Origin of the sequence: Brevibacterium linens (assembly GCF_003999335.1) — a bacterium.
Classification (GTDB): domain Bacteria; phylum Actinomycetota; class Actinomycetes; order Actinomycetales; family Brevibacteriaceae; genus Brevibacterium; species Brevibacterium linens.
Genome location: NZ_CP026734.1, coordinates 1,321,332 through 1,379,002, shown reverse-complemented (window position 1 = coordinate 1,379,002; position 57,671 = coordinate 1,321,332). Strand labels below are relative to the sequence as shown.

General features: G+C 64.6%; 51 protein-coding genes and 1 pseudogene (2 of these 52 cut by a window edge). 33 read left to right on the top strand and 19 right to left on the bottom strand.

Annotated elements, in window-relative coordinates; all coding sequences use genetic code 11:
* A protein-coding gene (locus CXR29_RS06120; RefSeq protein WP_241241613.1) for a histidine kinase crosses the window boundary here: on the top strand, positions 1-74 show its 3' end. 1,375 nt of this gene lie to the left of the window's left edge; 74 of the gene's 1,449 nt are visible here — the last part of the coding sequence; its start codon lies beyond the left edge, outside the window; the stop codon is at positions 72-74.
* A 124-nt stretch (positions 75-198) separates the two neighbouring features.
* Positions 199-864 carry a response regulator gene (locus CXR29_RS06115; protein ID WP_127364144.1) on the top strand — a complete coding sequence of 222 codons (666 nt, stop codon included), beginning with the start codon at positions 199-201 and terminating at the stop codon, positions 862-864.
* Between the two features lie 210 nt (positions 865-1,074).
* Here CXR29_RS06115 and CXR29_RS06110 read toward each other — a convergent pair whose 3' ends face one another.
* Both CXR29_RS06110 and CXR29_RS06105 read right to left on the bottom strand, forming a co-directional pair.
* Positions 1,075-1,599: a hypothetical protein gene (locus CXR29_RS06110; RefSeq protein WP_127364143.1), complete on the bottom strand. Its 525-nt coding sequence runs from the start codon at positions 1,597-1,599 to the stop codon at positions 1,075-1,077.
* A gap of 115 nt (positions 1,600-1,714) precedes the next feature.
* On the bottom strand, positions 1,715-3,541 hold the full coding sequence (locus CXR29_RS06105; RefSeq protein WP_127364142.1) for an acyl-CoA dehydrogenase: 1,827 nt from the start codon (positions 3,539-3,541) through the stop codon (positions 1,715-1,717).
* A gap of 204 nt (positions 3,542-3,745) precedes the next feature.
* On the opposite strand from CXR29_RS06105, the gene CXR29_RS06100 reads away from it, so the two are divergent.
* The 6 genes and pseudogenes from CXR29_RS06100 to rraA all read left to right on the top strand — a co-directional run bounded on the left by CXR29_RS06100 (position 3,746) and on the right by rraA (position 8,099).
* Positions 3,746-3,973 carry a hypothetical protein gene (locus tag CXR29_RS06100; protein WP_101555136.1) on the top strand — a complete coding sequence of 76 codons (228 nt, stop codon included), beginning with the start codon at positions 3,746-3,748 and terminating at the stop codon, positions 3,971-3,973.
* Between the two features lie 113 nt (positions 3,974-4,086).
* Positions 4,087-4,359 (top strand): hypothetical protein, encoded by a 273-nt coding sequence (locus tag CXR29_RS06095; RefSeq protein WP_127364141.1) that lies wholly within the window; start codon positions 4,087-4,089, stop codon positions 4,357-4,359.
* A gap of 145 nt (positions 4,360-4,504) precedes the next feature.
* Positions 4,505-5,811: pseudogene (locus tag CXR29_RS18025) on the top strand (dicarboxylate/amino acid:cation symporter).
* 211 nt (positions 5,812-6,022) lie between these two features.
* Positions 6,023-6,487, top strand: a complete 465-nt coding sequence (locus tag CXR29_RS06085; RefSeq protein WP_127364140.1) for a hypothetical protein — start codon at positions 6,023-6,025, stop codon at positions 6,485-6,487.
* Positions 6,488-6,570: 83 nt separating this feature from the next.
* Positions 6,571-7,593 carry a D-cysteine desulfhydrase family protein gene (locus CXR29_RS06080; protein WP_101555132.1) on the top strand — a complete coding sequence of 341 codons (1,023 nt, stop codon included), beginning with the start codon at positions 6,571-6,573 and terminating at the stop codon, positions 7,591-7,593.
* 38 nt (positions 7,594-7,631) lie between these two features.
* Entirely contained in the window at positions 7,632-8,099 is a 468-nt protein-coding gene (gene rraA, locus CXR29_RS06075) for a ribonuclease E activity regulator RraA (RefSeq protein WP_025777722.1), read from the top strand.
* A gap of 12 nt (positions 8,100-8,111) precedes the next feature.
* Here rraA and CXR29_RS06070 read toward each other — a convergent pair whose 3' ends face one another.
* Positions 8,112-8,621, bottom strand: coding sequence for a hypothetical protein (locus CXR29_RS06070; protein ID WP_101555131.1), 510 nt, complete (start codon positions 8,619-8,621; stop codon positions 8,112-8,114).
* 184 nt (positions 8,622-8,805) lie between these two features.
* Here CXR29_RS06070 and CXR29_RS06065 point away from each other — a divergent pair, with 184 nt between their 5' ends.
* Positions 8,806-9,765 carry a VOC family protein gene (locus CXR29_RS06065; protein ID WP_025777720.1) on the top strand — a complete coding sequence of 320 codons (960 nt, stop codon included), beginning with the start codon at positions 8,806-8,808 and terminating at the stop codon, positions 9,763-9,765.
* 92 nt (positions 9,766-9,857) lie between these two features.
* Here the strand turns inward: CXR29_RS06065 and CXR29_RS06060 are convergent, their stop codons facing one another.
* Positions 9,858-11,966: a heavy metal translocating P-type ATPase gene (locus CXR29_RS06060; protein WP_241241612.1), complete on the bottom strand. Its 2,109-nt coding sequence runs from the start codon at positions 11,964-11,966 to the stop codon at positions 9,858-9,860.
* 220 nt (positions 11,967-12,186) lie between these two features.
* Here CXR29_RS06060 and CXR29_RS06055 point away from each other — a divergent pair, with 220 nt between their 5' ends.
* The 7 genes from CXR29_RS06055 (at position 12,187) to CXR29_RS06025 (ending at position 21,813) form a co-directional block, all read left to right on the top strand.
* Positions 12,187-13,248, top strand: coding sequence for a 2,3-butanediol dehydrogenase (locus CXR29_RS06055; protein ID WP_127364139.1), 1,062 nt, complete (start codon positions 12,187-12,189; stop codon positions 13,246-13,248).
* A gap of 363 nt (positions 13,249-13,611) precedes the next feature.
* Entirely contained in the window at positions 13,612-15,108 is a 1,497-nt protein-coding gene (locus CXR29_RS06050) for a GntP family permease (RefSeq protein ID WP_206516258.1), read from the top strand.
* A complete protein-coding gene (locus CXR29_RS06045; protein WP_241241611.1) occupies positions 15,105-16,514 on the top strand; it encodes a four-carbon acid sugar kinase family protein in 1,410 nt (469 codons plus the stop codon). The genes CXR29_RS06050 and CXR29_RS06045 overlap by 4 nt, the downstream gene beginning before the upstream one ends.
* A 65-nt stretch (positions 16,515-16,579) precedes the next feature.
* Positions 16,580-17,626, top strand: a complete 1,047-nt coding sequence (gene pdxA, locus CXR29_RS06040; protein WP_101555128.1) for a 4-hydroxythreonine-4-phosphate dehydrogenase PdxA — start codon at positions 16,580-16,582, stop codon at positions 17,624-17,626.
* Positions 17,627-17,695: 69 nt separating this feature from the next.
* Entirely contained in the window at positions 17,696-18,421 is a 726-nt protein-coding gene (locus tag CXR29_RS06035) for a DeoR/GlpR family DNA-binding transcription regulator (RefSeq protein ID WP_127364138.1), read from the top strand.
* Positions 18,422-18,781: 360 nt separating this feature from the next.
* The gene (locus CXR29_RS06030; protein WP_127364137.1) at positions 18,782-20,065 is read left to right on the top strand and encodes an MFS transporter; all 1,284 of its coding nucleotides are present in this window, start codon (positions 18,782-18,784) and stop codon (positions 20,063-20,065) included.
* A 131-nt stretch (positions 20,066-20,196) separates the two neighbouring features.
* Positions 20,197-21,813, top strand: a complete 1,617-nt coding sequence (locus CXR29_RS06025; protein WP_127364136.1) for a nuclease-related domain-containing DEAD/DEAH box helicase — start codon at positions 20,197-20,199, stop codon at positions 21,811-21,813.
* A 69-nt stretch (positions 21,814-21,882) separates the two neighbouring features.
* On the opposite strand, the gene CXR29_RS06020 is transcribed toward CXR29_RS06025, so the two are convergent.
* Complete coding sequence (locus CXR29_RS06020; protein ID WP_127364135.1) at positions 21,883-22,854, bottom strand: NADPH:quinone oxidoreductase family protein; 972 nt, start codon at positions 22,852-22,854, stop codon at positions 21,883-21,885.
* A gap of 176 nt (positions 22,855-23,030) precedes the next feature.
* On the opposite strand from CXR29_RS06020, the gene CXR29_RS06015 reads away from it, so the two are divergent.
* From CXR29_RS06015 to CXR29_RS06000, 4 genes are all read left to right on the top strand, one after another.
* Positions 23,031-24,053, top strand: a complete 1,023-nt coding sequence (locus tag CXR29_RS06015) for a phosphotransferase family protein (RefSeq protein ID WP_101555124.1) — start codon at positions 23,031-23,033, stop codon at positions 24,051-24,053.
* A complete protein-coding gene (locus tag CXR29_RS06010; RefSeq protein WP_101555123.1) occupies positions 24,050-24,844 on the top strand; it encodes an SDR family oxidoreductase in 795 nt (264 codons plus the stop codon). The genes CXR29_RS06015 and CXR29_RS06010 overlap by 4 nt, the downstream gene beginning before the upstream one ends.
* Positions 24,845-24,927: 83 nt before the next feature.
* Positions 24,928-26,133 carry an acyl-CoA dehydrogenase family protein gene (locus tag CXR29_RS06005; RefSeq protein WP_101555122.1) on the top strand — a complete coding sequence of 402 codons (1,206 nt, stop codon included), beginning with the start codon at positions 24,928-24,930 and terminating at the stop codon, positions 26,131-26,133.
* 85 nt (positions 26,134-26,218) lie between these two features.
* The gene (locus CXR29_RS06000) at positions 26,219-27,937 is read left to right on the top strand and encodes a class I adenylate-forming enzyme family protein (protein ID WP_127364134.1); all 1,719 of its coding nucleotides are present in this window, start codon (positions 26,219-26,221) and stop codon (positions 27,935-27,937) included.
* A 99-nt stretch (positions 27,938-28,036) separates the two neighbouring features.
* On the opposite strand, the gene CXR29_RS05995 is transcribed toward CXR29_RS06000, so the two are convergent.
* Genes CXR29_RS05995 through CXR29_RS05985 form a run of 3 tightly spaced genes read right to left on the bottom strand, consistent with a single transcriptional unit; the run spans position 28,037 to position 32,057 of the window.
* Positions 28,037-28,270: a hypothetical protein gene (locus CXR29_RS05995; RefSeq protein ID WP_101555120.1), complete on the bottom strand. Its 234-nt coding sequence runs from the start codon at positions 28,268-28,270 to the stop codon at positions 28,037-28,039.
* A gap of 53 nt (positions 28,271-28,323) precedes the next feature.
* The gene (locus tag CXR29_RS05990; RefSeq protein WP_127364133.1) at positions 28,324-30,927 is read right to left on the bottom strand and encodes an AAA family ATPase; all 2,604 of its coding nucleotides are present in this window, start codon (positions 30,925-30,927) and stop codon (positions 28,324-28,326) included.
* Positions 30,924-32,057, bottom strand: coding sequence for a metallophosphoesterase family protein (locus tag CXR29_RS05985; protein WP_127364132.1), 1,134 nt, complete (start codon positions 32,055-32,057; stop codon positions 30,924-30,926). The genes CXR29_RS05990 and CXR29_RS05985 overlap by 4 nt, the downstream gene beginning before the upstream one ends.
* A gap of 123 nt (positions 32,058-32,180) precedes the next feature.
* Between CXR29_RS05985 and CXR29_RS05980 the strand changes: the two genes are divergently transcribed.
* The 4 genes from CXR29_RS05980 to CXR29_RS05970 all read left to right on the top strand — a co-directional run bounded on the left by CXR29_RS05980 (position 32,181) and on the right by CXR29_RS05970 (position 36,293).
* Positions 32,181-33,005, top strand: coding sequence for an ABC transporter ATP-binding protein (locus CXR29_RS05980; RefSeq protein ID WP_164742783.1), 825 nt, complete (start codon positions 32,181-32,183; stop codon positions 33,003-33,005).
* A 105-nt stretch (positions 33,006-33,110) separates the two neighbouring features.
* A complete protein-coding gene (locus CXR29_RS05975) occupies positions 33,111-33,794 on the top strand; it encodes an ABC transporter substrate-binding protein (protein WP_241241610.1) in 684 nt (227 codons plus the stop codon).
* 15 nt (positions 33,795-33,809) lie between these two features.
* Positions 33,810-34,154, top strand: coding sequence for a TroA family protein (locus tag CXR29_RS17610; protein ID WP_241241609.1), 345 nt, complete (start codon positions 33,810-33,812; stop codon positions 34,152-34,154).
* Between the two features lie 3 nt (positions 34,155-34,157).
* Complete coding sequence (locus CXR29_RS05970; protein WP_170286902.1) at positions 34,158-36,293, top strand: iron ABC transporter permease; 2,136 nt, start codon at positions 34,158-34,160, stop codon at positions 36,291-36,293.
* 3 nt (positions 36,294-36,296) lie between these two features.
* Here CXR29_RS05970 and CXR29_RS05965 read toward each other — a convergent pair whose 3' ends face one another.
* On the bottom strand, positions 36,297-37,208 hold the full coding sequence (locus tag CXR29_RS05965) for a LysR family transcriptional regulator (RefSeq protein ID WP_127364131.1): 912 nt from the start codon (positions 37,206-37,208) through the stop codon (positions 36,297-36,299).
* Between the two features lie 64 nt (positions 37,209-37,272).
* On the opposite strand from CXR29_RS05965, the gene CXR29_RS05960 reads away from it, so the two are divergent.
* The 7 genes from CXR29_RS05960 (at position 37,273) to iadA (ending at position 45,403) form a co-directional block, all read left to right on the top strand.
* Positions 37,273-38,754: a malate:quinone oxidoreductase gene (locus tag CXR29_RS05960; RefSeq protein ID WP_127364130.1), complete on the top strand. Its 1,482-nt coding sequence runs from the start codon at positions 37,273-37,275 to the stop codon at positions 38,752-38,754.
* A 212-nt stretch (positions 38,755-38,966) separates the two neighbouring features.
* Complete coding sequence (locus CXR29_RS05955; protein ID WP_127364129.1) at positions 38,967-40,532, top strand: ABC transporter substrate-binding protein; 1,566 nt, start codon at positions 38,967-38,969, stop codon at positions 40,530-40,532.
* Between the two features lie 2 nt (positions 40,533-40,534).
* Positions 40,535-41,647, top strand: coding sequence for an ABC transporter permease (locus CXR29_RS05950; protein ID WP_241241608.1), 1,113 nt, complete (start codon positions 40,535-40,537; stop codon positions 41,645-41,647).
* A complete protein-coding gene (locus CXR29_RS05945) occupies positions 41,644-42,576 on the top strand; it encodes an ABC transporter permease (RefSeq protein WP_127364128.1) in 933 nt (310 codons plus the stop codon). Before CXR29_RS05950 ends, CXR29_RS05945 begins: the two co-directional genes overlap by 4 nt.
* A complete protein-coding gene (locus tag CXR29_RS05940) occupies positions 42,573-43,364 on the top strand; it encodes an ABC transporter ATP-binding protein (protein ID WP_127364127.1) in 792 nt (263 codons plus the stop codon). Before CXR29_RS05945 ends, CXR29_RS05940 begins: the two co-directional genes overlap by 4 nt.
* Complete coding sequence (locus CXR29_RS05935; protein WP_127364126.1) at positions 43,361-44,197, top strand: ABC transporter ATP-binding protein; 837 nt, start codon at positions 43,361-43,363, stop codon at positions 44,195-44,197. Before CXR29_RS05940 ends, CXR29_RS05935 begins: the two co-directional genes overlap by 4 nt.
* A gap of 51 nt (positions 44,198-44,248) precedes the next feature.
* A complete protein-coding gene (gene iadA, locus CXR29_RS05930; protein ID WP_127364125.1) occupies positions 44,249-45,403 on the top strand; it encodes a beta-aspartyl-peptidase in 1,155 nt (384 codons plus the stop codon).
* A 59-nt stretch (positions 45,404-45,462) separates the two neighbouring features.
* Here iadA and CXR29_RS05925 read toward each other — a convergent pair whose 3' ends face one another.
* Positions 45,463-46,329, bottom strand: coding sequence for a helix-turn-helix domain-containing protein (locus tag CXR29_RS05925; protein ID WP_241241607.1), 867 nt, complete (start codon positions 46,327-46,329; stop codon positions 45,463-45,465).
* 63 nt (positions 46,330-46,392) lie between these two features.
* On the opposite strand from CXR29_RS05925, the gene CXR29_RS05920 reads away from it, so the two are divergent.
* Complete coding sequence (locus CXR29_RS05920; protein WP_127364123.1) at positions 46,393-46,815, top strand: VOC family protein; 423 nt, start codon at positions 46,393-46,395, stop codon at positions 46,813-46,815.
* 28 nt (positions 46,816-46,843) lie between these two features.
* Here CXR29_RS05920 and CXR29_RS05915 read toward each other — a convergent pair whose 3' ends face one another.
* The 9 genes from CXR29_RS05915 to CXR29_RS05875 all read right to left on the bottom strand — a co-directional run bounded on the left by CXR29_RS05915 (position 46,844) and on the right by CXR29_RS05875 (position 57,248).
* Positions 46,844-47,428, bottom strand: a complete 585-nt coding sequence (locus CXR29_RS05915; RefSeq protein ID WP_101555378.1) for a hypothetical protein — start codon at positions 47,426-47,428, stop codon at positions 46,844-46,846.
* Positions 47,418-48,968, bottom strand: coding sequence for a sodium/proline symporter (locus tag CXR29_RS05910; RefSeq protein WP_101555379.1), 1,551 nt, complete (start codon positions 48,966-48,968; stop codon positions 47,418-47,420). Before CXR29_RS05910 ends, CXR29_RS05915 begins: the two co-directional genes overlap by 11 nt.
* Positions 48,965-49,171 carry a hypothetical protein gene (locus tag CXR29_RS05905; RefSeq protein WP_101555432.1) on the bottom strand — a complete coding sequence of 69 codons (207 nt, stop codon included), beginning with the start codon at positions 49,169-49,171 and terminating at the stop codon, positions 48,965-48,967. Before CXR29_RS05905 ends, CXR29_RS05910 begins: the two co-directional genes overlap by 4 nt.
* A gap of 163 nt (positions 49,172-49,334) precedes the next feature.
* Positions 49,335-50,915 carry a molybdopterin-dependent oxidoreductase gene (locus CXR29_RS05900; RefSeq protein ID WP_241241606.1) on the bottom strand — a complete coding sequence of 527 codons (1,581 nt, stop codon included), beginning with the start codon at positions 50,913-50,915 and terminating at the stop codon, positions 49,335-49,337.
* A gap of 19 nt (positions 50,916-50,934) precedes the next feature.
* Positions 50,935-51,261 (bottom strand): hypothetical protein, encoded by a 327-nt coding sequence (locus tag CXR29_RS05895; protein WP_127364122.1) that lies wholly within the window; start codon positions 51,259-51,261, stop codon positions 50,935-50,937.
* Between the two features lie 261 nt (positions 51,262-51,522).
* Positions 51,523-52,317, bottom strand: a complete 795-nt coding sequence (locus tag CXR29_RS05890; protein ID WP_101555381.1) for a Bax inhibitor-1/YccA family protein — start codon at positions 52,315-52,317, stop codon at positions 51,523-51,525.
* Positions 52,318-52,533: 216 nt separating this feature from the next.
* On the bottom strand, positions 52,534-54,117 hold the full coding sequence (locus tag CXR29_RS05885) for an AbgT family transporter (RefSeq protein ID WP_127364121.1): 1,584 nt from the start codon (positions 54,115-54,117) through the stop codon (positions 52,534-52,536).
* 300 nt (positions 54,118-54,417) lie between these two features.
* Positions 54,418-55,503 carry an inositol-3-phosphate synthase gene (locus CXR29_RS05880; protein WP_127364120.1) on the bottom strand — a complete coding sequence of 362 codons (1,086 nt, stop codon included), beginning with the start codon at positions 55,501-55,503 and terminating at the stop codon, positions 54,418-54,420.
* A 152-nt stretch (positions 55,504-55,655) separates the two neighbouring features.
* A complete protein-coding gene (locus CXR29_RS05875; RefSeq protein WP_127364119.1) occupies positions 55,656-57,248 on the bottom strand; it encodes a peptide chain release factor 3 in 1,593 nt (530 codons plus the stop codon).
* Between the two features lie 124 nt (positions 57,249-57,372).
* On the opposite strand from CXR29_RS05875, the gene CXR29_RS05870 reads away from it, so the two are divergent.
* Positions 57,373-57,671: the 5' portion of a hypothetical protein gene (locus CXR29_RS05870; RefSeq protein ID WP_101555434.1), read on the top strand. The gene runs 70 nt beyond the window's last position; 299 of the gene's 369 nt are visible here — the first part of the coding sequence; its start codon is at positions 57,373-57,375; the stop codon falls past the right edge of the window.

Sequence of the window (57,671 nt, the reverse complement as noted above, 5' to 3'; positions counted from 1 at the left end):
AGTTCCGTGTGCAGGTGAGCTTCCGGCCCTTTCTCAACTCCGATCTGATTCGCCCCCCGGTTCGGGCCGAGTAGAATCTCGCCGGGCTGATTCGTGTCCTGCCGGATCGTCGGCCGACAGTCGCCGAACGGTCGATGAGGAACAGGGACCTCAGCACCGCAACGAGCCGTGACAGGGGCCTCGGGTATTGTGACGTTCATGAACCAAGCCGCCCCGATCCGAGTCATGATCGTCGACGATGACCCCATGGTCATCACCGGGATCACGGGAATCCTCCAGGCGGCCGACGGCATCGCCGTCGTCGCTTCGGCATTGAGCGGGGAAGAGTCCATCGAGAAGGTGTCTCGGCACTTTCCCGATGTCGTGCTCATGGACATCCGGATGCCGGGAATCGGCGGGATCGAGGCCACGCAGCGTCTGCTCAACAGCGTACGACCGCCGAAAGTGGTGTCCCTGACGAGCATGAGCAGTGACGAGCACCTCTTCAACGCGCTCGAAGCGGGGGCCGCCGGATACCTGCTCAAAGACATCGGCCCTGTGGAACTCGCCGCCGCAGTCCGCAAGGTCCACGCCGGTGAGCCCATTCTCGCCCCGCAGTCCATGCGGCAGGTCATCGCCAAGGTCAGGTCGAGCTCCGATCATCGTCTGCAGCAGGAGGCCGTGGCCCTGCTGTCGGAGCTCACCGACCGCGAGCGCCAGGTCGCCGAGCTCGTGGCCGAAGGTCTGTCGAATCCGGAGATCGCCGAGGAGACATTCATGAGTCTGGCCACGGTCAAGACTCACCTCAACCGAATCAACGTCAAGCTGGACACGAACAACCGCGTGCGCATCGCCACGATGGTGGTTCGTGCCCGCAGGCACTGACCTCAACAATGCGACTGGTAGTTTCCTTCGGGAATCCTCGCAAGAATTCACCGTTTCTTTATCCCCCACAGCAGAAGTGATTGTCCACCCCGTCTAAAATCGACCTTGATGGTTGCTGAACACTATGTCGAATCCGAGAAGACGATCAGCAGCCCCTCAGATCGCAGTCAGTGGACGGTACGAGCACAGGGGTTGCTGTCCTGGGCAACCTCATTCTGGGTCTTGGCAATCGCCTTCGTCGTCGTCACAATCGCTGCGGCCGGTCCACTGCGAGTCTGGGACTACAAGCTCAATCGACGATGGCTCTATCTCTTCGAGCCCGACCTCGTCTGGTTCTTTCAGCACATCCTCGATCCCATCGCAGGCCAGGCCGTCTGTCTTCCCGTTCTGGCGATCACCGCGATCGTTCTGGCACGCAGACGCCGGTCGTGGCGACCGATCGTCTTCGCGATCGCCGTCGAAGCCGCCTTCTATCTCGGCGTCGGTTCGCTCAAGGTCCTCTTCGCTCGACCGGCGACGACCCTGCACGATCCGCGGTTCTTCCACGGCGGTCTGATCGAGATCGGCGGCCGTGGGATCAGCTACCCATCCGGGCACGCAGCCGAAGCCGTACTCATCTACGGTGCTGTCGCCTACCTCATCGCCACTTACAGCAACGTCACCACCAGGACCGTACGCCTGCTGTGGTGGGGGGGTCGCTGCGGTCAGCGTGAACTCAGTGGTCGTGTCCTTCATCCTCGGCTGGCACTGGGCCACCGACCTCATCGGGGGTCTGCTGATCGGCGGAGTCTTCCTGCGACTGCTCGTCATCGCCGACAGGCGAATTCCCGTTCTCAACTCCTGAAGGCTGTCACAGCCAGGTATCGTCGAGACCCGCGAACGTCGTCGCTCTGCTTTCAACGAGATCGAACCACGGTCCGGTCTGCGGCAGCTCGTGGGCGAAGAAATACCGCGCCGCGGCGATCTTGCCATTGAGGAACGCCGAATCGCCACGTGCGCCCGCGGTCGCTTCGGCCGCCATTCCCTGTTGCAGCCACAGCCACGCCATGGTTGTGTGGCCCACTGCTTCCAAATAGGTCCACGCATTGTCGAGGGCCACCATGGGATCTCCGCTCGACCACACTGCAGCGGTGACGGATTCGATCCGATCGACGGCTGACGTCAGCGCCGCGGTCTCAGCGGACCATTCGGAGCGGTCGGCCGCCTCGGCGAGGGTCTCGCGCATCTGCTCCAACAGCACCTGCAGACCCGCCCCGCCCTTCATGATGACCTTGCGCCCGAGGAGATCCTTGGCCTGGATGCCGTGCGTGCCCTCATGGATCGGGTTGAGCCGATTGTCGCGGTAGAGCTGTTCGACATCGTGATCGCGGGTGTAGCCGGCCCCGCCGAGAACCTGGATGGCGTGATCGTTGGCCTTCAGACACCACACGCTCGGCCAGCTCTTGACGATCGGGGTGAGCACATCCAGCAGCAGTGCGGCACGATCGCGGTCCGCCTCGGAATCAGCGGTTTCGGACTCATCGAGCAGGCGTGCGGCATAGAGGATGAGTCCGAGCCCGCCCTCGACGTAGCTCTTCGACGACAACAGCATGCGACGGACATCGGAGTGCTCAGCGATCGGGACCGGCGAAACCTCGGATCCATTGGCACCATCGGGACGACCCTGACGGCGGTCGCGGGCATAGCGGAGGGCATCGAGGTAACCGTGGTAGCCCAGTCCGACAGCACCGGCACCGACACCGATGCGGGCCTCGTTCATCATGTGGAACATGCAGGCCAGTCCCTGGCCCCGCTCCCCCACGAGGTAGCCGACCGCACCGGCAGAACCGGCCGGAGTGTGTGCGCCCTCGCCGAAGTTGAGCAGCGTGTTCGTCGTTCCACGCCATCCCATCTTGTGGTTGAGCCCGGACAGGACGACATCATTGCGCTCACCGAGGCTCCCGTCGTCATTGACGAGGTACTTCGGGACGAGGAACAGGCTGAGTCCTTTGACACCCGGCTGGTCACCGTCGGCACGTGCCAGGACGAGGTGGACGATATTCTCCGAGAGTTCGTGATCGCCACCGGAGATCCACATCTTCGCCCCATGGACGCGGAAGGCATCGTCGCCGCCTTCGGGATCCGGTACAGCTTTCGTCGTGACGTCGCCCAATGAGGAGCCGACCTCGGGTTCGGACAGGCACATGGTGCCGAAGAACCGGCCTTCGAGCTCGGGCACAACGTACTTCTCGATCTGTTCCTCGGTTCCATATTCGAGCAGCAGATTGGCGTTGGCCATGGTCAGCATCGGGTAGCTGGCGGTGCCGATATTGGCCGCCTGGAACCAGGCGAAGCAGGCCTTCGCGATCGTCTGCGGCAGCTGAATGCCGCCGACGCTCTCATCCATCGTCGCCGAAAGCAGGCCGATACCGGCGAACTGGTCGAGCGCAGCCTTGATCTCAGGAATCAGCGTCACCGAGGTGCCGTCGAAGGTCGGCTCGTTGAGGTCGGACTTGCGTGCATGAGTGGCGAACCGTTCCTTGGCGAGCTCCTCGCTGGCTTCGAGCACGGAGTCGAAGACCTCACGCGAATGGTCGGAGAAGCGAGGACGTTCGCAGAGTTCGTCGACCTTGAGCCAGTCATAGAGTTGGAACTCGATGTCCTTGGTGGAGAGGATGGATTCTGTCGCAGTCGTCAAGACGCCATTGCCTTCAATCTGTTCAGTCACGAGACCAAGCTATGGCTAATCATTCGTTAAGTAAAGTGATTCGCTCTCTCACGGTGCAAGGATTTGGCTGATGCCCAGCTGTGAGGTCTGCCAGACGCTTCCCACCTCTGGGTTTCGGCCCCCGGGAGAGCTATAATTCTCTCTACAATCTGCGTGGGAATGGGGCGAAGGATCATGACCGCAGAAACGAATCGATCGTCGAAGTTGGCCCAGACGATCAGACAGATCCCGAAGGCGTTCAAGAGCGCCAATATCGGCCAGGGGCAGAAAGTCGGCTATCGAGAAGACAGCTCCGAAGAACGGCTGCAAACCACGGCTGAGCACGAAGGAGTGAAGCTCTACCGCAATCCCGACGGCTCACATCTCGCCGTCGACGAATCCCACTCGAGCTACGATGACTGAACATCGGCTCTGTATCCGGCGCTGCGTCTGCAAGCGAGGCACCCCCTGGATGAATCAAAGAAAACGACTATGGTCACGAGTACAGCGTCTTCGCAGCAGTGAGGTGATGACAGATGACCGACCAGACTGATTCACAGAAGAAGGTCGACAAGATCAACGACAAGCTCGACGAGCTCGGGGCGAGGGCCAGCGGACCCGATGTCGCCTATGGTGCGACTCCCGGATATGCCGACGATGTATCCGAAGAGGACCTGGAGAAGCTCGCCGAAGCGGAAGGTGTGACCCTCCGACGCCTCCCGGACGGCTCGCATGAGGCGATCGACGAGTCCGCCGTGACTCCATCCTCGGACACTTCGAACGCCGAGGATTCGTCAGCTGAGAGCTGATTCGTCGGCTCGAGCGAACATCGACAACCCGGTACATGGTCATCCATGTGCCGGGTGTCGCTGTGCCCCAGGTAGGATCGCCGGGGCCATGGCGCCACGCCGCACAGTCGGCGGAACAATGATGCTGATATGAAAGGCAGAGCCTATGCCCTCCCCCGACGCCTCGCCTGCGCAGACCTCCGTGACGAAGACGGAGCCGTCAGGCTTCCTCCGGATTCTGCGCAACTACCGCTTCCCGATCTTCATCCTCACAGGGGTGGTCATCGGCGCGATCATCGGCCTCGTCTTCGGGGAACGCGCCACCGTCATCAAGCCGTTCGGCACGCTGTTCATCAATATGATGTTCACTCTCGTCGTGCCGCTCGTGTTCTTCTCCATCGCCTCCGCGGTCGCGGGAATGTCCTCGGCGGCGCGACTCGGCAAAATCATGGGCAGTATGCTCGGAGTCTTCGCCGTCACCGGCATCGTCGCCTCCATCGTCATGGTCGCCGCGCTGCGCATCTTCAACGCCACCGACGGCGTCGAAGTGGAGATGCAGGAGCCGGAGAACGTCGAGGACGTCGGGTCCATCGGTGACCAGCTCGTCCAAACCGTCGTCGTCGACGACTTCTCGAAGATCCTGTCCGCCGAGCACATGCTCGCCCTCATCGTGTTCGCCGTCATCGTCGGCTTCGCCACCAGCAGGATCGGCGACGCCGGCAAGTCGTTCGCCCAGTTCCTCAATTCCGGCACCGAGGTGTTCCTCAAGTTCACCTCAATCATCATGTACTACGCCCCGATCGGCCTCGGCGCCTACTTCGCCGCACTCGTCGGCGACCTCGGCGCCCAGCTCGTGGGGACTATGTTCGCGCCTTCCTCGTCTACTATCCGGTGGCGATCGCCTACTTCATCCTCGCCTTCACGTTCTACTCCTTCGTCTCCGGCGGCCGCCGAGGCGTCTCCCGCTTCTGGGGCAATATCCTCGAACCCACAGCGATCTCCTTGGGTACGTCGTCCTCGGTGGCGGCGATCCCAGCGAACCTGCGTGCCGGAGAGAAGATCGGAGTCCCACGGGACATCCGGGAGACGATCGTGCCGATCGGCGCCACGATCCACATGGAAGGATCGAGCCTGTCCGCGATCCTCAAGATCGCCTTCCTCTTTGCCGTGTTCCAGCGCGACTTCTTCACTCCGGAAAACATCCTCATCGCCATCGCCGTGGCGCTGCTGGCCGGAATGGTCATGGCAGGAATCCCCTCTGGCGGCTTCATCGGCGAGCTCATGATCATCACCCTCTACGGCTTCCCAGCAACGGCGCTGCCGATCGTCCAGATCATCGGAACCGTCATCGATCCGCCGGCCACCACGGTCAATGCGGTTGGCGACCAGGCGAGTTCGATGATGGTCGCTCGCATCCTCGATGGAAAGGACTGGATGGATCGGACAGAGGACGGTCACGATTCGGTTCCGTAACCGCTGTGAATCTGTCACAGTCCGGAATCCACGGATTCGGACAAGACTCCTTCTGACGGAATGTCTCGGAGATGTCATCGCAATGCAATAGAACCTCCGTATTTCCGACGACGCGTCTCAGCTTCTGTTCAGGCTCGGGGAATCGGCTCTCACCTGGGATGACGATACTCGATTCCAGCAATGTTCCTGTCCCGGAAGAGGAGAAGTCACCATGCCCGCCTTCATCAGCACTCACGCCGCAAAGTGGGGCGTCGCTGCACTAGCCGGTCTCACATCTCTGGGCCTCGCAGTCGGTCCGGCATCGGCCTCCGTTGATTCAGCACCCGCGCCCAGTGCCGCTCAGGCACCCGCGCCCAGTGCCGCTCAGGCACCCCAGAGTTCGGGACACCCGAAGGGTGCCGTCAAGTACGCGGACAAACTGATCACCGCCTACGGCATCGGTGATGACTCGGTCATGGATCGCCTCGCCACACGCAACGTCGTCGCTGCCCTCGCCGAACACAATGACGGGCACGCCACACGCTGGCACCAGACCTCAGCCGACTCCGGCAAGGGGTACACCTGGGTGTCGTACACGAACCTGGACACCCACGAGGTCATGAACCAGACGGTCAGAGACACCACCCCCGTGGGCAAGGGCGGCGACGCTGTTCGTGAGGTCGAGTCCGTCGGCTGAGGACGACCCGCTGTCATGCCGTTGCCCGAATCCTGAACGGTGTCTTGCCAGCTTCGCCGACCCGCTCGGTAGACTCGGGAACCATGGTCGCCCTGAACGAAATCCCCCGTCGCCGCTACACCGCGGGCGCGACACCGCTCGAGCATCTGCGGCGACTGTCCGCCGAGCTCGGCGGACCGCAGATCTGGATCAAACGCGATGACCGGCTGGGGCTGACACAGGGCGGGAACAAAACACGCAAGCTCGAGTACCTCATCGCCGACGCACTGAACCAGGGAGCGGACACGCTCATCACCGTCGGCGGGGTCCAGTCCAACCACTGTCGGCTGACCTTATCCGCTGCACGCGCCGAGGGCCTCGACTGCCATCTCATCGTCGAAGAGGACCTCGGACCCGACGGCACAGCACTCGGCCCAGCAGGGGCGAACCCTCCGGAGCACACGGGCAATTTCCTGCTCTTCGACCTCCTCGGCGCGGATTCGGTCACCGTGCTCGGCCACGGAGCTGACCTCCTCGGCGAGGCCGAGATTCTGGCCGAGAAGCTGCGCGGCGAGGGCAGGATCCCCTACATCATCCCCGTGGGCGGGTCGAATCCGATCGGCGCGCTCGGCTATGTCGACTGTGCCCACGAGCTGCTCGATCAGTTCGCCGAGGAGGGAGTGGACTCCCCCACGATCGTCACGCCCAGCGGCTCGGCCGGAATGCAGGCCGGGCTCATCGTCGGACTCCACAGCGCAGGAAGCACCGTCCCGATCATCGGCATCAACGTCAGCCGGTCACAAGCGGAGCAGGAACCGAAGATCGTCGACCTCGTCGATTCCACGGCGAGATTCCTCGACCTACCGCACGTTCCCCGCGATGCCACGACGGGACTCGGCGACTATGTCGGGACCGGCTACGCTCTGCCGACACCCGAGATGGCTGAGGCCGTGCGCCTCTTCGCCCGCACCGAGGGGATCCTCCTCGACCCCGTCTACACCGGCAAGGCTGCGGCCGGTCTCATCGACCTCATCAGATCCGGCCGCTTCCCTTCCGAGGACACGGTCGTCTTCGTTCACTCCGGCGGAGTCCCCGGACTCTACGCCCGCACCCAGGCGTTCACCTGAGCACCTCCCACCACCCACCATCGACGAAAGGCAGACAGATGACAGTTTCGACAGCAGACCTGTGGGACGAACGCGGCGACGACCTCTATTCGATCGCTCTGAACTTCGGCGACTTCGGAGCCAAGACCTCATTCTCCGGACCGGCCCGCACGATCCGCTGCTTCCAGGACAATGGACTGGTCAAGCAGACCCTCAATCAGCCAGGCGACGGCGCCGTGCTCGTCATCGACGGTGACGGTTCGATCGCCACCGCCCTCATGGGTGACATGATCGCCGAGGCCGGGGTCCGAAACGGCTGGAACGGAGTCGTCATCAACGGCGCTGTCCGCGACCGTGAAGCTCTGGCCGAGATGGAATTCGGAATCAAGGCTCTGGCCAGCAATCCGCGCAAGAGCGCGAAAGACGGTGCCGGTGAGATCGACGTGACCGTGGAGATCGGCGGCGCGACGATCCGCCCAGGAGCGATGGTCTTCGCCGACGCCGATGGTGTCGCCATCGAGAAATAGAGCAGCCGCGGCTCAGCGATGAATGGTGTCGAAGCTCTGTTCGGCTGAGTCCCAGATGTCGGCAACGTCGATCCGACCGTCAGCGGTGAGATCCTCGACGGTCGAACGGTCGTAGAGGTATCTCCATTCCCCCGCCGCGACGTCTCCCGTGACCACGAGGATGTCGTAGTCGAAGGCTGCCTGTGAGGTCGCCTGGACGATGAACGCCGTGGCTTCCAAGTCCTTGGCCCTGTTCTCATCGGAGGCGAACTCGACATGGAGGCGTTCGGGTTCGGCCTCCTGGTTGAAGTCGGGGTTCGTCTCGGACTCGAGACTCACCTCGACACCATCCAAGGACTGCGCCACATAATCCGCGAGCTCGTCGAGGGAGTCGAAGCCCTGCGCCACGACATCCAGAGTCGCCGTCGGAGTCGTTTCGGGTTCCGACGATGAGCCAGAATCGGAGCCGCAGCCGCTGAGGGCGATGAGTGCGGCGGTCAGGAGCCCGGCGAAAGCAGGGGCGGACTTCGAATCGAACCTCATGGCACCAGCCTATCGACGAGAGTGCGCTGGTGCCGCATCGAGTCAGTCACTCAGAGCGTGGGGCTTCAATGGGATCGGATTCCCTTCGGCGCGGATCGGGAATAGGGTCATCAGCCTATTTGTTGAATGTTCAACTAGATTGATCTAGACTGGACCCAACAGCCCATCCGCTCAGGAGAACAGCATGACCGCCACCCCCATCCAGGCACCAACTTCCACCGCCCCGCAGACACTCGCCGTCGATGAGAAACGACTCAGCGCGGCCACCGGAATGGACGCGGTGACCCTGCGCGTCGGCGACCTCGAGAAGATGTCGAACTACTACTCGAACGCCCTGGCGATGGAACCCCTCGAAGAGACCGCCCGCGATGGCGAAGTCCACCGTGTGCTCGGCCGCGGCGCCACTCCCCTGGTCAAGCTCGTGGCCACCCCGGGCCTGCCCGGCGTCGACGCCAAACAGGCCGGCCTGTTCCACACCGCCTTCCTGTTCGACACCAAGGAAGCCCTGGCCGCCACGGTCGCCCACGCCGCGCAGAACACCAACAGCACCTTCGTCGGCTCCAGCGATCACCTTGTCAGCCAGGCGTTCTACTTCACCGATCCCGAAGGCAACGGCATCGAGCTCTACGTCGACCGCGCCCGTTCGGAATGGACTCACTCGCTCGACGGTGAGGTCCAGATGGACACGCTCTACCTTGACCCGAACCGCTTCCTCGAACGCCACCTGAATCAAGACATCCTCGCGAACACTGCCGCCGAACCCGGCATCGTCGGCCACGTCCACCTGCAGGTCGGCAACATCCCTCAGGCCCGCGAGTTCTACGTCGATGCCCTCGGCTTCGAGCCGTCGCTGTCGTCAATGCCCGGAGTCCTCTTCGCGGCGGCGGGCGGATACCACCACCACGTCGCCATGAACACATGGAACAGCCGCGGCGCCGGCCCTCGCGCGGCCAGCCTCGGCCTCGGGGATGTCGCGATCACCGTTCCCGGACGCGAGGACCTCGACGCGCTCGTCGCTCGCCTGCGCACGCACAACCTCGACTTCGCCGATGACGGACGCTCCGTGCGCGTCGTCGACCCGTGGGGCACGCAGGTCACCCTGGCCACCGGAACCAGCTCCATCGACGAGACCCTGGCGCGCTGACGACCTGCCGGTGCGAACATCTCCACCGGACAGATCGCACTGAGGCGGGTGATGCTCAATGGCATCACCCGCCTCAATCGTCTGCGCCGAGATCAGCTCGTGGAGTGCACTCGCCCGACTGCCGCCTGCGGATGCAGGTCGAGTCGGCGCAGCAGCTGAGCATTGAGGGCGACGACGATCGTCGAGATCGACATCAGGATCGCACCCACACTCATCGGCAGCACGAATCCGACAGGAGCGAGCACTCCTGCCGCCAGCGGCACCGACAGCAGGTTGTACCCGGCCGCCCACCACAGGTTCTGCTTCATCTTCCGGTAGGTCGCCCGAGAGAGTTCGACGATCGAGAGCACGGACCGCGGATCGTCGGAAGCGAGAATGACTCCGGCAGAGCCGATGGCCACATCGGTTCCGGCCCCGATGGCGATGCCGACATCGGCCTGCGCGAGCGCAGGAGCGTCATTGACACCGTCACCGACCATCGCCACACGACGCCCCTCCCCCTGCAGCTCGGAGACCTTCGCCGCCTTGTCGGCGGGATGAACGCCGGCAAAGACACGGTCGATGCCGAGTTCGGAGGCCACAGACTGCGCGACCGCCTCGGCGTCTCCGGTGATCATCACGACCTGTGCACCGATGGCGTGGAGAGCATCGACGGCATCGCGAGACTCCGGCCGGATCTCATCGGCCAACCGCAGGGCACCGACGACAGATCCGTCGACGAGCACGTGGAGGATGATGGCACCTTCGGCTCGCCAGGCCTCCGCAGACTTCGCCTCGGGCGCGTCATGCGCCTCGAGCAGTCTGGGACCACCGACCTCGACCGTCTGGCCCGCGATGACGGCCTTGACCCCCACCGCAGGTGACGACGAAAAGTCGGAGGCTCTCGGCACGTCGACCCCCCATTCAGCCGCAGCCGTGACGATGGCTGCGGCCAACGGGTGCTCGCTGTCGGCTTCGGCCGCAGCCGCCAGGCCGAGCACTTCACTCTCGGCCCGCGTGGCCCCGGCACCCTCGACGACTTCGATGGCGGTGACCGTCGGCTGACCCTTCGTCAGAGTGCCGGTCTTGTCGAAGAGCACGGAATCGACCGTGCGCATCGTCTCGAGCGCGAGCCGGTCCTTGACGAGGACGCCGGCACGGGCGGCACGTTCGGTGGCGATCGACACGACCAGCGGAATGGCCAGCCCCAAGGCGTGAGGACAGGCGATGACGAGCACGGTGATCGTGCGCACGACCGCCGAGTCCGGCATGCCGATGAGCGACCAGACGACCGCTGTGATCACGGCAGCGCCGAGAGCGAACCAGAACAGCCATGCCGAGGCTCGATCAGCGATGCGCTGGGCTCGAGATGACGAGCTCTGAGCGTCGGAGACCAGCTTCTGGATACCGGCCAGCGTTGTGTCGTCACCGATCGCGGTGATCTCGACTCGAAGCCCGGAATCGGCGGCGACGGTGCCGGCCACAACCGAGTCGCCTTCGCCGCGTCGGACCGTCGCGGATTCTCCGGTGACCATGGATTCGTCCACATGGGCCGAACCGTCGATGATCCGTCCGTCGGCGGGCACCGAGGCACCGGGTCGAACGAGGACGATGTCCCCGACGACGAGGTCGGACGGAGCGACGCTCACCGCCTCCCCATCGATGATCTTCTCGGCCTCATCCGGCAGCAGCGCGGCGAGACTGTCGAGCGCCGAGGTGGTCAGTGCCAGTGAGCGCATCTCCATCCAGTGGCCGGCGAGCATGATCACGACCAGCAGAGCCAGCTCCCACCAGAAATCGAGCTGCGGGTCGAGCAGGCCCAGCGACGACCCCCAGGAGGAGATGAAAGCGACCGTGATCGCCAAAGCAATGAGCAGCATCATGCCCGGACTGCGCCCCTTGATCTCGTCGAGTCCGCCGGCCAGGAACGGCTTTCCGCCCCAGACGTACATGACGGTGCCGAGGATCGGTGAGAGCCAGCGAAGCGCACCGAGGATGCCGGTGTCGGGAACCTCGTATCCGACGAGGTGGCCGAACATCGGACTGAATGCGACGACGGGCACGGCGATGACGAGCATGATCCAGAACAGCCTCCGGAACTGCGCGACGTGATCGCCATGGCCGGCATGACCCGCGTGGCCCGAATGGCCGGAGTGAGCCTCGTGACCGGAGTGGTCGCCATGACCACTGTGGTCATGGCGAGCGTGATCGGAGTGGGCCATGGTCTCAGTGTGTGCGGAATGGCCTGTCTCAGCAGACTGCATTCCGTAATGACGATGATTCTGCGGCTTGTCCATACCCACAATCTATACCCCTCGGGGGTATAAATCAATGGTGATGCCTCTCATATGCAATCGCCTGCAACCCTGGCTCTCACGTCGCAAGCGTTCTAGCGTCGAAGAACACCGAATGGCACGGATACGCCCCACGAAAGGACTCATCATGAGGGCAGCACGATTCCACGCTCGCAAAGACATCCGAATCGAAGACATCCCAGAACCCGAATTGCGGCCAGGCACAGTCGCCATCGACGTCGCCTGGTGCGGGATCTGCGGAACCGATCTCCACGAATATCTGGAGGGGCCGATCTTCGTCCCGCCGGCGGGCCACCCGCATCCGATCTCCGGCGAATCAGCCCCAGTGACCATGGGGCACGAGTTCTCCGGCACGATCACCCACCTCGGCGAAGGCGTCACCGACCTGAACGTCGGCCAGAACGTCGTCGTCGAGCCCTACATCATTGCCGAAGACGTCGACACCGGCCCCGGCCAGAGCTATCAGCTGTCGAAGGACATGAACTTCATCGGCCTCGGCGGCCGTGGTGGCGGACTGTCGGAGAAGATCGTCGTGCAGCGTCGCTGGGTGCACCCGATCGGCGATATTCCACTCGATCAGGCTGCGTTGATCGAACCGTTGTCAGTTGCCCACCACGCAGTCGTTCGCTCGGACGCCGAATCCGGCCAGACCGCCATCGTCGGCGGCGCAGGACCCATCGGCCTCCTCACTGCCGCCGTCCTCAAAGCCAAGGGACTGACCGTCTACATCTCCGAGCTCTCCGAGGCGCGCAAGCAGATGGCACTCTCAACAGGCGTTGCCGACGAGGTCCTCGATCCACGAGAATTCGATGTCGCCGAAACCATCCGAGAGCGCACGGGCGGACGTGGAGCCGACGTGGGATTCGAATGCTCGTCCGTCCCCGCGGTTCTGGACATGCTCCTCGATGCCGTCCGTCCCGGCGGAGTCATCGTCAACGTCTCCATCTGGGGGCATAAGCCCGAGGTCGATATGCCGAAGCTGGTCCTCAAGGAGATCGACCTGCGAGGAACCATCGGCTACTCCGGCGACCACCCGGAGACGATCAGACTGGCCGCCGGCGGCACCATCGATCTCTCAGCCTTCATCACCGCACGCATCGGCCTGGACGAGCTCATCTCGGGCGGGTTCGACGAGCTCATCAACAACAACGAGCAGCACGTGAAGATCATCGTCGACCCCCGCGCCTGACAGGAACCTCCTCGACACCCTCTCCACGCGCACCCCGCAGTTTCGAGGGAGCAGAATGTCGATTCAGTCCGCTGAAATCAACATTCCGCTCCCTCGAATTTCTGCATTCACGCTCTTGGCCCCGCATTCACGCACGCACCTCCGCACTCACGCTCTTGGCCCCGCATTCACGCACCCGCCCCGCAGGAGGAACGCACCCGCGCTCGACATTGCATATACGTGCAGTTATGACTCATACTTGCTCATACTGTTCAACTTCGCTTCTGATCGTCGACTGCCCTCGGGCATCGCAGATCGTGTCGAAGTCAATGAGAACCACACACCCTGGCTCGCCCGCGAGCCGGCCTCACCGCGGAGGACCCCATGGACCTGCAACTCATACTGGCGTTGGCCGCCGGCATCGCGACGATCGTCGTCATCGTGCTCGCGACCCGACTCGACGCCTTCATCGCCCTGCTTCTGGCGGCCGTCGTCACCGGCATCGTCGCCGGTCAGGATCTGCTCTCGATCATCGACTCGATCACCACCGGCTTCGGCGACACCCTGGCCAGCATCGGCATCGTCATCGGCCTCGGCGTCGGCATCGGCAAGATCCTCGAAGTCTCCGGAGCCGCCGACTCCCTCGCCCGCGCCTTCCTCCGTGCCTTCGGCAAGGGCCGTGAGCCGTGGGCGATGGGAACCGTCGGCTCGCTCGTGTCCATCCCCGTCTTCTGCGACTCCGGCTACGTGATCATGAATCCGCTGGCTCGTTCGATCGCCCGCGTGAAGAAGGGCGGCTACGTCACCCTCGCGCTGGCTCTGGGCTGCGGTATGACCCTGACTCATCACATGGTGCCGCCGACGCCGGGCCCTTTGGCTGCCACCGGCATCCTCGGTGCCGACATCGGATCGGTCATCCTCGCCGGCATCGTCTTCACCGTCATCCTCCTGCCCGTGGTCGTCGTCTACGCGCGCTGGATCGGGCCGAAGCTCGAACCCGTGCTCAACAGCAAGGTCAGGCACGACGTCTATTCCGAGGTCTCGGCCGCCTCGGCGGAGGGCACCGACGAAGGAGCATCCAGGGTATCCACCCTCACGGGCGACCATGAGCACTCCGGCGACAGCTCCACCGACTCCGCGACGTCGCAGGACGCGGCCGGCGCCGCCCGGTCCGCGGGCCGTGCCAAGAAGCCCGGCGCCTTCCTCGGCTTCCTGCCGCTCATCGTCCCGCTGCTGCTCATCGTGGCCAACACGGTCGGCACCGCAATCGACAAGAGCGCACAGGGAGAGCTCGCCGGCGACGCGTACGAACCCTCCGCCTGGGTCGCTCCGCTGGCATTCTTCGGCAACCCGGTCGTCGCCCTGATCATCGGCCTCATCCTCGCCGTCTACACGCTGCTGCCCCGTGTGACCCCACGCAATCAGGTGCAGAGCTGGCTTGCCGACGGTGCCGCCTCGGCCGGTCTCATCCTCCTCATCACCGGCGCCGGCGGCAGCTTCGGACTGGTCCTGCGCGAATCGGGTGTCGGTGACGCCCTCGCCGAGGCGATCGCCTCGATCAGCCTGCCCGCGCTTCTCGTCCCGTTCCTCATCGCCTCCTTCGTCCGCCTGGCTCAGGGATCGGGTACGGTCGCGATGATCACCGCTGCCTCGGTGACGGCTCCGCTCATCGCCCCGCTGGGACTCGATCCGCTCGTGGCCGTCATGGCCTGCACCGCCGGTTCGATGGTCTTCTCCTACTTCAACGACTCCTACTTCTGGGTCGTCACCCGATTCGCCGGACTGGACGGCATCAACGCCATCAAGGGCAGGTCGGGAATCACCACTGCCGTGTGGATCTGTTCCCTTCCGCTGCTGTTCGTGCTCGACTTGATCGTATGAGCACCTCCCACATGCCGGACGCCGGCACGACGGCAGCGTCCCCCTCGGCGCAGGCGAGCCCGCGCATCCTCATCGTCGCCGACGACCTCACCGGCGGCAACGCCTGCGGGGCCCTGTTCGCCGAGGCGGGACTGCGAACGATCACCGTCACCGGCACCAGCCCAGCCGGCAGCGTCGACCTCGGAGGTCTGCTCGATGACTTCGATGCGGTCGTCGTCAACACCGACTCCCGCCACCTGCCGCCGCAGCAGGCTGGCATGGTCTACTCAGAACTCATCGAGTCCGCCGGTGCCGTCGACCTCGTGGCCTGCCGCATCGACACCACTCTGCGCGGCAACGTCGGGCCAGCTGCAGCAGCCGCCATCTCGGCGCGCAGGCGTGCGCTGACCGCGTCCGACGGTCCGCAGTGCCGCGTCCTGGGACTGTGTATGCCGGCCTTCCCTGCCGCCGGCAGAACCACCGTGCAGGGGCGGCAGCTGCTGGGCGGTCGTCTGCTCGAACACACCGAGCTCGCCTACGATGTCCGCTCCCCCATGCACACCTCCGTCATCGAGGAGATCCTCGCCGCCGGCACGGATCTCGACTGTCACGTCATCGCTATCGCGACCGTCCTGGCCGGCCGTGAGGCCGTGGCCACCGCCGTGCTCGACGCCATCGGGGAAGGGGCCGACGTGCTCATCGCCGATGCCCTGACCACCGACCATATCGAACTCGTCGGTTCCGTCATCGCTGAGATCAGCCACGACCTCGCCGAGGCGGCCACTCCGGAGATCCGCAACCGCGCAGGTCTGGCCGACGGTGAGCTGTTGGACTGGGTGACCATCGATCCCGGACCCGGCAGCCTCGCCCTGGCCCAGTCACGGCTGCCTGCTCGTGCCGATGGCCTCCTGCTCGGCATCTCGGGCTCGGCCACCGAGGTCACCCGCTCTCAGCTCGCGGCCGTAGCCGAGGACCCCACAGTCACGGTCCTCCGTGCACCCGTGGACGACGCGGGCCTGCCCGATGTCGAGGCCACACTGGGCCTCATCGATCGGGCCGCCTCGGCGCGGGCGATCGTCATCGCCACCGTCCTCGAGTCCAGCGATCTGCGCGAACTCACCGATGCCGAATCCGAGCAGACGACACGGCGATTGGCATTGATCGCCTCAACAGTCATCTCCACCATCCCGATCTCCGGCCTCTATACCACCGGCGGAGACGTCACCGCTACGGTGATGCGCGAGCTCGGCGCGATGGGGATGGAGATCGACAAGGAGATCGTGCCCCTGGCCGTGGGCGGCCGTCTCGTCGGCGGGCGCGCCGACGGACTGCCGATCGTCACCAAGGGCGGTCTCATCGGCAACGCCGGCACTGCCGTCGAGTGTCTCGAGTTCCTGTCGACCACCGCCCGCGTCAGACGAGACTGAATCGTGCACGACGAACCTTGCACCGCCACCCGCCGACAGAATCCGAACCATCTGAGGAGACAGCAATGACAGCACCAGCACTCGCCGTGACCGTGGGCGATCCCGTCGGAATCGGACCGGAGATCACCGCCACCGTGCTCGCGGAGTTCGCGGGCAGAGACGATCAGCACGGAATCGCCGTCGCGGATCTGGCCGTGATGAGACGTGCCGTCGACGTCCTCGGACTCGACGTCGAGCTGCGCGCCATCTCCGATTGGTCGACGCCTTCGGCAGGCGAAGGCGTCATCGACGTCTTCGACATCGGCGTGCTCGGCGATGACCTTCCCGAGTGGGGCGTCGTCGACGCTCGCGCCGGCAGGGCTTCGGTGGCCGCGATCGAGCTCGCCACCAAGGCCGCCATGGATCAGCAGGTCGCCGGCATCGTCACCGGCCCCATCAACAAGGAAGCCGTGTGGAAGTCCGGATCGCAGCACCTCGGGCACACCGAGATGCTCGGTGAGCTGACCGGAGTGACGAAGCAGGACACGATGTTCGTCGTGGAGAACACGAAGGTCCCCGACCATAAACTCCAGATCTTCTTCGCCACCCGCCACATGTCCCTGCGCAAGGCCATCGACGCCCTCACCGTCGAGACCCAGATCGACTCGATCGAGCGCGCCCATCGCGCCCTGCAGCTCTACGGCGTCGCCTCGCCGAGGGTGGCCGTCGCCGCGCTCAACCCGCACGGTGGTGAGAACGGCGCATTCGGCGACGAGGAGATCGAGATCCTCCGTCCGGCCGTCGAGAAGGTCAATGCCGGCGGCGCCGTCGAAGTCGCCGGACCGATCCCGGCCGATTCCGTCTTCCATCAGGGGCTGACCGGCCGCTTCGACGGCATCCTCTCGCAGTACCACGACCAGGGACACATCGCGTCGAAGACCTTCGACTTCGACGGGACGATCTCCGTCACCGTGGGCCTGCCGATCCTGCGCACCTCCGTCGATCACGGCACTGCCTTCGACATCGCCGGACAGGGCATCGCCGACGCGGGCACCATGCGCTCGGCCTACCGCGCTGCTATCGGCTACGCACCGTTCGTCGACGGCATCCGTGCGGAGTACCTGCCGAAGTAGGCTTAAGACGCATGTCCGACCGCGGCGATTCCGCTGCGGTCGGAGGTGCGAACGACGAGAGGGAGACAGATGGCGATCCGATCGGGGACCCAGAAGCGGCGTGACGCCATTCTCGGTCTGCTCAAGACCGGCTCATGGAGCATCCCCCGATTGGCCGGGGAACTCGAGACCTCGGAATCGACTATTCGCCGCGACCTGCGCGAGCTGGCCGCAGACGGAGAGATCATCCGCACCATCGGCGGCGCCGCCGCTGCCGGCTATGTCGAACCGCCGTTGGGCGAGCGGATGGAACAGCAGGCCGAGGCGAAGGACGCCATCGCAGCAGCGGCACTCGAGCGGCTCGACGAGGTCGGAGTGCGCACCGTCTTCCTCGACGCCGGTTCGACGACCGTGCGCCTGGCCGAGCGGATCAGGGACCGCAGCGAGCTCACCGTGTTCACCCGCGGCCTCGAGATCGCGTTGGCCCTGGCCCATCCCGCCGGCCCCAAGGTGGTCATGGTCGGCGGCGAAGTTTCGACCCTGTCCCACGGCACCACCGGTGCGCTGTCCGATCATGCGCTGTCGCGCATCCACGTCGACATCGCCTTCCTCGGCGCCGATGCTGTCGATCCGACGCAGGGACTCGGCGAACCGAGTCTCGACGAGGCCCGCACGAAGGAGCTCATCGCCGAGCGAGCCGGAACAGTCATCGTCCTCGCCGACAGTTCGAAGTCCGGCCGTGAGGTCGCCGCTTGGGCGCCGATGCCAACCGGCTGGACGTGGATCGACGAGCACAGCGAGCACCCACGAAGCTGAGTCGTGGCCGGAGGGGCCAAAGGGGTTCGGCCGCCGAATTGAGAAGTGGTTCGGATAACCCGAACGCGGACCTTACTCCTCAACGAGGTTGAGACAAATTCGGCCATTGTTTCAATTTTCTGTCAACACGCTTCCGATAACGATGACTTCACTGTTCCCTGTGAAGCAGACTTGCCGTTCAAATTCCAAATAGGCAGAGCATTCCTCCTGGTCAGACACGTCGACGACGAATATTTCGCTAATGATACGCCGACGATTTGACACGATTCCTCGATTGAGAAGCTGAACACGTGCTCGTAACGTGGCTTCGGTTCGAAAGATGGATCACTTCGACAGTGGTTCACATGACTGGAGGAATTCATGGGTATCCCCAATACTTCAGGATCCGCATCACCCGCTTCCCCACCCCAGCCCGATCTCAAGACGGTGCGCAAAGCCGTCGCCGCCTCGGCGCTGGGCAATGCGACCGAATGGTTCGACTACGGTCTCTACGCTGTCTCGGTCACCTATCTCGCGCAGCACTTCTTCCCCGGCGAGCATGCGCAGCTGATGGCGCTGCTGACCTTCGCCGTATCCTTCATCTTCCGCCCCCTCGGCGGAATCATCTGGGGACCGATGGGCGATCGCCTCGGCCGCAAACGCGTTCTGCTCCGCGTCATTCAGGGCTTCTCCTCCGGCGGTGAATACGGCGGTGCCGCCACCTTCATGGCCGAATACGCCCCTGACAACCGGCGCGGATTCTTCGGCAGCTTCCTCGAATTCGGCACCCTGGCAGGTATGGCCGCCGGTTCGCTGTTCGTTCTCCTCCTGCAACTCGGACTGGGCGAGCAGACGATGACGGACTGGGCCTGGAGGATTCCGTTCATCTTCGCCGGAGTCCTCGGCGTCGTCGGTCTCTACCTGCGCAATCAGCTCGATGAATCCCCTGTCTACGAAGAGCTCGACAACAGCGATCAAGACAAGTCGGTCAAGGAAGTCTTCGCGACCCTCTTCGCGAACTGCAAGAAGCAGCTGCTCGTCCTCGGCGGCATGGTCGTCGCGGTCAACGTCGTCAACTACACGCTGCTGTCCTACATGCCCACGTATCCGCAGGACCCGGTCGGCATGAGCCCGAACGCGTCACTGACCGTGATGTTCCTCGCCCAGGCGTTCATGATGATCCTCATCCCCTTCGGCGGAATGCTCTCGGACAAGGTCGGACGCAAGCCGGTCTGGTACTTCTCCCTCATCAGCCTCTTCGTCGCGGCGATTCCGATGTTCATGCTCATGGCCAACGGTTTCGTGTGGGCGCTCATCGGACTCGCTGTGCTCGGAATTCTCTACATTCCGCAGATCTCCACGATTTCCGCGACGTTCCCGGCGATGTTCCCCGGACCTGTGCGCTTCGCCGGATTCGCCATCGCCTACAACGTCTCGACCGCACTGTTCGGCGGCACTGCCCCGTCGATCAGCGATGGACTCATCGGCGCAACCGGAAACACGATCATTCCCGCCTACCTGGTCATGGCGGCATGTGCGATCGGCTTGATCGCCACGATCTTCACGAAGGAGACCAACGGTGCCTCGCTGCGCGGGCGTGGACTTCCGGAGACGGGCGCGGACGTCGTCCTCGACGAATCGGAGCTCGTCAACGACGCGAAATGATCGTCCCCGCCACCGGCGACCACCGCTGAGAGGCACGGTCACTCCAATGAGTCAGACCGGCGTCACTGCATCGTAACTTCCGATGCAGTGTCGCCGGTCTTCTGCGACTGTGTCTGCGTTAGTCTCAGACCATGGTCACGTTGATTCCCGAACAGCCTGATTTCAACGATTCCACCGCCGAGGAGGTCGTGTGGAATGCGCTGCGCCGGCAGCTTCCCGACGGGGTGACGATCATCCACGGCCAACGGCTGACCGGCGATGACAAGGACGTCGAGATCGATCTCCTCATCCTGTGGCCGGGAGTCGGGATCGCCGTCATCGAGGTCAAGGGCGGACGCGTCGACGTCGTCGACGGCAAATGGTTCACCTCCGGTGCCCAGGGAAAGCGCAGCCATCTGCCCGAACCACCTCTCGAGCAGGCGATGATCGCCAAACATACCCTCGTGGCCTATCTGCGCCCGCGGCTTTCCCGTGTTCCCGGGCCGATCAGCCATCTTGCGGTCCTCCCCTACACGGAGCTGCCGAGAAGCTGGGACCAGCCGGATGCGCCGAGAAGGCAACTCGTCGATGGCACCGAGATCGACTCCCTGGCATCGAAGATCGCTGATCAGCTGCGCTTTGACTTCGACCCCGAACGCCACGACCTCACCGCCGGCCACGAATTCGTCTTGAAGAACCTCCGCAGAACGAACCAAGCGGTCGAGAATTTCGCACTCAAAGCCTCCGAGATCTCCCACCGCGCCGATGCCCTCAGCCGTGAACAGGCGAAGCTCATCCGCATCCTCCGCCACCAGAATCGCGCCGAGGTCAGCGGCGGTGCCGGGTCGGGCAAGACCTATCTGGCGCTGCTCAAGGCCAAGGCGCTGACCCAAGAGGGCAAAAAGGTCGCGCTCATGTGCTATTCCCGCGGCCTCGGTCGCTTCCTCCAGCTCCACACGAGTCAATGGCCCGACGAAGACAGACCCGCGTTCGTCGGCCTCTTCCACGACCTGCCCATCAGCTGGGGTGCCCCCACGGGCAGCGACGACGACTCTGACTATTGGGAACGGCGGCTGCCCACGATGCTCAAGGACCTCGCCGATGAGCGTTCGCGCAGAAACCTCTTCGACGCGATCGTCATCGATGAAGGCCAGGACTTCAGCCGGCTGTGGTGGGAGGCGGTGCAGTCGTGTCTGCGCAACCAGTTGGCAGGCACCCTCTACGTCTTCACCGACGAACGCCAGCGGATCTTCGACCGCCAGGGTGAATCACCCATCACGATGAGCCCCATCCAGCTCGACGAGAATCTGCGCAACTCCGCCCAGATCGTCGCCGGCATCGCCGACCTCGCGCTCGAGCCTCCCATCGCCCGCAACGGGCCCGGCGAGGAGATCGAATGGATGGACGTCGACGCCGACTCGGCAGTCGCCGCAGCGGATGGCGTGGTCGAAGCGCTCATGGACAACGGTTGGGTCGCCGGTCAGATCGCACTGCTGACCACCGGTTCGAGGCACCCGGTGCAGAAGGAGATCGTCGAGACCGAGGGAATCGCGGCCTATTGGGACCAATTCTTCGCCGCCGAGGATGTCTTCTACGGCCACGTGCTCGGCTTCAAAGGACTCGAAAGGCCCGCTGTGGTCCTCTGTCTCAACGGATTCAGAGACCGACGGCGGGCCATCGACATGCTCTACGTCGGAATGTCGCGAGCGACGACGAAGCTCATCGTCGTCGGCGATCTGAGCATCTTCGACGAGGTCTACGACAACTGATCGCTCAGCTCGTCACCGACTCCAGCTCCGGATGGAGCAGATGCCATCCGACGCGCAGTACGTCTGGGACTACTCCCCTGCGACCTCGAGGAGGACTTTGCCCATCACTGAGCGGCCGTCGAGTTCATTGATCGCCGAGGATGCCTCGGCCAGGGGGTAGGTCGCGTGGATGCGCGGATTCAGTCTGCCCGCGGAGACGTGATCGAGGACGACCTCCCACTGCTCGTGGATATAGCTCGGGTGACCCCAGGCCGCCCCACCCCAGGCGACGCCGTCGACGGAGATGTTCTTGAGCAACAGTCGGTTGACCTTGATCGAAGGGATCTCGCCGGCGGTGAAGCCGAGAACGAGGAGACGCCCGAACGGAGCGAGCACTCGCGTCGAATCGGTGAAGCGGTCGCCGCCGACAGGGTCGAAGACGATATCGACGCCGCCCGGGAAGGTCTCCTTCGTCGCGTCTTTGAAACCGTCGGCGAAGACGACATGCCTCGCGCCGATCTCACGAACCGCGTCGGCCTTCGCCTCGGTCGAGACGACGGCGACGACGTCGAGTCCCATCGCCGAGCCCAGCTGCACCGTGGCCGAGCCGAGGCCACCCGCAGCACCGTGGACGAGGAGACTCTGGCCCGGCCGGGCATCGGCGCGCACACGCAGCGCGAAGTCAGCAGTGAGCACGTTCATCGGCATACCTGCGGCATCGGCCAGAGAGACCGTGTCCGGCACCTTCACGGTGGCCTCGTCGGCGGCCACAAGGTACTCGGCGAAAGTGCCCGAGCCCGTGATCGCCGCGACCCGATCACCGACGGCGAACCGGGAGTCCGGCCCCGCCTCGGCGACAGTTCCGGACGCTTCGGAACCCAGGGTGAATGGCAGGTCATGCTTGACCTGATACATCCCGCGCGTCTGCAGCAGCTCGGGGAAGGTCACTCCGGCGTAGGCGACCTTGATGAGCACTTGGCCCGGCCCCGGAACCGGACGCTCCACGTCGAGATGCTCTACATCATCGGGCCCGGTCAGAGCAGTGACGCGAATGGCTTTCATAGTTTCCTCGCTAACGTTGTGGCCCACGCGGAACGCTAGAGCTCCGGTGGCGGCGGTCTTCTCACGTCTATCACACCGCGCGGCTATGACCGTGATCACTTTCACGGCTTGACTCCCCCGCCCGGGATGAATACTGTGAACTCTACTGAACGATTGTTCACTCGGGAAGGTCAAGGATGACACAATCACCGGCAGGGTTCGATGTGGACAGCATCGGCAGATGGATCGAGCAGAGATTCGCGATCAGCGACTTCGACGTCGAAGTGATGTCGGTCGGTCGCTCGAATCTCACGTTCACCATCCTCGTCGACAGCAGCCCGCGCTGGGTCCTGCGACGCCCGCCCCTCGGCCACGAAGGCGGCAGTGCTCACAACGTCGCCCGCGAAGGCCGGATCATGGCCGCTCTCAACGACAGCAGCGTTCCGGTGCCGACCGTCCTCGACATCGTCGATGACCCCGAGGTCCTCGACGTGCCCTTCGTGTTCATGGATCACTGCCCCGGGTTCCCGATCAACACACCCACCGAATGGGAGTCCATCCCTGCTGATAACCGCCGCGACTGCGCCTTCGGCATGGTCGACGCACTGGCGGCGATCCATTCCGTCGACGTCGATGCTGTCGGATTGTCCGACCTGCGCCGGCCGGGCGGACTCATCGACCGACAGCTGCGTCGCTGGATCGGGCAGGTCGAGAAGATCGCGATGCGCGAGACCCCGATCATCCATGAGGTCCATGACGTCCTCCGCGAGGCCATGCCCGACCCGGCGGGCTCGCCCGTGGGAATCGCGCACGGGGACTTCAAACCGAACAATCTGATCTTCGGTCCTTCCGGCGCGGTCAACGCCGTCGTCGACTGGGAGCTGACGGCCATCGGTGAGGTGCTCACCGACCTCGGCTATTTCGTCGCGATGCTCACGGTGCCCGAGCAGTACACCAGCATCTGGGTGCCCCGAACCGATGACGGCTTCCCGACCACAGACGAACTCATCGACCGCTACCAGGAAGTCAGCGGTCACGAAGTCCACGATGTCGGCTACTACTCGGCGTTTGCGATGTGGAAGCTCGCCTGCATCCGTGAAGGCGTCTACACACGGCTGGCGACAGGAAAGATGGGTGACCTCGATCTCGACCCGGACGAGGCCGGAGCCGGTGTCGAAGACCTCGCTCGCCAAGCACTCGACCTGCTGGAGAGATCATGACCTCGCCTCTGACCGGCAAGCGCGCGGTGGTCACGGGGGCCGCAGGCGGCATCGGCGCAGCACTGGCCGCTGAGCTCATCGACCGCGGGGCCGCCGTCGTCCTCGCCGACCTCTCCCCCACGGTCGACGACACAGCCGCTGAACTCGGCACATCGGCATTCGCGTGGACCGGGGATGTGTCCTCGGTCGAGGGAATCGGTGCGCTCATCGACTTCGCCGACGACTGCCTCGGCGGGATCGATCTGTACTTCGCCAATGCTGGGATCATCGGGCCGGCGATGCTCGGTGAGGACGACGCGGACTGGGACTCGATCATCGACGTCAATATGCGCGCTCATATCCGGGCCGCTCAGGCGCTCGTCCCTCGCTGGCAGGAAGCCGGGTCCGGATATTTCGTCGCCACCGCCTCGGCGGCGGGCCTGCTCACGCAGATCGGTTCGGCCGCCTACTCGGTGACCAAGCACGCTTCGGTCGGATTCGCCGAATGGCTGGCCATGACCTACCGCGACGACGGAATCCGCGCCTCGGTGGTCTGCCCGATGGGAGTGAACACGAATCTGCTCGACGACGCCGGACCCGCCGGCGGCGCCGCCCAGAAGGCCGTGACCTCAGCCGGGACCGTCCTGGAACCCGCCGAGGTGGCCGCCATCGTTCTCGACGCCGTTGAGAACGAGCAGTTCCTCATCCTGCCGCACCCCGAAGTGCTCGAGATGTACCGGATGAAAGGCAGCGACTACGACCGCTGGCTGCGCGGAATGTCCCGATACCAAGCCCGACTCAGTGAACAGTGACACCGAGCCCCACCAGCGGGTGAGACTCGCCTGAGACCAGACCTCACAGCAGTGTGAGACCCACCGAGAAGCAAGGAGCCCACGTGTTGGAAATCAGCGAACGTGGACGTGAGTATCAGCAGCGTCTGAACGCGTTCATGGACGAATTCGTCTACCCGGCCGAGCCGGTCTACGCCGAGCAGATGGCCGCGGCGGCCAGCCCCCACACACAGCCGCAGATCCTCGAAGACCTCAAAGCCGAAGCGAAGAGGCAGGGCCTGTGGAACCTCTTCCACCCGCACCCGAAATGGGGGCCCGGGCTGACGAACCTCGAATACGCTCCATTGGCCGAGATCACCGGGCGCAGCCTGGAGATCGCCCCGGAAGCGATCAACTGCAATGCGCCGGACACCGGCAATATGGAGGTCTTCACGGTCTTCGGCACGGAAGAGCACAAGGAGAAGTACCTGCGGCCCCTGCTCGAAGGCGAGATCGCTTCGGCGTTTGCGATGACGGAGCCGGCCGTGGCCAGCTCCGATGCGACGAACGTCGAGATGAGCATGGAACGCACCGACGACGGGTTCGTGCTCAACGGCCGCAAGTGGTTTGCGTCGAACGCGATGCATCCGAACTGCCGAGTGCTCATCGTCATGGGCAAGACCGATCCCACCGCCGAGGTGCACCGTCAGCAGTCGATGCTCGTCGTGCCGATCGATGCCGCCGGAGTCACCGTTGTGCGCAACCTGCCCGTGTACGGCTACGCCGACCGGGAGGGCCATGCCGAGATCATCTTCGAGAACGTGCTCGTGCCGTTCAAGGACATTCTCAAGGGTGAAGGCGAAGGCTTCGCCATCAGTCAGGCGCGCCTGGGTCCGGGACGCATCCACCACTGCATGCGTGCCATCGGAGCCGCCGAGCGGGCGCTCGAACTCATGGTCAAGCGCGCAGAATCTCGCGTGACTTTCGGTGAGAAGCTGTCGAATCGGGCGAACATCCAAGACTGGATCGCCGAGTCCCGGATCGAGATCGATCAGGCTCGGCTGCTGACCCTGCACGCCGCGGACATGATGGACAAGTACGGCAACAAAGTGGCGAAGAACGAGATCGCTGAGATCAAGGTCGTCGCACCGACGATGGCGCTGAAGGTCATCGATCGGGCGGTTCAGGTCCATGGCGGCGGCGGAGTCACCGAGGACTTCCCGCTGGCCCGGATGTGGGCGCATATGCGCACCCTGCGTCTGGCCGATGGGCCGGACGAAGTGCACAAACGCTCCATCGCCCGCAATGAGATCAGGAAATACCGCGGCTGAGGTCGGCTCTTCCGCGATACAGTGATAACCCACCGGGCCCGCACCAGTGTGCACGGGCCCGGTACCGCCTGCGAAAGGATGTTCAATGACGAACAATTGGTTTGAGGATCGCCCATGGATCACCACCTTGGGTGATCTCGCTCAGGAGCCCTATGTGCTGCCGGAATCGACGCCCTTGGCCGACCTGGCCGCCACAGTCGACGCCCGTGGCGACGAGGAGGGCATCACCTACTACGGATTCACCCTGACCTGGGCGGAGTTCGACCGCTGGTCGACGGCTTTCGCTGCCTTCCTCTCGGCCCACGGGATCAAGCCCGGCGACCGTGTCGGCATCTATGACCAGAACACCCCCGCGTTCGTGATCGCCACCTACGGGATCTGGAAGGCCGGAGGCACCGTCGTCCCCCTCAACCCCATGTACCGCGGCGAGCTCGAGCACATCTTCGCCGACTCCGAAGTCAAGGGACTCATCGTCTCTCAGGCCGCCTATCTCGATCGGGTCAAGGACTATACGGCAGACGTGCCACTCGTCGTGCTCAGCGACGACCGAAGCTTCCAGACGGCCGGCCCCGAAGCGATCTACGCAATGTTCGACTCGCTTCCGCGGTTCGACGAGCTGCCGCCGGCCGAGGGACGCTTTGCATTCGCAGACGCGGTGCAGAGCAATCTCGATGCCGACTTCACCCCGCACTCCCCCGCCCCTTCGGACCTCGGGCTCATCGCCTACACGTCCGGCACCTCGGGGCGGTCGAAGGGAGCGGCAGCCACACATGCGAATATCTCGAGCAATTCGCGCTACTGCCTGCGCAACCCGGTACTGGGCCCCGGCGACGGCTACGTCTCACTGGCGCCGCTGTTCCACATCACCGGATTCATCTGCCAATTCCTTGCCGCTGTCGCCGGCGGCGCCCGTCTCATCCTCAACTACCGTTTCGAGCCCGGTTCGCTCATCGCCCTGTGCGAACGGGAGAAGCCTGCATACATGGCCGGCCCGGCCACGATCTACACAGCGATGATGGCCCACCCGGATTTCAGCGCCGAGAAGTTCGCTTCCTTCAAATCGCTCATGTCCGGCGGTGCAGCGCTACCCGAGGGGCTGGTGAATAAGTTCGAACAACGTGCCGAAATCTATGTCGGTCAGGGCTACGGCCTGTCGGAGACCTGCGCTCAGGTCGCCACCGTGCCGCACGGATTCCAGGCCCCGGTCGACCCGGACAGCGGGAACCTCGCCTGCGGTCTGCCGCAGGCAGACGTGATGATCCGCATCCTCGATGATGACGGTCAGCCGGTGGGGCCCGGGGACGTCGGGGAAGTTGCGATCTCCGGACCTCAGGTGGTCTCCAGCTACCTCAACAACCCGCAGGCAACGGCCGAGCAGATCCCGAACGGCGAGCTGCACACCGGCGATGTGGAGTTCATGAATGAGGACGGGTGGCTGTTCATCGTCGACCGGAAGAAGGACATGATCAATGCCTCGGGCTTCAAGGTGTGGCCGCGTGAGGTCGAGGATGTGCTCTACACTCACCCGGCGGTGCAGGAGGCCGCTGTCGTGGGCATCCCCGATGACTACCGGGGAGAGGATGTGGCGGCCTTCGTCACGCTGCAGCCCGCCGGCGAGGCGACCGCAGAGGAGATCATCGCCTTCTGCCGACAGAGGCTCGCCTCCTACAAGGCTCCGCACCGGGTGACGTTCATCGATCAGCTGCCGAAGACGAGTTCCGGTAAGATCCTGCGGCGGACCATCCGCGCCGATGCCGTCGAAGCCGCCCAGGCGGCCCGAGCAGCGGCGGGTCCCGCCGACTGAAGGCAGCCGCCTCGAGTCGCGGACGATTCGTGCCGGATTTTCAGCAGAATTCGACACGGATCGTCCGCAACTCGATCATTCGGGTCGCGTCAGCGTCCGTCAGGGGACGGGTGATGCCGGGTAGTTGTCTGCTTCGCTGACGATTTCCGGAGTCTGGTCGGCTTCCTCGACGATGCTTGCCATCTCCCAGCGGCCATGGACCGGGCAACGCTGGAAGCGGTAGGCACCGAAGCGGATCGATTTGAATGAAACCAGAGGAATCCAACGAGTGCGGTAGTGTCCGCCGCCGGAGCAGCGGACGATGACTTCATCGGCATACGTCTTCTCGCTCATCACCTCAGGCTACTGCATGGTGCCTTAACGACGCCGAAGCGGGACGCTGAGGTTCAGTTCAGGCTGACGGTTTCGGCACCGCCGATGGAGGCAAAGCGGTCGGGCTGACAGGTGAGCAGGATGACCTGGGACTTGCGCCCGACATTGCCGAGGATGACGTTGAGCGCAGCCAGACGCTGCTCATCGGAGAAACCGAAGGCATCGTCGAGGATGACCGGGGCACCGGAGTCACTGTCGACGAGCGTGGCCACGGCGAGGCGGCCGATGAGCGCCAGCTGTTCCTTCGTCCCGCCCGAGAGCGCCTCGAAGGCGACGGTGCGCCCGTGGAGCGTGCGAGAGACGATTTCGAGATTCTCGGAGATCTCCACCGACAGCCCCTGCCCGAAGATCACTCTCCCCAGCTTCTCGATCGCCTCCTTGAACGGGGCGACGTACCTCCGCTGAGCCTCTTCCTTATGGGTGAGCACGGTCTCGCGCAGCAGTCGGATCGCGTTCGCCTGTCGCTGCAGACGGGAGAGCCGCGAACGCAGAGATTCCAAGGATTGCTCTGCGGCTTTGAGCTTGTCGTAGATGCCTTCGGCGGCACGATCGTCGATGAGTGCCGAGAGCTGGTCGACCTCTTGCCGGTCCTTCTCCTGCTGCTTCTGCTTGCTCTCGACGAGCTGGCGAGCGTTCTGCAGTCGCATCTCCAGGGTCTCGGGGTCGGCGGCCTCGTACTTCGAGCGTGCGGCCGCGGCCTCGTCTTCCACTTGCGTCAGCGTCTCCGCAGCAGCAGTCAGGGCTGCGTCGAGTGACTCATCGGAGTTCGCTTCCCTGTCCGTGCTGAGCCGGGTGCTGAGGTTCTGCAGCGTCGTCGCGGCCTGCTCACGCGTCGACTGCGCACGCACGGCCGCCACACGTGCCTCATCCCGGTCAGCACGGATGCGGTCGAGTGCGGTCCTGGCCGTCTCGACCTGAGCAGTCGCGTCGTCGACGACTGCCGTCGTCGATTCGACCCTGTCCTCGAGATCGTCGATCGACGCGACGGAACCGCTCGGATCAGCCGAGTCCCCCGCCACATGTTCGGCTCGACTCAGTGCGGCATCGAGTCCGTCGCGGTCGTCGTCTCCGATGAGCACGCGAAGAGTCGATGTGGCCTCGGCCAGCACAGCCTCGGCGTCGGTGCGCACTTCGCTGCGTTCGCGTGCTTCGTCGAGGGTGGTCACGCCGAGGCGGCCGAGTTCGGCGTCGAGACGGGACCGTGCGGATTCGAGTGCCCGGTCGAGTTCGGCCGGAGACTGTCCGGGGCGAACGGTGATGTCGACAACGGAGTCGATATGGATCTGCAGGTCCGTGGTGACCGCGAATTCCTCGGCCACGTCCTTCGGCACATCGGTTCCGTCGATGCACACTGTGGTGTCGCCGAGGCGACGGGCGATGATCTGGGCGGCAGCTGAGGTCTTCGCGTTCTGCGCAATGCGCAGCTCGGTGAACAGTCCTGCGAGTTTCTCCACGTCTTTCGCGGTCACAGTGATCGACCCGATCGTCGCTCTCGCTTCGGCGCCTCTGCGCTCCTGCTCGCGGATGTCGGTCAGCCTCTTCCGCAGAGCGTCGACCTGACTGCGAGCGCGAGTCCGAGCGAGATCGGCGGCTGCAGTCTTCGCCTCGTCCTGAGCGGTGGCGAGTTCGGCCTGTCTGGCCCCGAGGCTCTTCTGCGCCTCGGCAAGGGACGAGTCCTCTTCCCGCTGTGCGGTCGTGACCTTCTCGAGCGTATCGTCGGCAGTCTTGACCGCTCGTTCAGCAGCAGTCACCTCGGTGATGAGTGCCCGGCGACGGTCTAGCGCCTCCTCGGCACGCTGGCGTTCTCTCTGCGCGGCGCTTGCGCGTTCGAGCGCACGGTCGAGTTCGGTCTTGAGCCCGGACACAGCCTGCACGGCTGCCTCAGCGTCTTTGCGTTCGGTCACGGCCGACTCCAGTTGGGCACGCACACCCTTCAGCCGCTCAGTTGCTCGAGCATGTCGGTCGACGAGCGCGTCCATGTCGGCGCTGCGAGCCACCAAATCACGATACTGTTCTTCGGCGGCGGGAAGCTGCTCGGTGAGTCTGCGCAGCTCACCTGTCTCCTTGCCTTTGGCCGTGAAGAACCTCAGAAATTCGGATTCGACCCGATCGAGGAAGACATCGTGGTCGGCCGGCTCTTCCCCAGCATCGCCCAGAGCTCCGTGCAGGGCCTTGATCTCAGCCAAGGACGCCTGGTCGAGGCTGCGGCCCTGAGCGACGTCGAGGGCGTCGAGCAGGTCGACGTCGACGGTTTCGTCGAGGATCGCCAAGAACCTCTCATGCGCTTCGCTGCCGCTGAGCTGTTCGGGCACGGGCGCGAGGACGCTCAGCTCGGTGAAGGGCTGTTTGATCCAGCGTTTGCTGTAGCGGAGTTCGTAGTCCCCGGTGCTCAGATGCAGTTCGACCTGCGGGCCGACGTCGGAGCCGACCGGTTGAGTGTCTTTGACACTGGCCTTGCGAGAGCTGTCCTTGTCCTCGCGCAGCTGAGTGATGGCCTGATGGATCGAGGACTTCCCGACCTCGTTCGGACCTTCGACGATCGTCACCCCGGAACTGAAGTCGACGGTTGCGTCGGTGATGGCGCGGTAGTCGGTGAGGCGGATGGAATGGAGTCTCATGAACCGCTCCTGGCGAATCGAAAGAGCAGACCGAGTGCGTCTTGGGCCGTAACTGCTGAGTCGTCGTCTGCTGTGGCTCGTGCGGAGAGCTCGTCGAGGGTCTCCTGCAGGTATCCGCTCAGTCCGAGATCGGCGAAGTCGTCGTCGGCAGCGACGACAGCCAAGTCCATGTGCCGCTCCCAGAGGGAAACGAGCGCGAACAGGTCGGAGAAGTGGTCGAGCTGTTCATCGAGGCGGGCCTTCGCCGCCGTCGGCAGAGTGCCGCGCAGGACCAGCCACACCGCTGTGCGGTCCTTGTCCGGAACGGCATTCATCCGCTCTTCGAACGCGGCGACATCCTCGGCGGAGTTGAGGTCGGCTTCGATGACGGTGAAAGCCCATGTGCCGACATGGACCTTCTCGACCTCGGCCCGGTGGGTGTCGGCATCGATGTCGACGACGAGCACATTGCCCGGATCGGTCTCACGTCGAGAGGTCACCTCCGGTGCTCCCGGGTACCAGATGCGGTCGGCGACTTCGTAGGTCGCGTGCCGGTCACCGAGCGCGACGAACTGGACGCGATCCTCACGGAGCAGAGCCTGCAGATGGTCGGTGTCGATGGTGGCCAGCGACTCCCGGTCAGGGTCGAGGACGCTCACGGCTCCGTGGCCGGCGATGATGCGGATGTCACGGTCGGCCACCTCGGCGAGGTCATTCGTCGCTGCGGCGACGAGATCCCCCTGGGGATGCTTGGAGAACCAAGGGGCGCCGACGATGTCGACCCCGGGGACGACGGTGAACGGATCGCTGCTGCGCAGGACGTGCACATGGGAGGGCACTTGCGAGGAGAAAGCCTGAGAATCGTAGATCGACGCGGCGTCCAAGGGGTCGTGATTGCCGGGAAGCAAAACGACAGGGACCGTGAACGCGTTGAGAACTTCGAAGGTGCGGGCGATGATGGCACGATCGAGCTGGTTCGTTTCGAACACGTCTCCGCAGGCGAGGACGAACTCTGCGTTCTGCTCGGCGGCGAGCGCACCGATGCGGGCCACGGCGTCGAGGCGGGCACGGTGGAATCTCGGGCGCGCCTCTTCGCTGAGGTAGTGCGCGGTCATGCCCAGCTGCCAGTCCCCCGTGGCGATGAATCTCATCTGCTCCTCCTAGTCTCGTTCCCATCCTACGGTCGCGGGTTCACCCTATCGGCAGCCACTGACGTGAGTGATCTGCACCACATATATGCCCTCAGATCAGAACTTAGGTTAGGCTAAGCATTTGTGAACGCGATTGCACTGACTGCCACCGGCCTCAGCCTGGGCTACGACCGCACCGAGGTCGTCCACGACGTGAGCCTGACGATCGTCCCGGGACGGGTGACCGCCCTACTCGGACCCAACGGGTCGGGCAAGTCGACCGTCCTGCGGTCGTTGGCCCGGCTGCACCCGATCGCCTCGGGCGATGTCGTCATCACCGAGGCTGATGCCGACACTCCGGCAAGCACTCTCACGGCCAGAGAATTCGCCCGGTTCGTCACCCTGCTGTCCCAGTCACGCCCGCACCCGTCGGGACTGAGCCTCCGTGAGATCGTCACCTTCGGCCGCCACCCGCACCGCAAGCGCTTCGCCGGGCTCACCGACGCCGATCGCGCTGCCATCGATCGCGCTCTCGTGCTCACCGGCACCATGACGATGGCCGACCGCCCGGTCGACCAGCTCTCCGGCGGCGAACTCCAACGCGCATGGTTGGCGACCTGCTTGGCTCAGGACACCGGTGTGCTGCTGCTCGACGAACCGACGAACCATCTTGACCTTCGCTACCAGGCAGAGATCCTCGACCTCATGCGCGAACTCGCCGTTGACCACGACATCGCCGTCGGCGTCGTCCTCCATGATCTCGACCATGCCGCCACCGTCGCTGACCACGTGGTCCTGCTCGAGCAGGGCCGCATCCGCTCGGCCGGCACCTGCGAGGACGTCTTCACCGCCGAGACGCTCAGCGAAGTCTACGGACTGCCCATCGCGACACGCATCGATGCCGACACCGGATTGGTCCGGGTCGAGGCTCTCCACCGACGGACCCGCCGCCCGGCCGCAGCCCTCTGAGCGCCCATCACCCTCGCCGCTGTTCACACCCCGTCCTCTGACGTACACACTCCGATATCGCACCAGCCCAGACCCGATCGCTGATCGGCCCACAGAAAGAAGACCATGACCACAACTCCTCTGTCGCGCACCTCGTTCGCCGCCTTCGCATCGGCGACGGCGGTCTGCGCACTCGCCCTGACTGGGTGCGGGACGACCGACACCGACGCTCCCGCCGATGCGAAGTCACAGACCTCGGCCTCATGCGCGGACGACTCGAGCACCACCTCGGCGGATCCGGTCACGGTCATCGACGACACCGGTCACGAGATCGAACTGGACAAGCCGGCAGCAAAGGTCGTCTCGCTCGAATGGCAGTACACCGAGGATCTCCTCTCCCTCTGCGTCGACCCCGCCGCCGTCGCGGACGCGAAGGGCTTCACCACCTGGGACACAGCAGAGAAGCTGCCCGACTCCACCACCGACGTCGGCACGCGCCAGGAACCCAATGTCGAGTCGATCCTGTCGGCCGATCCGGATCTCGTCATCATCGAAACGACGAACCGCAAGGACAAGATCGTCGGTCAGCTCGAGGACCATGGAATCCCCGTGATGGCGATGGCCGGCGCCGACGGCAAGGATCCCGTCAAGTACATGAAGGACACGTTCACCACCGTCGCCGAGGCGACCGGTCGCACCGAACGCGCCGAAACCGTCTTGGGCGACTTCGATGCGAAGCTCGACGAATCGAAGAAGGCCATCGCCGAGGCGGACCCAGCGACCACCGAATTCGTCTACTTCGACGGCTGAGTCAATGGTTCGAATGTGGCGCTGCGCCCCTTCGGTCAGGGATCGCTTATCGGCGAGCTCGGTGAGGAGTTGGGCTTGAAGAACGCGTGGACCGGTGAGGTCGACCCCGCGTACGGACTCGGCCAGACCGATATCGAAGGCATCTCGAAGGTCGGTGACGCGAACTTCTTCTACACCGGGACCGAGGACCCCGAGTCCGAGGACTATGTGGAGCTGCTGAAGAAGAACGACATCTGGGCGAACATCCCCGCCGTCAAGGACGACCGAACCACGGCCTTCCCCGCAGGGATCTGGACCTTCGGCGGACCCAAGTCGTCCGAACAGGCCCTCGACGCATACGTCGACGCACTGACCAAGTAGACCGTGGCATCTCCCCTGACCCGCCCGAGCGCCTCCCAGCAGACGAGCGCGGCACCGGAACCGACCGAGGTTCCCGTCCGCGGTCGCGGTCTCGTCGGCGTCCTGTCGACCTTCGCCGCTCTCCTCGGACTCGTCGCCGTCCTCCTCATCGTCTCCGCATGGCATATCACGCAGGGGACCTCGGGGATCGGTGTCCCAGAGCTGTTCACGGCCGCGACCGGTACCCTCTCCCCCGCCGAGGATGGTCCCAGTGCCCGTGACATCCTGCTGGGATCCCGGCTGCCGCGCGTGGGGGCGGGCATCCTCGTCGGCATCGCCTTGGGCGTTGCCGGCGCCCTGTTCCAGTCGCTGGCACGCAACCCTTTGGCTTCGCCGGACACGCTGGCGGTCACCGGCGGTGCGTACTTCGCCGTCACCGTGGTCACCGCCTTCGGCATTGCGATTCCGCTCTGGGCCTCGGGCGGGGTCGCCTTCCTCGGCGGTCTGCTCGCCGCAGCCCTGGTCCTCGGCCTGGCTGGAGGCGCAGGTGCCTCGACGACTCGGCTCGTGCTGGCGGGCACGGCCACGGCGATGGCGCTGCAGGCGGGGACGTCGACTCTGCTCATCCTCTTCGCCGAAGAGACGACGAGTCTCTTCTCCTGGGGCTCGGGCACTCTCAACCAGCTCGACGGCACTGCGGCCCTGCGCAGCATTCCGGTCATCGCCGTCATCGCCGGCGCCGCGATTCTGCTGTCGAGGCGGCTGGATCTGCTCGGTCTCGGCGATGATGCCGCCTCGGTGCTCGGAGTTCCGGTCAGGTCGACCCGGGCCATCGGGATCCTGCTGGCCGTCATGCTCACCGCCACTGCGGTGACCCTGGCCGGGCCGATCGGCTTCGTCGGTCTCTGCGCTCCGGTCATCACCAGGCTGTTGGCCCGCGTGGTACCGGGCCTCGGCCGTCATGCCGTGCTCTTTCCGGCCGCCGGTCTCATCGGCGCGATCATCGCCATCGTCGCCGATGCCCTGCTGCGCGCCATCGTCGGCGCCACCGAGGCGATCACCCTGCCGTCGGGTGTGACGACGACCGTGCTCGGGGCGCTCGTCCTCGTCCTGCTGGCGCGGTCGATGCGCACTGCATCAAAGGCGGCGACCACCTCGGCGGCGAATTCGACGGTGGTCGGTCCTCGACGGGCCGGCCTCGTCATCGTCACCGGCACCGTCGTTCTCGTCGCCGTCGCCGTGATCGGTCTGCTCACCGGGGAACGGTTCTACCTCCTCGGCGATATGCTGCTGTGGTTCCAGGACCGGGCGGCACCCGTCATCGACTTCGCCTTCGATTCCCGGGCGCCACGGGTCGCGGCTGCCCTGGCGGCCGGTGCTGCGCTCGGACTCTCCGGCACCCTCGTCCAAGCCAGTGCACGCAACCCTCTGGCAGAGCCCGGCCTGCTCGGCATCACCGGTGGAGCCGGACTGGGAGCCGTCATCGTCGTCACCCTTATCCCCGGCGCCGGGGTCGGTCTCGTCTCCGCAGTCGGCATCGTCAGCGCCCTGGTCGCCTTCGCCATCGTCTACGGGCTGTCGTGGCGGGGCGGGATGAATACGGATCGTCTCGTCCTCATCGGCATCGGCCTGTGGTTCGGTTTCACCGCGCTGACCACACTGTTCCTCGTCCGTGCGAATCCCTGGGACACGCCTGCCCTCTTCACGTGGCTGTCCGGATCGACGTACGGACGGACGTGGGCCGACATCGCACCGGTCGCCCTCACCCTGCTCGTCGCCGTACCGTTGGCGTTCGTGTGGACGCGCGAGCTCGACCTGCTCGCCCTTGATGATGACACCCCACGGCTGGTCGGAGTTCCGCGTGAACCGGTGCGCCTGGCGGTGCTCATCACCGCTGCCGTGCTCGCAGCGGTGAGCGTATCGGCTGTCGGCGTCGTCGGATTCATCGGTCTCGTCGCCCCGCACGCTGCCCGCGCTCTGGTCGGCGCCCGTCATATCCGGGTCGTGCCCACGGCGATGCTGCTCGGATCCGTGGGCCTCGTCGTCGCCGACGCCGTGGGGCGCACGGTCATCGCTCCGGCGCAGATCCCGGCCGGTCTCATCGTCGCCCTCATCGGCGCCCCGTACTTCGTCTACCTGCTTGCACGCACCCGCGCCTGAGCATCAGCCCTCAATTGCCCACGCGGCCGCGTGCTCGCGGATGAAATCGCGCAGGCGCTCGACGACGCGGCCAGGCCGGCGCACGGCCGAACACAGGGCGATCTCACGCACGTATTCGGCCCCGTCCAGGGCCACCTCGGTGATTCCGTCGACCGGACGCACCGCGGGCGGAATCAGCGCCACACCCATTCCGCGGCCGACGAATTCGCGGATCGTCGAGAATTCGGTGACCTCGATCTTCACCTCCGGATCGAATCCGCTCGCCCGACACCACCGGTCGGTCAGCGCCCGCAGATTGTAGCTCGCAGGAGTGGCAATGAACTCCTCGTCGGCCAGCCTCTCCAGGGTGATGCTGCGAACGCCTGCCAACGGGTGCACACCGGGCAGGGCCGCGATGATCGTCTGCCGCGCGAGCACCTCGTGGTTGACCTCGGCCGGAGGCGGAATGATGATCGCCAGATCAAGGGTGCCTCTCTGCAGATCAGCGACGAGCTCGGCACCGTGGGCCTGTTTGAGATCGAGTCGGATCCCGGGATGAGCACGATTGAACGCCGCGAGCAGATCGGGTACCTCACCGGCACCCATCGTCAGCGGAAAGCCGAACCGGATCGTTCCGTGCTCGGGGTCGGCCGCCTCGGCGAGATCGACCAGCGCCGCATCGATCTCCGTCAGCGGGGCACGCACCGCGGCCACGAGATCCAGTGCCGCCGTCGTCAGACCGATGGCGCGCCCGCGCGGGACGGTCAACGGCACGCCGAGGTGGCTCTCGAGGGCGTGGATGCGTCGGCTCATCGTGGACTGGGGTATGCCGAGGGCGGCGGCGGCCTCGGTCAGATGCCCGCCCTGATCAGCCAGTTCGACCAGTTCGCGAAGTGCCGTCAGCGGAGCCGTGCGGGAATCCGATGGTCGTTCCATATTCGGATCATACAGATCCGATCGCTCATTGGACGGATGATTCCTGTCGGCGCATGGTGAGAATATGACTGCGAACCCCCAGCACACCAACCAGCTGCCGGATGCCGATGTCGTCCTCGTCGGTGCGGGCATCATGTCAGCGACTCTGAGCTCGATGCTGACCCTGCTCGATCCTGATCTGCGGATCCTTGTCCTGGAGAAAGCCGAGGACATCGCCGGCGAGAGCAGCGACCCGTGGAACAATGCCGGCACCGGGCATTCGGGGTACTGCGAGCTCAACTACATGCCCGATCCGGCAGACGCGGCGAAGCCTGCCGAGATCGCCGGGCAGTTCCACCTCACCAGGCAGTGGTGGGCCCATCTCGTCCGACTCGGGCTCCTCGACCCGGCGGACTTCGTCCGTTCGGCCCCGCACATGAACCTCGTCTTCGGCGACACAGACGTCGCCTACCTGCGCCACCGAGTGGACACCCTCAAAGCCGATCCGCTGTTCTCAGAAATGGAATACACGGAGGACCCGGACACCATCGCCCTGTGGGCTCCGCTGACGATGGAGGGACGCGTCGACAGCGACGAACCCATGGCGGCGGCGCGGCATCCGCGCGGCACCGACGTCGATTTCGGGGCGCTGTCCTCTCAGCTGCTGAGGATCGGGTCCACCGAGGTGCGCACGGGTCACGCAGTGACCGGGATCGAATCGCGCGAATCGGGCTGGACGGTCAGCGGTTCGACGCCGACGGGACCATTTGCCGTGCACGCCAAGACCGTGTTCGTCGGGGCGGGCGGTTTCGCGCTGCGGCTCCTGCAGAAGGCGAAGATCCCCGAAGTCCGCGGCTATGCGGTTCTGCCGGTCGGTGCCGCCTTCTACCGGTGCTCGACGCCGTCGGTCGTCGCCCGGCATGATGCGAAGGTCTATGGTCAGGCCGACGTGGGTGCCCCGCCGATGTCGGTGCCGCATCTGGATCGCAGAGTCGTCGACGGCAGGGAGCATCTGCTGTTCGGCCCGTATGCGACCTTCAGCACGAAGCTGCTCAAGCACGGTCGCCTCTCGGATTTCTTCACGACCGTCCGGCCGGGCAACCTCCACGTCATTGCGGCGGCCGGTCTGCAGAACCTCAGCCTCGTGTCATTCCTCGTCAAGGAGCTTGCGGCCAGCCCATCGCGGAAGTTCACGCAGCTGCGTCGCTATGTCCCGTCGGCCCGACGCAACGAGTGGACCCTGCTGCCGGCCGGGCAGAGAGCGCAGCTGGTCAAACCGGATCCGAAGAGGATCGGCGTCCTGCAGCAGGGCACCGAACTCGTCGTGTCCGCCGACGGTTCGATCGCAGGCCTCCTCGGCGCCTCACCCGGAGCATCCACGGCGGTGCCGATCATGTTCGACCTGCTCGCGCAGGCCTTCCCCGCCCAGTGGCACGGCGGCTGGAAGTCACAGATCACCGAGGCGGTCCCCGACCTCGACCGCACCGACTGGACCGCCGAGGCGGTCGCCCGCTCCCAGAGCGACACCGACGAGGCGCTCGGGCTGTCCCCGGTCAGCCTCGCGTGACCCGCGCGGACTTCCGCTGCGCGTATTCGGCGGGCGCATGATGAGGACGGCGACGGCCGACAGAAGCCGCAGATCAGGAGCCTCATCTCGCCGGTCGAGACGTTGGCGGAAATGCACAATGGAATTCAGCCATCTTTGTGGCAGGTTGAATTGCATGGTGGGCATTTCAACTCTAGTGTGACTTACAACACTTACTGTTAGGGAGATCACACATGAGGCGTCTGACCCGCAATTTCGTCGCAATCTGCTCCACCCTCGCACTGACCGCTGGGCTCGCTGCCTGCGGCGGCGGCGGCTCCGACGAAGCCGGCGGTGCCGGCGACACGATCGTGGCCGAGACCGCCTTCAACCTCAAGACGATCGACCCCCATCGACAATTCGAGTTCACCGGTTCGACGATCGACAACGCCATCTACCAGACGGCCCTCGAGTTCGAGGACGGTGACCTCACCAAGCCGACCGACGGACTCTGCTCGTACGAGATGTCCGAGGACGACAAGGAGATGACGCTGACCCTCAAGGACGAGGACGCGAAATTCTCCAACGGCGATCCCGTCACCGCCGACGACATCGTCTTCTCCTTCGAACGTCTTCAGGGCATCAAAGGCAACCCCTCCTTCTTCCTCGACGGAGTCAAGGTGAAGAAGGTCGACGACAAGACGGTCACGCTCACCAGCGCAGAACCCAACCCCGCACTGCCCTACATCCTCCCCAACTCCTCGATCGGCATCGTCAATTCGAAGGTCGTCAAGGAGAACGAGGGAACCACGGACGAGAACGACGGTGCCGAACAGTTCCTCAATGAGAACTCCCAGGGCTCGGGACCGTACAAGGTGGAGAAGTACGACGCCGACAGCCAGGTCGTGCTGACCGCGAACGAGCACTACAACGGTCCCGAACCGAAGTACAAGCGAGTGGTGCTGCGCAATGTCTCCGCCGAGACGCAGCTGACCGATATCCAGTCGGGTCAGGCGCAGGTCGCCTTCGACCTCAACGCCGATCAGGCGAAGCAGATCGATGAGTCGATGGGCAAGATCTCCAGCCTGCCCTCGACTCGCAGCCTCTACATCTTCAACAACACGAATGAGAAGATCGGCGGCCCAGCAGCAGACCCGGACTTCCGCAAGGCCGTCATGGCGGCGATCGACTACGACAAGCTCACCGACCTCGCCGGTAAGGGATCGCAGCGGATGGCCAGCCTCGTACCGAACGAGTTCGTCGGTGCCGTCCCGAAGGACCAAGCACCCGAACGCGACCTCGCAAAGGCGAAGAAGCTGCTGAAGAAGGCCGGCTACGACGGTGAGAAGGTTCCCTTCCACTACTCGAGTGACCAGGCCGTCAACGGAGTCGACCTCGCGCAGCTCGCCGAGACCCTGCAGGCACAGCTGAAGGAGGCCGATATCAACCTCGACCTCAAGCCGGCCCCGAGCTCGACTCAGCTCGACGGCTTCCGCTCGGCCAAACAGCCGATGGGCATCGGAACCTGGGGCGCGGACTTCCCCGATCCGACGAACTACAACGTCTTCATTCCCGGCGGCGACGTCGCCGATCGCGTGAACTGGAAGGACGACCCGAAGCTGAAGAAACTTGCGGACGAAGCGGCCGAGGCGAAGGGCGATGCCCGCGACGCCGCCTACGCGAAGCTGTTCAAGGCGACCACCGACACCGCGGTGTGGATCCCGCTCGTCCAGCCGGTCAGCACCATCGCCGTCGGTTCGGGCATCACGAAATTCGTGTCCAACGCCGACGTCTCGTTCGACTTCGCAAAGGCAGAGTGAGGATGGCGGAAGCCACCACAGCGCCGCACGATGCTCCTGCCGCGTCCGTCTCTGGTGAGGCGGACGCGGCGCAGCGGATCAAACCGCCGAAGCTCCACCCGCTCCTCCGATTCATCCTCATCCGGATCGGGATCTCGATCATCCTGATCTGGGGCGTGACCGTGGTGACGTTCCTGCTCACCAACCTCGTGCCCACCGACCCGGTCGCGGCCATCCTCGGCGACCGGGCGGCAGCAGATCCGGAGATCGTCGCGCAGACACGGGAGAAGCTCGGCCTCGACCAGCCGCTCCTCGTCCAGTACTTCACCTACCTGGGCAATCTGCTCCAAGGAGATCTGGGCGTCTCCAACCAGACCCGCACGCCCGTGCTCGCCTCGATCGGTCAGGTCTTCCCCGCATCGATCGAACTCGGCATCGGAGCGATTCTCATCTCCGTCCTCCTCGGACTGCTGCTCGGTCTGCTCAGCGCTCTCAAACAGAACAGCATCGTCGACCACGCGATCCGCACCCTCAGCCTCATCGGCATCTCGGCGCCGACGTTCTGGATCGCCACCGTCGCCTACTTCGTGTTCTTCTTCCAGCTGCGAATCGTCCCCGGCGCCGGACGACTCGACCCCTGGATCACCCCGCCGCCGAAGGTGACAGGCCTCTACACCGTCGACTCCCTCTTGGCGGGACAGATGGCGACATTCGCCAACGCTCTGGGCCACCTCGTTCTGCCCTCGTGCGTTCTCGCTCTCTTCACCATCGGTCTGCTCACCCGGTTCAGCCGCTCCAGCGTTCTCGACATCATCCGGCTCGACTACGTCACTGCGGCCAAGGCGAAGGGCCTGCCGGCACGGACAGTGGTCTTCAAATACATCTTCCGCGGCGCCTTGGTCCCGATCATCACCGTCGTCGGTCTGGCGTTCGGTTCTCTGCTCTCCGGTGCGGTGCTGACCGAAACCGTCTTCGCCTGGAACGGACTCGGCCAATACGCCTACCGCGGGGCAACCACATTGGACCTGCCTGTCATCATGGGTGTGGGCCTCGTCATCGGCATCGTCTACATCCTCGTGAACTTCATCGTCGACCTGATCTACGGCTTCGTGGATCCGAGAGTGAGGGTGAGATGAGCATCAGCACCCCGAAACAGCCCACCAATGCCCCCATCACCGAGGCGGCCCGCCGCGATCCCGTCGACCCCGGACGGAAGAGGTGGCAGATCCGCTTCCCGAAGGCCCTGCGCACTCCGCTGGGATTCGTGGGGGCCGGGATCCTCGTGATCTGGCTGATCGTGGCGATCTTCGCACCGCTGCTGGCCCCGTTCGATCCTCTGGCGCAGAACTTCCCGCGGCTGTCGGCTCCCAACGGTGAGAATCTTCTCGGCACCGACACACTGGGTCGGGACGTGCTCTCCCGCATCCTCGTCGCCGCCCGCACCACCCTGCCTGCCGCGGTGTTCGTCGTCATCTGTTCGGCACTGCTGGGCTCGGTGCTGGGCGCCATCGCCGGATACTTCGGTCGAGCTGTCGACGAGATCATCATGCGCATCGCCGATCTCGTGTTCGCCTTCCCCACCATCATCCTCGCCATGGTCATCGCAGCCGCCCTCGGACCGGGGCTGAAGAACGCGATCATCGCGATCCTGCTCGTCTCGTGGCCGTCCTACGCCCGTGTCACCAGATCGCTGGTGATGACGGCGCGCGGCAGCGAGTACGTCATCGCCGGACGCCTGCTCGGATTCAGTGCGGGCCGATCACTGGCCCGCGAAATCGCACCGAACGTCATCTCCCCAGTCGTTGTGCTCGCCACCCTCGATGTCGGTTCGGCGATCCTCACGATGGCCGGTCTGTCGTTCCTGTCTCTCGGCGCCGTTCCGCCGACGCCGGACTGGGGCGCGATGATCAGCGAAGGAGTCTCTCAGTTCGCGGCCTGGTGGATCGCGTTCTTCCCCGGACTCTGCATCCTCACCATCGTCATGGCATTCAATTTCATCGGCGACAGTCTGCGCGATACTCTCGACCCGCATACCTCCCAGGAAGTCGGTGAGACGACCTCATGAGCATGATCAGCATCAGAGACCTCAATCTGTCGGTCACCTCAGGGAAGAAGACCACTCATATCCTCAAGGACGTCTCCTTCGACCTCGAAGCAGGTCGCATCACAGGCGTCGCGGGTGCATCCGGGTCCGGCAAGACCCAGACCGGCTTGGCGATCATGGGACTCTCCCCCACAGGCGCGGAGCTGAGCGGAAGCATCGACTTCGATGGAGTCGAACTGGTGGGAATGCCTGCCAAACAGCACAACCGCCTGCGCGGAGTGCAGCTGTCGATGGTCTTCCAGGATCCGGCCTCAGCATTCCATCCCATGCTCACCGTCGGCGACCAGATCACCGATCACCTTCGACACCACCAGAAGGTATCGAAGAAAGCTGCCCTGGCCAAAGCCGTCGCGATACTCGGCCGAACCAGAGTTCCGCACCCGGAAGAAGCGGTGAAGAAATACCCCCACCAGTTCTCCGGCGGACAGCTGCAGCGAATTGCTTTCGCCTCAGCGATCATCTGCGACCCGAAGGTCCTCATCGCCGACGAACCGACTACAGCACTCGATGTCACCGTTCAGGCAGGCATTCTCCGCCTGCTGCGTGAACTCTGCGACGATCTCGACCTCGCTGTGCTCCTGGTTACCCACGATTTCGGGGTGCTGTCCTCGGTCGCGGACACCATCGTCGTCATGAAGAACGGCGTCGTCGTCGAAACCGGTGAACGGGAGGCAGTCATCACCGCTCCTCAACACGAATACACGCGTTCGCTCATCGAATCGCTGCCAGGAGCGGAGGTCTCCCCATGACGTCGATCGGCCAGGCCCCGGCCGCCGCCACCGCTCACTCCCCCGCAGCAGGTGCTCCGCTCCTCGAACTCGATTCCGTGGCATGCGAATACAAACTCGACGGCGGCGGCCGCTTCCGCGCCGTCAACGGAGTGTCTCTGCAACTGGGTCGCTCGGAGGTGCTCGGGCTCGTCGGCGAATCCGGCTGCGGCAAATCGACGCTGGCCAAACTCATCTGCGGGCTGGAGAAGCCGGCAGACGGCGCCATCACCTTCGACGGCCATCCGGTCAGGGCGCTCGCGCTGAAGAAGAGAGCGAAGGAACTGCTCGGCATTCAGATGGTCTTCCAGAACCCCTACGCGTCGCTCAATCCGCGCAGGCGGATCCGCGACCAGCTCGACGATGCGCTGGCCCTCAACCCTGACGGCACGTGGACCGTCGAATCGCTGTTGGAAGCCGTGGACCTGCCGGCCGACTCCGAACAGCGCTATTCGCATTCGTTCTCCGGTGGACAGAGGCAGCGCATCGCCATCGCTCGTGCCCTGGCTGCAGGTCCGAAAGTGCTCGTCGGTGATGAACCCATCGCCTCACTCGATGCGTTCCTCCAAGCGCGGATCGCTCGCATGATGCGCGACCTCGCCATCGACTCCGGCGCCTCGATGATCTTCATCAGCCACGATCTCTCGGTCGTTCGCGATATCGCAGACAGGGTCGCAGTGATGGAAGCCGGCCGCATCGTCGAAGTCGCTCCGACCGACCAGATCTGGAATGAACCGCAGCACCCGTACACGAAGAAGCTGCTGGCCGCCATCCCCAAGGTCGATGGTAAGGGAATCATCCCGGGCAACGACTGACCGAACAAGCCGATAACGGACGCCGAGCGGCATCGAAAGGACACGAGAGTCATGGTCATTCTGATACGCGGGGCGGAGGTATTCGCACCCGAACCGCTCGGTGTCTGCGACATCCTCGTGGAAGGCTCACGCATCGCCTACCTCGGCGAGACGGACAGCCACACCGTCGCACAGCTGCCGGATTCGACAGTCATCGATGCCACCGGGCTGACTGCTGTGCCCGGCTTCATCGACCCCCATGTGCACATCATCGGAGGCGGAGGTGAAGGCGGGTATGCGACTCGCACACCCGAGATCGACGTCTCTGACATCATCCGTGCAGGCGTGACCACAGTCGTCGGATGCCTCGGCACCGACTCCATCACCCGCTCTCACCGCGGCCTCATCGCAAAGGCTCGAGGTCTCGAAGAAGAGGGCATCACGACATTCGTCTACACCGGCAGTTATCAGCTTCCCGCACGAACTGTCACCGGTTCCGTCGCCGACGACATCGTCCTCATCGACAAAGTGATCGGGGCCGGAGAGATCGCCATCTCCGAAAGGCGGTCGTTCCAACCGACTATCGAAGAACTGGCCGACGTCGTCAGCCAATGCCATGTCGGCGGGCTTCTCAGCGGAAAAGCCGGAGTCACTCACTTCCATACAGGTTCGCATCCGACTCGGCTGTCACCACTTCTTCGCCTCCTCGACGACTATCCGATAGCTCCGCATGCTGTGTATGCCACCCATATCACCCGTGATGTCGAGCTTATCGCCGAGGCGGTCGACCTGGCGGCCAAGGGTGCTTATGTCGACATGACCGCTGGTACGTCCACTGTCGAATCTGTGAAGGCGTTCGCCGAGTTCGGCGGCAGTCTCGATCGACTCACTCTGTCATCAGATGCCAACGGGAGTCTGCCGAAATTCGATGCTCATGGACACCTGACGGAATTGACATTGGCAGATCAGTCGACGCTGTTCGAGCAGGTGTGGGCGTGCGCTGACACCAGTGGGCTGTCTTTGTCTCAGGTCCTCTCGTTCGTCACCTCCAACACCGCCGATGCGTTGAAGCTTCCGCGCAAAGGTCGAATCCGACCGGGCTCTGACGCCGATCTGCTGTTCGTCGACGAAGAGCATACCGTTCAGCACGGATTCGCCATGGGTCGCCCGACCATCAGAAATGGCGAGCTGCTGGTCAGAAGCACATTTGATCAGACAACGCGCTGACACGATGCCCACCGCGGCCATCGTTGCCTGCACGTGGCTCTGTTCCGCCCTGGCCCGATTCAGTTTCGCGTGACCCGCGCCGACTTCCGCTGCGCGTACTCGGCGGGGCTGAAACCGGTGACGCGAACGAAGTCCGTACTGAAGTGCGATTGGTCGAACCATCCGTAGTGCGCTGAGAGGTCGGCCAGAGTTCCGTCCCAGCCGCGGTCGATCGCACCGACGGCGTCGATGACACGCGCCCGGGCCAGGACTTTCTTCACGCCGACCCCGCAGAAGCTGCTGAACATCCGCTGCAGGGTACGTTCACCGATATCGGTTCTCTCCGCCAGGATCGCCAGGCTCACGACGTCGGGGTCGGACAGGATGTCGAGCACCCGTTTCAGCCGTTCGAACGACGGGGTCATCTGCGGTCTCCACGACAACAGCCAGCTCTCCACCGACGCGGCCAGCTCACCGAACTCCGGTGCCTCAGCCGTCTGCGACTGCGCAAACAACTCTGCCAGTCCGAGGTCGGTCTCCAACCTCGGAAACCACTGCTCGGCCGGGACCGTCGAATCACGGATGCTCGCCGGCTTCCCGTCGGAGAAGGCCAGAGTCGCGCCCGGCTGAAAGTTCACGCCGAAGACTCCGCCACGGCCGAAGATTCCCACATCGAAGCGCCGCTTCGTGACCGGACCGGTCACCCACGCACCCGGCCCGTCGACGTGGGCCCGACGGCTGTTGCCGAACTCGAAGGTCAGATGGATGGTCGGTTCGGACAGAGTCGCAGTCTGATAGCTCTCACCGTCCGGCAGGTCCCATTCGACAGCCCAATAGCGTTTGACGAACGGACGCAGGCGCTCGGAGACAACGCGCACGGACGAATAGCGCGCGTGCTCGAGCATCCCCACCGGCTTGAGCACACGGCCGAAGAAATGCTCCAGCATCTCTACTGCCGGTGACGCATTTTTCCTAGTGACCTCATCGTCCATGGCACAAGAATGTCAGACATGACTGACACACAGAAGACCGACACCGCCGCGACCACCGCCGACGACACCACCGCTGCCCCCGTCGCCACCTTGGCGATGGTCACCCTCGACGCCCCGAACGCCGCGATTCTCGGAGAGTTCTACTCCTCCGTCCTCGACTGGCCCATCGCCTATACGGACGAGAACTATGCGATGCTCACCGGCCCGAGCCATGCTCTGGGCATCGGCACGATCCCGGACTATCAGCGACCGAGCTGGCCCGACGACGGACACAAGCAGTTCCACCTCGACCTCGCCGCCGACGACATCCAGGCGGCGGCCGATCGCTGCGTCGAACTCGGCGCCACCCGAGCCGAACCGCAGCCGGGCGAGACCTGGGTCGTTCTCCTCGATCCCGCCGGTCACCCGTTCTGCATCTCGGACGCGAAGAACTGGGGATAGCAGTCCCGCAAGCCCGACAGCCGAGCTCTCAGCTCTGTCCGACCTTGTCCACCCGCACGATGTAGTGAGACCCATCGAGACCATCGACGAGGATCGTCGCCTCATGCTTCGCATTTCCTCCGGAGACGATCCAGTTAGGCTTGAGCACTCCGCGCAGACCGCCCGCCGGAGTGATCTCGATGCCCATTCCGAGCTTCACCGTCTTGACGACTTTCGCACGCGCCAATGATCGCGCAGTCCGCTCCGCCTCGTCCCGAGTCGGCAGCGGTCCCGACTGCCCGCCGATCAGACTCGACCACTCCGATGAACCCGCAGTGGCGCCGCGAGGGGTGAAGTCGGCGATCATGCCCCTCCCCGACACTGCGTTGACGAGCACGTCCATCCGCTGCCCCGGCCCGGATGCGCTCCGACGGAAGAGTCCGCGAGTGCGCACATCGAGGGCAGCCCACCAGAACGGATGATGGACCGCTTGGACCGCGGCGAGCGCGCCTGGGAGTTTGCGTTGGAAGACAGCGAGCGCCTCGGCAGCGGTGACGTGCGGATCCATCCGCACCGGCTCCACGACCTGCAGATCCGGGCCGACCGGGCGACCGGTTCCGGTCTCAGCGCTCATCTCGGGCATCCTTCGGAACCTGACCGGCCAGGGAGTCGTTCTGGCCGGTGAGCATGGAAGGTGGGATCGCGCCGATCTTGTCGGTCTCCTTCATCGCTTTGAGGACATGGGCAGGCACCGGATGCGAACGCTGGGTGGCAAGAGAGACGAGGATGAGAGCCAACGTCGAGCAGACGATCCCGATTCCCATCGGGTCGACTCCGGTGACGTCGACGAGTCCGGTCAGCTGCCATACGACCGACGACACGGTACCCAAGATCATCGAGGCGATCGCACCGGGCACGTTCGCCTTCTTCCACCAGGCGGCGGCGATGTAGACGGGAACGAACGCGGCACCGAGCACTGTGGTGGAGAAGATGACCACCTCGGCGACGGCAGGAGGATCGTTCACGGCGACGAGGTAGCCGATGACTGCGAGCACGAGGACGGTGAACCGCGACACCCACACGGACTGCTGGTCGGACATGTCCTTCTTGACGAAGCGTTGGAACAGATCCTGGCTGGCGATCGTGCCCGACTGCAGCAGCAGAGCATCGGCGGTGGACATGATCGCAGCCATGATTCCGGCCATGACGATGCCCACGGCGAAGTCCGGCAGCACTGTGTCGGCGACTGCGAAGACTGCGAGCTCCGGGTTGTCCAAGGTCGGCAGCAGGATGAGCGCCATGATGCCGACGATGTAGGGAGCAGGGATGAACAGCAGATTGAAGCCGGTGGCGTAGAGGCTGGCGCGCCTGGCCACCGACGGCCGCTTCATCGCCATATGGCTGACGTTGACGTGCGGCCAACCCATATAGCCGATGGAGAAGACGAGGACGGCACCGACGATGACTCCCCATTGGACGGATTCGATGCCGTCCGGGCCCCACATGGTCAGCAGGTTCGGGTTGATCTGCCCGACCGCCTCGTTGCCGGCCGTCCATCCGCCCACCGCCTGCAGGCAGGCGATGAGGATCCACAACATGCCGATGAGCATGATGATCGCCTGCACGAAGTCGGTGTAGGCCACGGCGAGGTAGCCGCCGAGGAAGGTGTAGAAGACGATGACGCCGACAGCGATGAGCAGCGCCCACGCGTACGGGATGCCGGTGACCATCTCGAGCCCGCGTCCGCCGGCGATGAACTGACTCATCACATAGAAGAAGATGCAGAACACGGCGACCGGTGCGGCGATCACGCGGATCCACTTCGACGGATACCGATGTTCGAGGTATTCGATCGACGTCAGCGACCCGAGGATCTGAGAGAGCTTGCGCATCCGCCGGCCGAGGATCGAGAGATTGAGGACACCGCCGCCGATGTCGCCCATCGCGTACCAGAGTGAGAAGTAGCCCTTCGTATAGGCCAACGAACCCGCACCGAGGAACATGTACCCGGACATCGACGATGACTGCAGACGCAAAGCAGTGACCGCAGCACCCAGGCTGCGTCCGCCGAGCAGATAGCCCTCGCTGCCCTTCGAGCCGACCTTGAGCGTCCACACACCGATCCCGGCCATGGCGGCGAAGTAGATGAGCAGGAACCAGGTTTCGATATTCATGCCGCTCCCCCGTTCCCCTTCGCCGAGGCGGCCCCACCGTCTCGTCCATCCGTGCCGCTCGCGCTTGACGCCAGGCTCTGGTCCTCGGCCACGTCTTCGGCCCTCCAGCCGCGGGAGAAGAAGACGAATACGAGGGTGTAGATCACCCAGATCGCAGGAATGCCGGCAATGATGACGACCGTCGCCGTCGGGAGACCGAACACGTAGACCACCTCGTTGTGATGCGGGGATACTGATGCTGTGAGTGAGCTTACAACTTATCGCGAGAAGCCTGAGACTGCCGCGCCGGGTTCGCATGGTGGGAACCGCCCGAACCGCATGACCGGGCTGTCGGTCCGTACTGCCTGTCCGTTCCGCAGTGCCGCCTCACTCGACGGTGAACTGGCGCTCGTGAAGCCCCGTCGCCGCACCCGGAATAGGCGGTCGGCGCTCCGAGGTCTGCACGTTGCCTGCCTGGTCGATCGCGCGCACGGCGACCGTGTGCGTGCCGGAGCTCAGTCCCGTGTGCTCGCATCGCCATTGTCGCCACGTATCTGCGGTGAGCTCCTCGCTGAGTTCCGCTTCCGCCCAGTCCCCGTTGTCGATGCGCACCTGCACCTTCGCGATGCCCGTGTGCTGCGCCCAGGCCATTCCTGCGGTGACGATCCGGTCGCCGCTCTTGGGTGCCACGGTGGCGCCGGGGCGAGGCACATCGATACGCGAGGCCACCAAGACGGGTCCGTGCGTGGACCAGCCGCGAGTCGTCCAATACGCTTCCCTGTCCGCGAACCGGGTGACCTCGAGGTCGGTCACCCATTTCGTGGCCGAGACGTACCCGCAGAGCCCCGGGACGACCAGCCGGGCCGGGTATCCGTGATCGCGGGGCAGGGCATGGCCGTTCATTGCCACGGCCAGCAGGGCCGCGCGATCGTCGGTGAGCACTTCGAGCGGGGTGGAGGCGGTGAATCCGTCATCGGAGCCTGAGAGCACCATGTCTGCGCCGGTGTGCGGTTTCGCCCGGGCCAGAAGGTCCCGGATCGGATAGCCCAACCATTTCGCATTGCCCACCAGGTCGCCGCCGACTTCATTCGAGACGCAGGTCAGGGTCACATAGTGCTCCTGAAGAGGGAGGTCGAGGAGTTCGGCCATGGTGATGGTGAACTCGTTCTCGACCATGCCGTGGACGCGCAGCATCCACGTTCCCGCGTCGATCGACGGTGGGAACAGTGCTGTGTCGATGCGGTAGAAGTCCGAGGTCTCCGTGACCAGCGGAGTCAGTCCGGACACGTCGAGTTCCGCGCCCGCGGGGATCTCCGGCGCCGAGGTGGCCGGCCGCGGCAGGACGAGTTTCGTCACCGTGCCTGCCGCACTGCGTGCCAATGTGGCCGCGGACTGCCCGGCCGCGACGGCGGCGATGCCGACCGCGCTCAGTCCCGCGGCCAGCCCGAAGAAGGCCCGTCGCCCGGGTCGGGCAGGAGTTCGATTCTGCTGGTCGTCTCCCGCCGCCGCTGTATCGACCGAGGAGTGATCCGCCGTGCCCGCGAGGTGAAGAAGGACAAGGAAGGCTGCGGCCCCGGCGGCGGCTCCGCCGAGACTCGGGCCGGTGGCCGCAAGACCGGCACCGGAGCTGACGCCGACGACGGCGGGCAGCAGTCCGAAGCCGATGAGCACTACGAGCGCGAGACTTCGACGCCGGGCCCCGATCCACCCGATGATCGCACCGCACCCGGCACCTCCTGCGACGATGGTGATGACGAGGGCGAGCTTGTCGTGAGTGCCGAAGACCGCGATCGCGGACTTGATGAGCACGGTGGGCATCAGCGGGATGAGAGCTTGGCCGATGAGCAGTGCCGGGGCTGATGCGACGTCCAGGCTGCGGGCGATGAGTTCGGCGGTGCCGAAGTAGATGAGGGTCGCGACGACCCCGGTGACCACGGACAGCCACGTGCGCCGGGAGCCCGCCATCATGCCTTCCCCGTCCGCATTCTCAGGCCAGGGTGCGACGCAGCCGCACGGCCGCCTCGGTGAGGGTGTCGATGCGGTTCTCACGGTCGGGTTCGGGCAGTGTCCGAGCCGAACGCAGACCGTGTTCGAGGAGCACGACGACCTGGTCGGCGAGGTTCTGATCGGCGAGCTCCGGCACCGGTCGGGCCTCGGAGCCGACCTGCGAGAATTCGGTCAGGGCCTCACGAATGGCGGCACGCCTGCTCGCTGCCGGTGGGGCCGCCTCGTCGAGTTGGGCAGCGGTCAGTGAGATGATCCGGATGCGCAGACGACGCACCTCCGTCTCGAGTTCCGCCGCTGCTGTGGTCATGGACTCATGATAGTGCTCATCGAGCGGTGCAGCGGCAGAACATCAGCCGATGCTCAGGTGTCTCCCACCCAGGCGGTCATGGTCTCCTGATCGGGCTTCCGGGCCGTTGTCTCGGTCCCGGAATCCGGACTGTCGCGCGGCCATGCGCCGGGGACGGGCCGCCTCGGCGCAGATGACGAAGGGCGGATCCCCCGCTCGGGGGTCCGCCCTTCGTTCAGCGATCGACGGCAGCCGGCCTGGCAGCTGCGGTCAGCGCTGCGCTCAGTCTCTGAAGTAGGAGATGAGGCGCAGGATCTCGATGTAGAGCCACACGAGAGTGACCATGAGCGAGAAGGCGCACATCCAGGAGTACTTCTCCGGGATCTTGTGCTTGACGCCCTCTTCGATCATCTGGAAGTCCATGATCAGGGTCATCGCGGCGAGCACGGTGGCGACGATGCCGATGATGACACCGAGCGGGAACGTCATTCCCATGATGTTGACCTCGACGCTGCGGGCGCCGCCGGTGCCGGTGAACATGGCGATGCCGAAGTTGATGAGCGAGAAGATCGCGTAACCGCCGACAGCGATCATCATGAACTTCATCATCTTCGAGCCGTAGCGCACACCCTTGAACTTGAACAGGGCGAGCATGACGCCGAAGACGCAGAGCGTGGCGAGCACGGCCTGGACGACGATTCCGGGAAACGCCGCCTCGAACATGGACGAGATGCCGCCGAGGAAGACGCCTTCGAACGCGGCATAGCCGATGATGAGGGCCTTGCTCGGTTCCTTCTTGAAGGCGTTGACGAGGCCGAGCACGAGTGCGATGAGCATCGCCGGGAAGGCGAGCATCGGCACGAACCAGCCGACGGCGGCTCCGGCGAGGAGGATGGCGAAGAGCACTCCGGTCTTCATCATCACATCGTCGTAGGTCATCGCGCGGTCGGCGACCTGGGGTCCGGCGTTGCGGTTCTCGGCGGCCGGCTGGTTGAACAGGTTGTTGAGTTCCTGATCGGACATGACCGGCTGGTTGCGGCCGGCCTGGGCGCCTTGGTTGATCGCCCGGTTCATCATGGGGTTACTCACGGTCGAGATCCTTTCGATCTGAGCAGAATGTGCACAGCCGAGAAGCTGCGCATCAGTCGTTCACGATCACAGTCTAACCGGACGGTCTGGACGGGAACTGAGGATTCCAGCCTGCGGAGCCCGACGTTGCATGATCGTGATGCTGTGGTGGGCAACACCCGATCATGCGCGAGAATTCCCGGACCGGCTCATCGAGTGACCGGTTCAGCCCATCTGGTAGTGGGTGGCCGAGCCCGGGCCCCAGGGGATGCCGGTGGCCCACCAGATGAAGAACAGCAGCCCCCAGAGGACGAACATGGAAAAGGACAGCGGGATCGTGAAGGAGAGCACCGTGCCGATGCCCGCATCCTTCTTGTACCGCTGGACGAAGCCGAGGACGACGACGAAGTACGGGCTCATCGGGGAGATGATGTTCGTCGTCGAATCGCCGATGCGGTAGAGCGCCTGAGTGGTCTCCGGGGCGATGGACAAGAGCATGAACATCGGCACGAGCACCGGAGCCATGAGCGTCCACAGTCCCGATCCGGAGGTGAGGAACAGGGCACCCAGCGCCACGAGCAGCCAGCCGCCGAGCAGGATGACGAACGTTCCGGTGTCGAGCGCCCCGAAGACCTCCGCCCCCTTGATCGCGAGGATCTCACCGAGGTTGGACATCTTGAACAGCGCCAGGAACTGGCTGGCCGCGAAGAACAGGACGATGACCGGGACGAAGGGCAGCAGACCCTTGCCCATCATCTCGGGGATGTCGGCGGTGCGCTTGATCGACCCGGTGGCGTAGCCGTAGACGATGCCGACGATGAAGAAGCCGAAGCCGATGATCGCGGCGATTCCGGCCATCAGACCCGATTCGGGGCCGAAGCCTCCGGATTCATCACGGAGGAACGATCCGGCGGGCCAGGCGAGGGCGAACAGCACTGCGGCGCAGACGACGATGGAGATGACGGCGATGACGATTCCGCGCTTCTCCGTGGCGTCGAGCGCCATCTTGACGTCGAAGCTGTCCGGATCGTCATCGGCCTCCTCGTCGAGTTCGATCTGGTCGGCGCGCTTGGACAGGACCAGCTCGGTCACCAGGGTCACGGCGATGGCGACGACGAACATGGAGACGAAGTTGAAGTAGAAGTTCGCGACCGGGCTGACGGTGTAGTCCGCGTCGATGATCTGCGCGGCCGAGGTCGAGAGACCGCCGAGGATCGTGTCGAGCGAATTGACCATCGGCGCTGCCGAATAGCCTCCCGAGGTCGCGGCATAGGCGACGAGGCAGCCGAGCAGCGGATTGCGGCCGACAGCTTTGAATGCGAGCCCGCCGAGGGGAATCATGATCATGTAGGACGCATCGGAGGCGATCGACGCGGCGGTTCCGGCCAGGGCGACGATGAACGTGATCCACCGCGGCGAGGCTCCGGCGATGGTGCCGCGCAGCATCGCCGGAATGAGTCCGGACTGTTCGGCCACGGCCACGCCGATGAGCACGATGAGCACGAGTCCCAGCGGTGGGAAGGTGACGAAGTTGTTCGTCGCTCCCGCGACGATCTCTCGCAGCGATTCGGTGGCGAAGAGGTTCGTCACCGTCACCTTCTCGTCCGTGGCCGGGTTGACGGCGTTGAGACCGGTGGACGAGAAGATCGCCGAGAGGACCATGACGATGACCGCCAGCGACAGGAACAGCCAGAACGGGTGCGGCAGTTTGTTGCCGGCCTTCTCGATGATGACGAGGACGCGCATGAGCCAGCTCAGCTCGGAACCGTCGGTCCTCTTCTCTGCGGTCGCAGGTGTGGTGCTCGACATCAGTTCTCCTCGGTCGGTGTGGCGCTGGCGAATGCGTTGAGCCAGGTGTCGCTCCTGTGAGTGCGATCACCTCAAGGGGCAAGTCTCATGGACAATCAGCATTGTGTCGCGGGAATCTCATATTCCGGATGTTCGGAGGCTGCCAGATGCACCCGTCCCCCGCCGAGGCGGCAGTGTGGTCTCGTACTCACCGACCTTGGTGAATGCGGCAGGGCGCCGACCGCAGATGTCTGCGGTCGGCGCCCTGCCAGCCGGATGGCGGCGCAGCACTCGGGCTGAGGGTGGGCCGCCTCGGCGAGATCAGCGTTCGAGGTCGCCGCGGATGAAGGCTTCGACGGCCTCGTGGGCGGCGTCGTCGTCCTTCTGCTCCGGCGGCGACTTCATGAAGTACGAGGAGGCGGAGATGAGGGCCCCGCCGATTCCGCGGTCGAGGCCGATCTTCGCCGCACGCACGGCGTCGATGATGACGCCGGCAGAGTTCGGCGAATCCCACACCTCGAGCTTGTATTCCAGGGACACGGGAGCGTCGCCGAAGTTGCGGCCCTCGAGGCGGACGAACGCCCACTTGCGGTCGTCGAGCCATTCGACGTAGTCGCTGGGTCCGATGTGGACGTCGCGGTCGGACAGCTGAGCCGACGTGTTCGAGGTCACGGCCTGGGTCTTCGAGATCTTCTTCGACTCGAGGCGCTGACGCTCGAGCATGTTCTTGAAGTCCATGTTGCCGCCGACGTTGAGCTGGTAGGTCCGGTCGAGGACGACGCCGCGGTCTTCGAACAGCTTCGCCATCACACGGTGAGTGATGGTCGCACCGATCTGGGACTTGATGTCGTCACCGACGATCGGGACACCGGTGGCACGGAACCTCTCGTCCCATTCCTTGGTGCCGGCGATGAACACGGGCAGGGCGTTGACGAAGGCGACCTTCGCGTCGATGGCGGCCTGAGCGTAGAACTCGACGGCTTCCTGGGAACCGACGGGCAGGTAGCACACGAGGACATCCGCCTCGGCGTCCTTGAGTGCCTTGACCACGTCGACGGCCTCACGGTCGGATTCGACGATCGTGTCGCGGTAGTACTCACCGAGACCGTCGAGGGTGGGTCCGCGCAGGACCTCGATGCCGGTCGGCTCCACGTCGGCGAGTTTGATGGTGTTGTTCTCGCTGGCGGTGATGGCCTCGGCGATGTCGACGCCGACCTTCTTGCCGTCGACGTCGAAGGCGGCAACGAAATCGATGTCACCGACGTGATAATCCCCGAATTCCACGTGCATGAGGCCGGGAACCTTCGTCCCGGGCGACGCGTTCCGGTAGTACTCCACGCCTTGGATCAGGGACGAGGCGCAGTTGCCCAGTCCGGCAATCGCGACTCGAATCGATTTCGTTCCCACAATTCTCCTTTGTCTGTACGGGTTTCACCGAGCGGCGGGAGGGTCCCACACGGGCGGTTGGCCCTGCGGGACTTCGCTTCGGCCCCGACTCACCATAATAATGTCCGCGTCAAAATGCCGAACACCGGCATCCGAACACGGCAGCGTTCGTCTCAGCTGACGACCAGAGGTTCGAGGACCAGGTCGGGGTGGTTCTTCTGCACGCCCTGCAGCCGCCACCGGTCGGAGAACAGCGCCAGCAGCTCTCCGTCGGAACGGTGGAGGACCTCGACCGAGCGCTCCCGGGCCAGGGTCGGCACGCATTCGGCTGTGGTGCGTCGGGCGAGGGAGAAGTTCAGACGCTCCAGGGTGCAGGGAGCGTTGAATTCGTTGGTCATCCGGTCTTCGGCCACTTCGAACTGCATGGGGCCGACCGCCCCGAGCACGGGCGCCTGGTCACCGCGCAGATCGGAACGCAGCACCTGGATGACACCTTCGTGGTCGAGCTGTTCGATGCCGCGGCGGAACTGCTTGTACTTCGAGGAGTCCTTGGCGCGAATGACCATGAAGTGCTCGGGAGAGAACGTCGGGATTCCGGGGAACTCGACCTTCTTGTCGAGGTAGAGGGAATCACCGACGCGCAGCGCGGAGGCGTTGACCAATCCGACGACATCGCCGGGGAACGCTTCGTCGACGACGTCACGGTCGCGGCCGAAGACCTGCTGAGCGTACTTCGTGGCGAAGGGTTTGCCGGTGCTGGCGTGGGTGAGCACGGTTCCGCGTTCGAAGACTCCCGAGCAGACGCGAATGTAGGCGAGCCGGTCGCGGTGGTTCGAGTCCATTCCGGCTTGGACCTTGAAGACGAAACCGGAGAACGGTTCGTCGACGGGACGCGGTTCGTCGTTCTTGTCCAGGCGTGCCTCTGCCGCTGGGGCGAGGTCGACGAGGAGGTCGAGGAGTTTGTGGATGCCGAAGTTGAGCACGGCCGAGGCGAACATCACCGGGGTCGACTTGCCCGCCAGGAAGGTCTCCTGGTCATGGTTCTGGTCCTCCATCTCCAGCAGATCGGACTCATCGACAGCGGTCGTCCAGGCATCGCCTTCGAGGTCGGCAGCCGCCTCGTGGGTGTACGTGTCCTCACCGGCGATCGTGGCGCCTCCGTCGGTGCGGGTGTACTTCGTGTACTCGCCGCTGGCGCGGTCGAGGACTCCGCGGAAGTCGCCGGACTGGCCGACGGGCCAGGTGATCGGGGTGGGCAGGAGGCCGGTGCGCTGCTGGACCTCGTCCATGAGTTCGAGCGCGTCGAGGCCGGGACGGTCCCATTTGTTGACGACCGTGATGATCGGGATTTTGCGGTGGGCACAGACTTCGAAGAGCCTCATCGTCTGCGCCTCGAGGCCCTTGGCGGCATCGATGAGCATGACGGCGCAGTCGACGGCGGAGAGCACACGGTAGGTGTCCTCGGAGAAGTCGGCGTGGCCGGGGGTGTCGACGAGGTTGAACACGGCGTCGCGGTACTCGAACTGCAGAGCAGCCGAGGAGATCGAGATTCCGCGGTCCTGCTCCATCTGCATCCAGTCGGAGACCGTGGCACGGCGACCGGCCTTGCCATGGGTGGCTCCTGCCTGGCCGATGGCACGGGCGTGGAGGGCGAGCGCCTCGGTGGTCGTCGATTTGCCCGCGTCGGGGTGCGAGATGACAGCGAACGTGCGGCGGCGGGACGCCTCGTGTCGGATGTCCTTGTCGGAATACTGGCCAGAAGTCACCGCAATATCCTATCGTTCTTCGCCCCGCTCCGGCGTGTCCGTTCAGTCACAGTGGCCGAGGCCGGGTCCGCCGGTCAGCGTTGCGTCCAGCGTCCTGTCGGAATCGGCCCATATGCTGGGGGCGATGTCTGAGGAATTCGTCGAATATGCTGGCCGTTCGGAGCCGAAGGAACGGTGGCTCAAGGCCCTGCCGCTCATCGTCGCGGGAGTCCTGGGCGTCCCGCTGCTGTGCGCGGCGATCTGGTTCTCCTGGCAGATAGCGCAGACGACGAAGTACCTCTTCGATCTCGGCACCTCCGGCGGCGAGGCGGCCGGAATGGTGCTGCTGAGCCTCTCGGGAGCCTTCTGCCTCATCTTCTATCTCGCGTTCCTCTTCATCGGCACCCGCCGTCGCACGTGGAAGTGGCGCCTCTGGTGGAGTGT

Coding starts and splice junctions, on each gene's coding strand:
- rraA (WP_025777722.1), top strand. CDS start 7,632: ATGACAGTTTCGACAGCAGACCTGTGGGACGAACGCGGCGACGACCTC.
- CXR29_RS06110 (WP_127364143.1), bottom strand. CDS start 1,599: ATGAAGGACACGACCACTGAGTTCACGCTGACCGCAGCGACCCCCCCA.
- CXR29_RS06035 (WP_127364138.1), top strand. CDS start 17,696: ATGGCGATCCGATCGGGGACCCAGAAGCGGCGTGACGCCATTCTCGGT.
- CXR29_RS06045 (WP_241241611.1), top strand. CDS start 15,105: ATGAGCACCTCCCACATGCCGGACGCCGGCACGACGGCAGCGTCCCCC.
- CXR29_RS05995 (WP_101555120.1), bottom strand. CDS start 28,270: ATGAGCGAGAAGACGTATGCCGATGAAGTCATCGTCCGCTGCTCCGGC.
- CXR29_RS06065 (WP_025777720.1), top strand. CDS start 8,806: ATGACCGCCACCCCCATCCAGGCACCAACTTCCACCGCCCCGCAGACA.
- pdxA (WP_101555128.1), top strand. CDS start 16,580: ATGACAGCACCAGCACTCGCCGTGACCGTGGGCGATCCCGTCGGAATC.
- CXR29_RS05910 (WP_101555379.1), bottom strand. CDS start 48,968: ATGAATATCGAAACCTGGTTCCTGCTCATCTACTTCGCCGCCATGGCC.
- CXR29_RS06010 (WP_101555123.1), top strand. CDS start 24,050: ATGACCTCGCCTCTGACCGGCAAGCGCGCGGTGGTCACGGGGGCCGCA.
- CXR29_RS05920 (WP_127364123.1), top strand. CDS start 46,393: ATGACTGACACACAGAAGACCGACACCGCCGCGACCACCGCCGACGAC.
- CXR29_RS06060 (WP_241241612.1), bottom strand. CDS start 11,966: ATGGCCCACTCCGATCACGCTCGCCATGACCACAGTGGTCATGGCGAC.
- CXR29_RS06050 (WP_206516258.1), top strand. CDS start 13,612: ATGGACCTGCAACTCATACTGGCGTTGGCCGCCGGCATCGCGACGATC.
- CXR29_RS06000 (WP_127364134.1), top strand. CDS start 26,219: ATGACGAACAATTGGTTTGAGGATCGCCCATGGATCACCACCTTGGGT.
- CXR29_RS05890 (WP_101555381.1), bottom strand. CDS start 52,317: ATGATGAACCGGGCGATCAACCAAGGCGCCCAGGCCGGCCGCAACCAG.
- CXR29_RS06080 (WP_101555132.1), top strand. CDS start 6,571: ATGGTCGCCCTGAACGAAATCCCCCGTCGCCGCTACACCGCGGGCGCG.
- CXR29_RS05955 (WP_127364129.1), top strand. CDS start 38,967: ATGAGGCGTCTGACCCGCAATTTCGTCGCAATCTGCTCCACCCTCGCA.
- CXR29_RS05885 (WP_127364121.1), bottom strand. CDS start 54,117: ATGTCGAGCACCACACCTGCGACCGCAGAGAAGAGGACCGACGGTTCC.
- CXR29_RS05915 (WP_101555378.1), bottom strand. CDS start 47,428: ATGAGCGCTGAGACCGGAACCGGTCGCCCGGTCGGCCCGGATCTGCAG.
- CXR29_RS06070 (WP_101555131.1), bottom strand. CDS start 8,621: ATGAGGTTCGATTCGAAGTCCGCCCCTGCTTTCGCCGGGCTCCTGACC.
- CXR29_RS06030 (WP_127364137.1), top strand. CDS start 18,782: ATGGGTATCCCCAATACTTCAGGATCCGCATCACCCGCTTCCCCACCC.
- CXR29_RS06015 (WP_101555124.1), top strand. CDS start 23,031: ATGACACAATCACCGGCAGGGTTCGATGTGGACAGCATCGGCAGATGG.
- CXR29_RS05925 (WP_241241607.1), bottom strand. CDS start 46,329: ATGCTGGAGCATTTCTTCGGCCGTGTGCTCAAGCCGGTGGGGATGCTC.
- CXR29_RS05900 (WP_241241606.1), bottom strand. CDS start 50,915: ATGATGGCGGGCTCCCGGCGCACGTGGCTGTCCGTGGTCACCGGGGTC.
- CXR29_RS05965 (WP_127364131.1), bottom strand. CDS start 37,208: ATGGAACGACCATCGGATTCCCGCACGGCTCCGCTGACGGCACTTCGC.
- CXR29_RS05990 (WP_127364133.1), bottom strand. CDS start 30,927: ATGAGACTCCATTCCATCCGCCTCACCGACTACCGCGCCATCACCGAC.
- CXR29_RS06100 (WP_101555136.1), top strand. CDS start 3,746: ATGACCGCAGAAACGAATCGATCGTCGAAGTTGGCCCAGACGATCAGA.
- CXR29_RS05895 (WP_127364122.1), bottom strand. CDS start 51,261: ATGACCACAGCAGCGGCGGAACTCGAGACGGAGGTGCGTCGTCTGCGC.
- CXR29_RS06025 (WP_127364136.1), top strand. CDS start 20,197: ATGGTCACGTTGATTCCCGAACAGCCTGATTTCAACGATTCCACCGCC.
- CXR29_RS06085 (WP_127364140.1), top strand. CDS start 6,023: ATGCCCGCCTTCATCAGCACTCACGCCGCAAAGTGGGGCGTCGCTGCA.
- CXR29_RS06020 (WP_127364135.1), bottom strand. CDS start 22,854: ATGAAAGCCATTCGCGTCACTGCTCTGACCGGGCCCGATGATGTAGAG.
- CXR29_RS06055 (WP_127364139.1), top strand. CDS start 12,187: ATGAGGGCAGCACGATTCCACGCTCGCAAAGACATCCGAATCGAAGAC.
- CXR29_RS06095 (WP_127364141.1), top strand. CDS start 4,087: ATGACCGACCAGACTGATTCACAGAAGAAGGTCGACAAGATCAACGAC.
- CXR29_RS05975 (WP_241241610.1), top strand. CDS start 33,111: ATGACCACAACTCCTCTGTCGCGCACCTCGTTCGCCGCCTTCGCATCG.
- CXR29_RS05950 (WP_241241608.1), top strand. CDS start 40,535: ATGGCGGAAGCCACCACAGCGCCGCACGATGCTCCTGCCGCGTCCGTC.
- CXR29_RS05960 (WP_127364130.1), top strand. CDS start 37,273: ATGACTGCGAACCCCCAGCACACCAACCAGCTGCCGGATGCCGATGTC.
- iadA (WP_127364125.1), top strand. CDS start 44,249: ATGGTCATTCTGATACGCGGGGCGGAGGTATTCGCACCCGAACCGCTC.
- CXR29_RS05940 (WP_127364127.1), top strand. CDS start 42,573: ATGAGCATGATCAGCATCAGAGACCTCAATCTGTCGGTCACCTCAGGG.
- CXR29_RS05935 (WP_127364126.1), top strand. CDS start 43,361: ATGACGTCGATCGGCCAGGCCCCGGCCGCCGCCACCGCTCACTCCCCC.
- CXR29_RS05985 (WP_127364132.1), bottom strand. CDS start 32,057: ATGAGATTCATCGCCACGGGGGACTGGCAGCTGGGCATGACCGCGCAC.
- CXR29_RS05945 (WP_127364128.1), top strand. CDS start 41,644: ATGAGCATCAGCACCCCGAAACAGCCCACCAATGCCCCCATCACCGAG.
- CXR29_RS06115 (WP_127364144.1), top strand. CDS start 199: ATGAACCAAGCCGCCCCGATCCGAGTCATGATCGTCGACGATGACCCC.